The sequence below is a fragment of the Micromonospora sp. WMMD708 genome (genome assembly GCF_049315245.1).
Lineage (GTDB): Bacteria > Actinomycetota > Actinomycetes > Mycobacteriales > Micromonosporaceae > Micromonospora > Micromonospora wenchangensis.
Window position 1 is genome coordinate 3,247,168 of record NZ_CP186060.1, and the last position, 57,671, is coordinate 3,304,838.

The following is a 57,671-nucleotide window of genomic DNA, read 5'->3' on the forward strand; positions in this document are numbered from 1 at the left end:
CGTTGCAGGGCGACCGCCACCTCACGTTGCTGGTCGGCGGCGTGGGCCCGGTGCAACGCCTGCCCGAGCGCCCCGCACAGCAGCAGCAGGAGCATCTGGTCCTCGGTGCCGAAGCCCCGTGCCGGGTCGAGTTCGAGCCAGACCACCAGTGGGCCCTGCGGCGAGTCGACAGTGGTGCCGACGCCGGCGGGCCGGGTCCCGGTGGCCGGGTCGATGGTGATCCGCAGGGGTGGCTGCGCCCGCAGCGCGGTGACGGTCTCGCGGACCGGGTCGGACAGCTGCCTCCAGTCGGTGCCGGGGGTGGCGGTCACCGTCGGCGTGCCGTCGGGCGTCCAGTGGGTGGCGACCGCCCGGTGGGCCTGCCAGAGCTGGCGTAGCTCCTCGACACCGGCGCGCAACGCCTCGCTGGTGCTGGCGGCCCGGGACAGCCGCTGGTTGAGGGTGCTGAGGGCGGTCTCCCGCTGCACGGCGTACCGTTCGGCGGTGACGTCGCGGATGGTGCCGACGACCATCCGCCGGCCCTGGTCGTCGGTGACCGCGTTGAAGGCGACCGCCGTCCAGAGGCGGTGCCCGTCGCGGTGCCGCAGCGGCACCACGAACGACCCGTGGGTGACGGTCATCGCCTGGGCGAACGCGTCGGCCACCAGCCGGTTCGCCGAGGCGTCGGCGACGTCGTCGGGCCACCACGGGTAGCGGGGACGGTAGGGCAGGCCCTCGGGGCCGTAGCCGAACAGCTCGGCGAAGGCGGTGTTCATCTCCACCAGCGCGCCGTCGGCGTCGAGGACGAAGAACCCCTCCTGCAACGAGTTGATCATCGCGGCCCGCCAGTTGGCGTGGTGGTTGCGCAACCGGGCCAGGTCGACGTTGGCCCGGACCCGGGCCAGCAGCTCCTCGGCGGAGAACGGCTTGACCAGGTAGTCGTCGGCACCCGCCTCCAGCCCCTCGACGGCCGCCTCCTGACCGGCGCGGGCCGACAACAGCAGCACCGGCACCCCCATGGTGCGGGGTTCGGCGCGCAGCGCGGCGACCAGTTCGAGGCCGTCCAGGCCGGGCATCATCACGTCGCTGACGATCAGGTCGGGCGGTGCGGTCCGGGCCCGGGACAGCGCGGCGAGCCCGTCGCCGACGGCGGTGACGTCGTAGCGGGACCGCAGCAGCCGGTGCAGGTACTCGCGCATGTCGGCGTTGTCGTCGGCGATCAGCACCCGGGGCCGGTCCCCGCCGGGCAGGCCGGCCGGTGCCGGCTGCGGCACCCGGCGGTCGTCGGTGCCGGCGGCCGGCAGCCAGCGCAGCGCCTCGGCGACGAACGGTTCGGCGCTGTCCGACGGCACGGGCGCGCCGACACCGGTGACGACGTGCTCGGCGGGCAGGTGGGCCACACCGTACGGCAGCCGTACGGTGAAGGTGGTGCCGACGTCCGGGGTGCTGTCCACGGTGATCGTGCCGCCGTGCAGGCCGACCAGTTCCCGGACCAGGGCCAGGCCGATGCCGCTGCCCTCGTGGGAGCGGGACCGCGCCTGCGGCACCCGGTGGAAACGCTCGAACAGTCGGGGGATCTCGTCGGCCGGCACCCCGATGCCGGTGTCGGCGACCTGCACCGTCGGGGTGCCGTCGCGTTCGGCGACCGTGACCCGGATGCCGCCGTGGAAGGTGAACTTGAGGGCGTTGCTGAGCAGGTTGAGCACCACCTTCTCCCACATCGTCCGGTCGACGTGCACCGGCCCCGACAGCGGCGGGCAGTCCACGTCGAGGGTGAGGCCGGCGCGTTCGACCGCCGCCCGGAACACGCTGGCCAGCTCGGCGGTGAACCGGGACAGGTCGACCGGCTCGTAGCTCGCCTGCATCCGGCCGGCCTCGATGCGGGAGAAGTCGAGCAGCGCGGTGACCAGTTTGCCCAGCCGCAACGCGTTGCGGTGCATGACGTCCAGCTCGTCGCGGACCTGCGCGTCCTGGTCGCCCAGCCGGGCCCGCAGCTCCTGCAACGGGCCGCTGATCAGCGTCAGCGGGGTACGGAACTCGTGGCTGATGTTGGAGAAGAACGCCGTCTTGGCCCGGTCCAGCTCCGCGAGTTCCTCGGCCCGCTGCTGTTGCACCTCGTAGGCGACCGCGCCGTTGATCAGGGCGGCGCTCTGCTGGGCCACCAGGTCGAAGAAGGTGCGGTAGCCGTCGTCGAGCGCCCGGCCGGCGCTGGCGGCCAGCACGATGACGCCGATGTCCTCGGCGCCGGTCTCGCCGTGCAGCGGCAGCACCACCGCCTCGGTCGGGGTGGTCTGCCAGCCGCCGGCCGGCAGTTCGCCGACCCGGTCGACGAGGTCGGTGACGTGCGCCGGGCGGCCGTCGGCGAGCACCCGGGCCACCGGCCACCCCGCTGCGGCGGCCCCGTCCGCGCGGTCGACCTCACCGGCCCGGGTGCTGGCGGTCAGGCGCAGGCCGCCGTCGCGGGCACGCAGGTACACCGCCGCGTACGGCACGTCGGGCCCGGCCCGGCCGAGCGACCCGGCGACCAGCTCGCACGCCTCACCGACGGTACGGGCGGTGCCGGCCTGGGCCCCGAGGTCCTGCAGCGCGGCGAGCCGCCGCTGGCCGATCACCCGTTCGGTGGTGTCGCTGACCGCGGTGAACACGCCGCGCACCACACCGTCGTCGTCGTGCAGCGGGCTGTAGGAGTACGTCCAGTAGGTCTCCTCCCAGTAGCCGTGCCGGTTCATCGGCAGCAGCAGGTCCTCCGACCAGGTCGCCTCGCCGGTCTCCACCACGCCGCGCAGCATCGGCCCGATGATGTGCCAGATCTCGCCCCACACCTGGTCGCCGGGCTTGGCGAGGGCCGGGTGTTTGCTGCCGAGCAGCGGACCGTAGGCGTCGTTGTAGAGGAAGCGCAGCTCCGGGCCCCACCAGACGATCATGGGGAACCGGGAGGTGAGGCAGATCCGGGTGGCGGTGCGCAGGCTCGCCGGCCAGGCGTCGACCGGGCCGAGGGAGGTTGCGGGCCAGTCGAAGGCGCGCATCCGGGCCGCCATCTCGCTGGCGCCGGTGAACACGGAACGCCCCGCCTCAGCCTCGGCCATCGCCGCCCCGCCCTCCCGCACGTCTCGCGCAGGGACGACCGCCTGTCCGCGGCTCGTCGCCGGTCACCGGCAGAGTCTCCTACCGTTGCGGCACAGCATGCCGTACGCGCTGCCGGAGCAAAAATCGGGCGGGGCGCGACGGCCCGGCGTTTCCCGGCCTATCCCTCCGCACCGGACAAGTCGGTTTCGGGAAAGTTTCGGCTGCCGACCGCCCACCGGGGCGATGCCCGGCACCCTCCGACCGGCCGGTGCCGCGCGTCGCACCGCCGTGACGACCAGGGCACCGCCCGACCTCCGAAACTTTCGGGCTATGCTGCCGACGGGCGCACGACTGCGGAGGAGATGGGCATGGCGGAGGACCGGGCGACGCTGTCGGAGATCGCGACCGCCGCGGGGGTGTCCGTGCCCACCGTCTCGAAGGTGCTCAACGGTCGACCCGACGTCGCCCCGGCGACCCGACGCCGGATCCAGGACCTGCTCGACCGGCGGTCGTACACCGCCCGCCGGGCGCCCTCGATGCCCGGTGCCGCCGGCCTCATCGACCTGGTCTTCCGGGATCTCGGCAGCCCCTGGGCGATGCAGATCCTCGACGGTGTCGAGGATCTGGCCTACCGGGCGGGCGTCGGGGTGGTCGTCTCCGCCGTGCACGGGCGCAGCCGCAGCCGTCCCGACCGGCGGTGGATCGAACAGCTCTCCAAGCGCCGCTGCGACGGGGTGCTGCTCGTGCTCTCCGACCTGTCCCCCAGCCAGCAGGGTCAGCTCGAAGAGCTGGGCATCCCGGTGGTCATCATCGACCCGGCCGGCCAGCCCGGCGCGGGCATCCCGTCGGTGGGGGCGACGAACTGGTCCGGCGGGGTGGCCGCCGCCGAGCACCTGCTCGACCTGGGTCACCACCGGATCGCGGTGATCGGCGGCCCGCCGACGGTGCCGTGCAGCCGCGCCCGGGTCGACGGGTACCGGGCCGCGATGAACGCGGCCAACCGCAAGATCCCCGCCGGGTACGTCCGGCACGGCGACTTCACCTCCCCGTCGGGCTACCGGGAGATGAACGCCCTGCTGGACCTCGCCCAGCCCCCCACCGCCGTGTTCGCCTGCGCCGACGAGATGGCGTTGGGCGCCTACGAGGCGCTCTACGAACGCGGTGCCCGGGTCCCCGACGACATCAGCATCGTCGGCTTCGACGACCTCGACTCGGCGCGCTGGGCGGCCCCGCCGCTGACCACCGTGCGTCAGCCGCTGGCCGAGATGGCCGGCATGGCGACCCGGATGCTGCTCTCCCTGGTGGCCGGGGAGGGCCTGGACAGCCACCGGATCGAGCTGGCCACCCCGTTGATCGTGCGGCACAGCACCCGCCGGCTGGCCTGACCGGGCGGGTTACCGTCCGCGCAGGCGGCACGGACCGTCCGGGGCACCGGCCGCGGGGTCAGCGCGGCAGGGAACGGGCCAGCCGGAAGCCGACGTCGTCGATGCGCAACGTCGGGTGGCTGCGGCGGCGTACCGAGGCGCGGCAGCTCCAGTGCTCGTCGAACCAGCCGCCCCCGCGCAGTACCCGGTAGCCGCCGTACACCTCGGCGTCGTAGATGTCCCAGCACCACTCCCAGACGTTGCCGAGCAGGTCGTACAGGCCCCACGGGTTGGCGGTACGCCCGGCCACCGGATGCGGCCGTTCCCCGGAGTTGCCCCGGTGCCAGGCGATCTCGTCGAGCGGGCCGTAGCGCGGACCGGTGGTGCCGGCCCGGCAGGCGTACTCCCACTCGGCCTCGGTCGGCAGCCGGTAGCCGTCGGCGCGCGGGTCCCAGTCCGCACCCTCACCGTCGTCGTGCAGCCGGTACGCCGGGGTCAGCCCCTCCTGCCGGGACAGCGCGTCGCAGAAGCGCACCGCGTCGACCCAGGACACCCCCTCGACGGGCAGCCGGTCGCCCCGGGTGCTGCTCGGCCGCTCCCCGGTCACCCGGGCGTACCACCCCTGGGTGACCGGGACGACGCCGAGCCGGTACGCCGCCACCCCCACCGACCAGCGTCGCCCGGTACGCCGGTCGGACAGGGTGACCTGCCCCGCCGCGACGGTCACCATCGCGGTCAGCGCGTCGTCGTCCACGGCCGCCGAGCCTACCGGGGCCTTGCCGGGTGGCGGCGTCAGGCGACGGCCGCCGCGGCGGCACGACCGGCGGTGCGGCCGGAGAAGAGGCAGCCGCCGAGGAAGGTGCCCTCCAGGGCGCTGTAGCCGTGCATGCCCCCACCCCCGAACCCGGCCACCTCGCCGGCCGCGTAGACCCCGGCCAGCGGTTCGCCGTCGGGGCGCAGCACCCGGGCGGACAGGTCGGTGTGCAGCCCGCCGAGGCTCTTGCGGGTCAGCACGTGCAGTTGGACCGCGATCAGCGGGCCGGCCGCCGGGTCGAGCAGCCGGTGCGGGGTGGCGACCCGGATCAGCCGGTCACCCCGGTAGCGGCGGGCCCCCCGGATCGCGGCGAGCTGGGCGTCCTTGCCGAACGGGTGGGCGATCTCCCGGTCCCGCGCCTCGACCAGGGCGGTCAGCGCGGCGGTGTCGAGCTGCGGCCCGTCGGTCTCGGCGGCCAGCTTGTTCATCCCGGCCACCAGCTCGGGCAGAGTGTCGGCGACGACGAAGTCGGCCCCGTGCCGCTTGAACGCCTCGACCGGGCCGGGTGCCCCCGGCCGGACGCGTTGCAGCACCTGCCGGATGCTGCGGTTGGTGAGGTCGGGGTTCTGCTCGGAGCCCGACAGCGCGAACTCCTTCTCGATGATCTTCTGGGTGAGCAGGAACCAGCTGTAGTCGTGGCCGGTGGCACGCAGGTGCCGCAGGGTGGCCAGGGTGTCGAAGCCGGGGAACAGCGGCGCCGGCAGCCGCGCCCCGGTGGCGTCGAGCCAGAGCGAGGACGGGCCGGGCAGGATGCGGATGCCGTGCTGGGGCCAGATCGGGTCCCAGTTGCGCAGCCCCTCGGTGTAGTGCCACATCCGGTCCGGGTTGATCACCTGCCCGCCGGCGGTCTCGGTGATGGCGAGCATCCGGCCGTCGACGTGGGCGGGGACGCCGGTGACCATCCGGGTGGGCGGGGTGCCGAGCCGCGCCGGCCAGGCCCGCCGGACGAGGTCGTGGTTGCCGCCGATGCCGCCCGAGGTGATGATCACGGCCTGGGCGTCGTGCCGGAAGTCACCGACGACCTCCCGGGAGCTGCTGCGCCCCCGGGGCGCGTCGTCGGGGGCGAGGAGCGCGCCGCGTACCCCGGTGACGGCTCCCGCGCTGGTGACGAGCTCGTCGACCCGGTGCCGGAACAGCAGCGTCACCCGGCCCTGCGCGACGGCCTGCCGGACCCGCCTGGCGAACGGCTCGACCACGCCGGGGCCGGTGCCCCAGGTGACGTGGAACCGGGGCACCGAGTTGCCGTGCCCGTGGGCCGCTCCCCCGCCCCGCTCGGCCCAGCTCACCACGGGGAACACCCGGTGGCCCATCGACCGCAGCCAGGCCCGCTTCTCCCCGGCGGCGAAGTGCACGTACGCCTGCGCCCACTGGCGCGGCCAGTGGTCCTCGGGCCGGTCGAAGGCGGCGCTGCCGGTCCAGTCCTGCCAGGCCAGCTCGACCGAGTCGCGGATGCCCATCCGCCGCTGCTCGGGCGAGTCGACGAAGAACAACCCGCCGAACGACCAGAACGCCTGCCCGCCGAGGTTGTGCTCCGACTCCTGGTCCAGCAGCAGCACCCGGCGGCCCGCGTCGGCGGCCTCGGCGGCGGCGACCAGACCGGCCAGGCCTGCGCCGATCACGATGACATCCGTCTCCATGCGCCGACCCTACGTAGCGCGGTGCCAAAATGATCCGTGCCGGGGCGCAGTATTCACCGCCGGAATTATCACCCCGATGACAAAGGATGGCCGATCGTGTCGGACGCCCTGCTCGACATCGAGCCCGGTCTCGCCGGTCTCGCCCCGTCGGTCGGCGACCACCTGCGGGGGCTGCGCGGGCCGCTGCACGGGCGGATCCTCGCCACCGTCCGGGCCGCGATGGCCGCCCAGGGCCGGTCGCTGACCGGTGGGCAGGGGCAGGGCCTGGCGCTGGGCGTGCAGACCGCCGTCGACACCTTCGTCGACGCGGTCGCCGACCCCGGCCGGGAGCTGACCGCGACCCGGGAGGTGTTCCACGCGCTGGGACGCACCGAGTACCGCGAGGGGCACCGGGTGGACGCGCTGCGGACCGTGCTCACCCTCGGGGCCCGCGACATCTGGGCCTTCCTGGTGGAACACGCCACCGCGCAGACCGGGCCCGCCGGCCCGGCCCCGGCCGACCTGTACGTGATCGCCGGGGCGCTGTTCGGCTACGTCGACGCGCTGGCCGGGGCCGCCGCCGAGGGGTTCCTCGCCGAGCAGCGGGACACCGCCCAGGACTGGGCCACCACCCGACGCCGGCTGGTCACCCTCCTCGTACAGCCCGACCCGCCGACCGGGGCGGTGCTGCACGCCGCCGCCGACGCGGCCCGCTGGCCGTTGCCGGCGACCGTGGCGGTGTTCAGCGTCGACGGCACCGACGCCGAGCACGTGGCCCGGGGCATCGGCGCGGGCGCGCTGGCCGCCGTCGTCGGCGACGCCATCCGGGTGGTGCTGCCCGACCCGGGTACGCCGGGACGGCTGGACCGGGCCCGGCAGGCACTGGTCGGACGGCGGGCCGCGCTCGGGCCGACGGTGCCACGGCAGCGGGCGCGGTTGTCGTACCGGCTGTCCCGCCGGGCGCTGACCCTGCACCAGCACGGTGCGCTCGGCCCGGACCCGGTGGTGTCCTGCGACGACCACCTGCTCACCCTGCTCACCGCGTGGGAGCCGGGCCTGGCCGGGCACCTCGCCGGCACGGTGCTGGCCCCGCTGGCCGGGCTGCGGCCCACCACCCGCCGGGCCCTGGCCGAAACCCTGGACGGCTGGCTGCGCCGGCAGGGGCAGGTGGTCGCCGTCGCCGAGGACCTGCACACCCACCCGCAGACGGTCCGCTACCGGATGCGGCAGCTGCGCAGCCTGTTCGGGCCGGCCCTCGACGACCCGGACGCCCGCCTCCTGCTGACCCTCGCCCTGCGCCAGCATCCGACCGGTGAGCCGGATCATTCCGGCGACGGTTGAACCATGTGATCACGAAATACGAACCACTGTGCGTGCGTACCACCCGTTCCGCCGTGCTGCTGGGGTTGCTCCTCGCGCTGCTGTCCGTACCGCTGACCCCGGCGACCCCGGCCGCCGCCCACGCCGCGCTGGTCGCCACCAGCCCGGTCCGCGACGCGGTGATCGGCTCGCCGCCCGCGGAGGTGGTGCTGGTCTTCAGCGAGTCGGTCTCCCCGGTCATCGGCCGGGTGCAGGTGCTCGGCCCGGACGGCCGGCGGGTCACCGCAGGCGAGCCGGTCGCGGACGGGGCCACGCTACGCATCCCGGTCCGGGTGCCGGACCGGCCGCTCGGCACCTACCTGGTGAGCTACCGGGTCATCTCGGCCGACAGCCACCCGGTCGCCGGCAGCTTCGCCTACTCGGCCGGGGCGCCGTCGGCGACACCGCCGGAACCGGTGAGCGTGGACGAGCGTCCCTCGGGCGCGTGGACCCCCGCCGCCCGGTACGTCGGCTACCTGGGCCTGGTCCTGGCGGTCGGTCCCACCCTGTTCGGCGCGGTGCGCTGGCCGCGCCGTCACCGCCGGCGCGCGGTGACCGCCACCGGGTACGTCGGTCTCGCCCTGGTGGCCGTGGGCACCGCCGGGACGTGGGTGGCGCAGGCTGCGGACATGGTCGGGGTGCCGGTCGGCGACCTGACGCGCGGCGACCTGGCGGCGGTGGCGGACAGCGACGTCGGCCCGGTGCTGGGCGCGCGGCTGGCGCTGGCCGGGATCGCCGCCGGGCTGCTGGCGGCGGTGGCCGGCGGGCGGGCCGGGCGGGGCCGGCGGGCGGCGCTGGCGGTGGTGGGCCTGGCCGGGCTGGTGACCTGGCCGCTGGCCGGGCACCCGGTGGCCTCGCCGCTGCCGCCGGTGAGCATCCTCGCCGACGTGGTGCACCTGGCCGGGATGAGCGTGTGGCTGGGCGGGCTGGTCACCCTGGCGGTGTTCCTGCTGCCCGGCACCCACCGGCGGGTGCTGGGCCGGGTCCTGCCGGCCTGGTCACGGTGGGCGACCGTCGCGGTGGGGTGGCTGGTCGCCTCCGGCGTCGGGCAGGCCGCGATCGAACTCGGCCGGCCGGGCGCGCTGGTCGGCACCGCGTACGGTCGGCTGCTCTGCGCCAAGGCGGCGCTGCTGGCCGCCGTGCTCGGCGTCGCGGCCTGGCAGCGGCGGGCGGTGCGTACCGGCCGGGCCGCCGACCGGCCGGGCCGGGTCGCGCGCGCCGCCGGGGTGGAACTCGCCGCCACGGCGGTGGTGCTGGCGCTGACCGCCGTGCTGGTGCAGACCTCGCCCGGTCGGACCGCCGGCACCGAAGCCGCCCGCGCCACCCGCGAGGGGGTGGCGCAGACCCTCACCAGCGGCACCTACACCCTCCAGTTCGACATCTACCCGGTACGGGTGGGGGTGCCGAACTCGTTGCACGCGTACGTCTACACCCCGCAGGGGCAGCCGCTGCCGGTGGCCCAGTGGACGGTCAGCCTCGCCCTGCCGGCGGCCGGGATCGAACCGATGACCGTGCCGGTGGACACCCCGGAGCCGCACCACGGCAGCGCCGAGATCAGCCTCCCGGCGCGCGGCGACTGGACGATCCGGTTCACCGTCCGCACCAGCGACATCGACCAGGCCACCGTCACCGCCACCGTGCCGGTCCGCTGACCGCGGCCGACCCCACCGGGGTACGGGGTGGCCGGGCCACCGGCCGTTACGGACCGCCGGGCCGATCAGCTAGCCTGCATCGGCCCGGGTGCCCCGGGGCGGAGGGAGGACACCATGAGCACACATTTGTCCCGCGATGTCGCGCGGGAGCGGGACGCCGCCGATCCGCTCGCCGGCCTGCGGGACCGGTTCGTGGTCGACGACCTGCTCTACCTCGACGGCAATTCGCTGGGCCGGCTGCCGGCCGCCACCGGCGACCACCTGGCCGGCCTGGTCCGCGACGGGTGGGGCACCGAACTGGTCCGCAGCTGGCCGACCTGGATCGAGTGGCCGCGGCGCATCGGTGACCGGATCGCCGCCCACGCGCTGGGCGCCCGCGACGGCGAGGTGATCGTCTCCGACTCCACCTCGGTCAACCTCTACAAGCTGGCCGCCGCCGCCCTCGACGCCCGGCCCGGCCGGGGCACGATCCTGGCCGACGCCGAGGAGTTCCCCACCGACCGGTACCTGCTGGAGGGGTTGGCGGCCCAGCGCGGGCACAGCCTGCGGCTGCTCCCCTCCGACCTCGACGAGGGGCTGGACCCGGACACCCTGGCGGCGGCGCTGACCGAGGACGTGGCACTGGTGGTGCTGTCGGCGGTGTCGTACCGCTGCGGGGCGCTGCTGGACGTGGCGGCGGTGACCGAGGCGGCCCGCCGGGTCGGCGCGCTGGTGCTGTGGGACCTGTCGCACGCGGTCGGCTCGGTGCCGCTGGACCTGACCTCCGCCGGGGCCGACCTCGCGGTCGGCTGCACCTACAAGTACCTCAACGGCGGCCCCGGAGCGCCGGCCTTCCTCTACGTGCGGCGGGAGTTGCAGGAGTCGCTGCGGCAGCCGATCTGGGGCTGGTTCGGCCAGCGGGACCAGTTCCGGATGGGTGCCGGTTACGAGCCCGCGCCCGGCCCGGAGCGGTTCCTGGTGGGCACCCCGTCGGTGCTCGGGATGGCCGCCCTCGACCCGGCCCTGGACGTGCTGGCCGACGCCGGGATGGCCCGGGTCCGGGAGAAGTCGGTACGCCTCGGCGAGCTGATCGTCGAACTGGCCGACGCCTGGCTCGTCCCGCACGGCTTCCGGCTCGCCTCGCCCCGCGACCCCGCCCGGCGCGGCGGGCACGTGTCGCTGTACCACCCGGAGGCGTTGCGGATCTCCCGCGCCCTGGTCGACGCCGGGGTGGTCGGCGACTACCGGGTGCCGGACCGGCTGCGGCTCGGCCCGGCGGCGCTCTACACCCGCCACGTCGACGTGTGGGACGCGATGGACCGGCTGCGGGACATCGCCGAGCGGCGGGCCTGGACCGGGGTGCCGGCGGAGCCGTCCCGGGTCACCTGAGCCGACCGGGGCAGATCCCGGATTCCCCCCGCCCCGCCGCCGACTTCGTACCAGCATGTCGGGTGGAGGCGGGGGGTGGCGTGGACGTCCTGGTCCTGATCGTGGTGCTGGCCGCCACCGTGCTGGTCGGCACCACCATCGGCGGCCGGTACCGGGTCGCCCCGCCGGTGCTGCTGATCACCATGGGTGGCCTGCTTGCGCTCCTGCCGCCGCTGTCGGACGTGGTGCTCGAACCCGAGGTGGTGCTGCTGCTCTTCCTGCCGGCCGTGCTCTACCGGGAGAGCCTGGTGATCAGCCTGCGGGAGATCCGGTCGAACCTGCTGGTGATCGCCTCACTGGCGGTGGCGCTGGTGGTGGTGACCATGGTGGCGGTGGCGCTGGTCGCCAAGACGCTGGGGATGAGCCCGCAGGCGGCCTGGGTGCTGGGCGCGGTGCTCGCCCCCACCGACGCGGCGGCGGTGGCCGGCCTGGCCAAGCGGATGCCCCGCCGCATCCTGACCACGCTACGGGCCGAGAGCCTGGTCAACGACGGTACCGCGCTGGTGCTGTTCTCGGTGACGGTCGGACTGATCGTCGGCGGGTCCGCGCCGGGGGTGCTCGGGTTCCTGGGCCGGTTCGTCGGCTCGTTCGGCGGTGGGGTCGCCGCCGGGCTGGCGGTCGGACTGCTGGTGGTGCTGATCCGCCGCCGGTTGGACGACCCGCTGCGGGAGGGCGCGCTGAGCGTGCTCACCCCGTTCGCCGCGTTCCTGCTCGCCGAGGTGGTGCACGCCAGCGGGGTGCTCGCCGTCGTCGTGGCCGGGCTGCTGCTGTCGTACGCCGGTCCGAGGGTGATCCGGGCCCGCTCCCGGGTGCTGGCGTACGCCTTCTGGGACCTGTCCACCTTCCTGATCAACGGGGCGTTGTTCGTGCTGCTGGGGATGCAGATCCCCCGGGCGGTGAACCACGTGACCAGCATCTCGCTGGTGCGGTCGGTGGCGATCGCCGCCTCGGTCACCCTGATGGTGGTGGTGGTCCGGCTGGTGTGGTTGCAGTTGTTCTCCTACGGCCTGCCGGTGGTGGGCCGGGGCGCCACGGTGAGCCGGCGGGTCCGGGTGGCGGCCGGCTGGGCGGGGTTCCGGGGGGCGGTGTCGCTGGCCGCCGCCCTCGCAGTGCCGGTCACCACGGCCACCACGCACACGCCGGTGCCGGAACGGGATCTGATCATCTTCTGCACCGCCGTGGCGATCGTGTCGATCATGCTGGTGCAGGGCACCACCCTGCCGGCGGTGGCCCGCTGGGCCGGCCTGCGGGGCGACGAGACGCGCGGGGACGAGGTGCGGCACGCCCGCCGCCGGGCCACCGAGGCGGCGCTGACCGCGCTGCCGGACGTCGCCGCCGACCTCGACGTCGACCAGGAGGCGGTGGACCGGCTGCGCGCGGACTACCAGCGGCATCTGGACCTGGTGACCGCGACCGGTGCCGGGGACGAGGCCGACCGGGCCCAGGAGTCGGACACCCGGCTGCGGTTGGGGGTGCTGGAGCACAAGCGCCGCGAGGTGACCCGGCTGCGCGACAACAACGAGATCGACGACAGCGTGCTGCGCGAGGTGCAGGCGGCGCTGGACATCGAGGAGATCCGCCTGCTCGGCCCCCAGACCGAGGACTGACGCCACGCCTCCGGAGCCGCTGACGGATGCGGAGGGTAGGCACCCGGACACTTCCTGCGCTCAACGCCGGGCGTACCGTTGCGCGACACCTCACCCACCTGGTCACGGCAGCAGCGGTACGCGCGGGACATCGTGGACACCATCGCCACAGGTCGCCGTCGGGCCATGACGAACGAATTGGCGGCCCTGGCTGAGCTGATGGGCGGCGCCCGCTGACTGGTACGGCGCGTCCGAGTCGGTGCGAGGCGATCTTCGGATCGCACCTTCCGCACCTGTCTGATCACCCTCGGTAGCGCCAGCCTGTGTTTCGGTGGCCGACTCGTTGAAGTCGGTAGCCGGGGGTCGGGCACAGCGGCGACGTTTCTTCGAGAACGTCCCGCCATGCCCCCTATCGATGGAGGTGGGCATGCGGGACCAGGATGACAAGCCGGGGGCGAGCCGGAGCGAGCAGTTGGAGGAGGCTGAGCGGGAGGCGGCGCGGCGACGAATTCTCGCGCAGGCGGAGGCCGAGCGGATACCGGTGGAGGAGACCACGCGGGCCGTACCCGACCGGCAGTGGCGTCGTGGACAGTAGCGGGCTGTTGCCGGTGGGGCGGCGGGTTGCGCGCCGGCGGTGAGATGCGGGCGGCGAGGTCGGCGATGCTGGCCGCCGCCGCCCACGGCGAACGACGCGGCGGTGGCCGGCCTGCTCGACGAGGCCGACGACCTGGCCGCGCTCGTCGGTGACGGGCACGACCACCACCGGACCGGTTTCGGACCGACCGCCGTGGCGGTGGCGCGCGCCGCCACGGCGGTCGAGCTGGGCGACGCCCCCGGCGCGTCGGCCCGGCACGAGGAGGTCATCCGGCGGGACGGCTGGCGGTGGCTGCCCGTCGGGCACCGGGCCGCCTGCCTGGTCGATGCGGCCCGCGCGCATCTGGACGGCGCCGATCCGGTCGGGGCCGGCCGGGTCCTGGTCCGGCTCGCCGCCACCCTCGGGGTGGTTGAGGGTCCCGCCGCAGGTGGGACGGCACCCGCCCCCGCCGGGCGCCCGCGCATTGACAGTCGCATACGTGCGGAGTTACGGTGCGCCAGGAAAGCGCTTTCACGGCTGTTCCCACCTCCACCCCCCGTCCCCGGAGGTTCATCCGCCATGCGCACGAAGCGCCTCCGCCCGCTCGCCGTCACCGTCGCGGCGCTCACCGCCGTGCTGCTCGCCCTCACCCAGTTCGGCGGCGCGCGGGTGGCCCACGCCGCCCCGTTGTTCAGTGACGACTTCTCCGACGGCGACCTGGCCGGCTGGTCGAGATCCGGCGGCACCTGGTCGGTGGTCTCCGACGGCAGCCCGGCGTTGCAGCAGGCCAAGGCCGACACCGGCGACGCCCGCCTCTTCGCCGGCAGCTCGTCCTGGGCCGACCAGGTCGTCCAGGCCCGGGTCAAGCCGCTCACCCTGCCCGGCAACGGCCTGGTCGCGCTGCTGGCCCGCGCCAGCGGCGCGACCAGCTACTACCGGCTCGCCCTGCTCCCCGGCGACCAGGTCCGGTTGGAGGCGGTCCGCAGCGGCCGGGCCACCCCGCTTTCCACGGTGTCCCACCCGGTGACCACGGGCACCTGGTACACCCTGCGCATCGAGGTCGCCGGGACGACGGTCCGGGGCTGGGTGGACGGCGTCCCCGTCGGCTCCGGCACCGGCACCCTCACCGCGACCGGCCGGATCGGCGTGCAGACCGGCCACGCCACGGCCCGCTTCGACGACGTGGTGGTCACCAGCGGCGGCAGCACGCCGACCAGCGCACCGACCACGCCCACCGCGACCCCGACCGGCGCACCGCCGTCCCCCACCCCGACGGTCACGCCGACCACCGTGCCGCCGACGTCCACCCCGACCGGCACGCCGCCGGCCGACCGGTCCTCGGTGGTCGCCGCCGACGGCAGCGGGGACTTCACCAGCGTGCAGGCGGCGGTGGACGCGGTGCCGACGGGCAACGCGGGCCGGTACACCATCACCATCAGGCCGGGCACCTACCGGGAGACGGTGTCGGTCCCGGCCGGCAAGCCGTACGTGTCGTTCGTCGGGTCGACCGGGAACGCCCGGGACGTGGTGATCGTCTACGACAACGCCTCGGGCACCCCGAAGCCGGGCGGTGGCACGTACGGCACGTCGGGCAGCGCCTCGGTGACCATCGACGGCAACGACTTCACCGCCCGGCACCTGACCTTCGCCAACGACTTCGACGAGGCGGCGCACGACTACAGCGCCGAGCAGGCGGTGGCCGTGCTGACCCGGGCCGACCGGCTGGTCTTCGACGACGTGCGGTTCCTGGGCAACCAGGACACGCTCTACCACAACAGCGCCTCCGTCGACGCGGTCGGCCGGGCGTACTTCCGGGACTGCTACGTCGAGGGCGACGTCGACTTCATCTTCGGCCGGGGCACCGGGGTCTTCGACAATTGTGAGATCCGCTCGCTCGACCGGGGTTCGACCACCAACAACGGGTACGTCACCGCCGCCTCCACCATGATCTCCAACCCGTACGGCCTGCTCTTCACCGGGTGCGTGCTGACCACCGACGCGGCGGCGGCGCAGAGCGTGCACCTCGGCCGGCCGTGGCACCCGGGCGGGGACGTCAACGCGATCGGGCAGGTGGTGTTCCGCGACAGCGTGCTCGGCGCGCACGTCAAGGACTCCCCCTGGACCGACATGTCCGGCTTCTCGTGGCGCGACGCCCGGTTCGCCGAATACCGCAACAGTGGACCCGGGTCGACGGTCACCGCCGACCGGCCGCAGCTGACCGACGCCCAGGCCCCGGACTTCACCCCGCAGCGCTACCTGGCCGGCGTCGACGGCTGGAATCCGATCCCCTGACGGCCCGCGCCGCCGCCGGCCACGACCCCGCCGGTGGCCGGCGGCGCGACCCCGTCGACTGTGGAGCATTTACATTTAACAAACTTAACTGATAGCCTCCCCGCCATCGACGAGGAGGTATGTCATGCGACTTCGACCTGCGACGACGGCCGTGCTGGCCGGTGCGGTGCTGTTCGCCGCCGCGCTGCCGGCCGCGAACGGCGTCGCCGCGCCGACCACCGCCACCGCCGGCACCCTCGCGGCCTGCTCCGCACCGGCCTGGGCCGAGGGCGTCAGCTACCCGGCCGGCACCCGGGTCAGCTACCTCGGCCACCTCTACGAGTCGCTGGTGACCCACACCCCGCCGGCCGGCGCCGGCTGGAACCCGGCCGCCGTCCCGGCGCTCTGGCGCGACCTGGGCGAGTGCACCGGCACCCCCTCCCCCACCCCGTCACCGACCCCGACCGCCACGCCCACCCGGCCCCCGTCACCGACCCCGACGCCCACCCGCACGCCGTCCCCCACCGCCACGCCCGGCACGACGACACCGCCGCCCGACGGCACGGGTTGCGCGCTGAAGCCCCGCCCGGCCGGTAAGGTGCTCCAGGGCTACTGGGAAAACTGGGACGGCGCGGCCAACGGCGTCCACCCGCCGCTGGGCTGGATCCCGATCACCGACGCCCGGATCACCGGACACGGCTACAACGTGGTCACCGCCGCCTTCCCGGTGATCCGCGCCGACGGCACGGTGCTCTGGGAGGACGGCATGGACGCCACCGTTAAGGTGCCCACCCCGACCGAGATGTGCCAGGCCAAGGCCGCCGGGCTGACCCTGCTGCTGTCGATCGGCGGCGCCACCGCCGGCATCGACCTCGGCTCGGCAGCCGTCGCCGACCGGTTCGTCGCCACCGTCGTGCCGATCCTCAAGCGGTACCACTTCGACGGCATCGACATCGACATCGAGACCGGACTCACCGGCAGCGGCGACATCACCCGGCCGTCCACCTCACAGGCCAACCTGATCCGCATCATCGACGGGGTGCTGGCCCAGATGCCGGCCGGCTTCGGCCTCACCATGGCCCCGGAGACCGCGTACGTCACCGGCGGCAGCGTCACCTACGGCTCGATCTGGGGCGCGTACCTGCCGGTCATCAAGCGGTACGTCGACAACGGACGGCTCTGGTGGCTGAACATGCAGTACTACAACGGCAGCATGTACGGCTGCGCCGGTGACTCGTACCCGGCCGGAACGGTGGCGGGCTTCACCGCCCAGACCGACTGCCTCAACGCCGGCCTGGTCGTCCAGGGCACCACCATCCGCGTCCCGTACGACAGGCAGGTGCCGGGCCTGCCCGCGCAGCCCGGCGCCGGCGGCGGCTACCTGGCACCGGCCTCGGTGGCGCAGGCGTGGAACGCCTACCGGGGCGGCCTGAAGGGGCTGATGACCTGGTCGGTGAACTGGGACGGGTCCAAGGGCTGGACCTTCGGCGACAACGTCCGCACGCTCCAGGGACGCTGAACCCGACGGGTCGGGGCCCCCGCCCGCAGCGGGGCCCCGACCCGTCGGGAGTATTCCGGGAATGACAGCCGACCCCGTACCCGCACCGGCGACGCCGATGACCTACCGGCAGGTGCTCACCACCCGCAACGTGCCCCAGTTGCTGCTGTCGGCCTCGCTGGCCCGCCTGGCGTCCGAGATGCTGCTGTTCGTCGTCGTGCTCTACGTCCTCGCGCGGTTCCGTTCCCCGGTCCTGGCCGGGCTGAGCGGGTTCTTCCTGACCCTGCCCGGCTTCCTGGCCAGCCCGATGGCGGGCGCGCTGCTCGACCGGGTGGGCGCCGCCCGCGCGGTCGTCCTGGACAACCTCGCCAGCGCCCTCCTCATCGGTCTGATCGCGCTGGCATCCGCGGGTGGCCGGCTCACCCCCGCCGTGCTGCTGGCCCTGCTGGGGCTCTTCTCGTTGACCAGCCCGCTGAGCGCGGGCGGGATCCGCACGCTGATCCCCCGGTTCGTGCCCGACGCCGCCTACGACAAGGCCAACGCGCTGGACCTCAGCACCTACTCGGTCATCGAGGTCGTCGGTCCGCTGGTCGGCGGTGCCGTGATCGCGCTGATCGGCCCCGACCCGGCGCTGGTACTGGTGGCAGCGATGTACGTCCTGGCCGCGCTGAGCCTGCTGCTGCTGCGCGGGTCGGCCGCCGAGCCGCCCCGGGCCGAGCGCCGGCACCTGCTGCGCGAGGCGTGGGAGGGCGTCACCTACCTCGTCCGCGACGCCACCCTGCGCGGGCTCGCCCTGTCCTACTCCTGCTTCCAGGTCACCTTCGGCATCCTCGTCGTGGCGGTACCGGTCTCGGTGGCCCAGCGGGTCGGCGGCGCAGGACACACCGAGCAGTACACCGGCGCGCTCTGGAGTCTGGTGGGTCTGTGTGGTGCGGCCGGTGCGCTGGCCGCGGGCAGACTGCTGCGGGCCGGCCGCGAACGGCTGCTGCTGATCGTCACCATGGCGCTCTCCGCCGTCGCGATCTACCCGCTGGGCGTCATCGCGACGCTCGCCGTCCTGGCGGTCGGGCTGGCGTTGTTCGGTCTGCTGGAGGGTGCCCTCAACGTGGGTGTGCTGTCGCTGCGACAACGGCGCACCGATCCAGCCCGGCTGGGCCGGGTCATGACGGTTTCCATCAGCGTCAACCTGATCGGATTCCCGGTCGGCACCGCGCTCGGCGGGGTCCTGGTCGGGCGTTCCGGGTCGCTCGCGTACCCGGTCGCGGCGGGCTTCGCGCTCCTCGCCGCGCTGTGGGGCGCCCTGGTCATCCCCCGCGAGCCGGCCGGGCAGGCGCCGGTCAGAGCCGGGCACCCACGTCGACGCCGCGTGCGGGGCGCAGGAAGTCCGACGTCGGGACGGATCCGTCGGCGGCCCGGGGGCCGGTGATCGTCGTCGGGTCGGTGCTGGCCAGCGGCCAGGTGCCACCGAGGTCCCAGGAGTTGCCGGTCCCGGTCGAGGAGCCGGGCGACACGTCCGGGGCGTTGCCGACCGCGAGGTTGCGGTTCAGTTGGGAGGAGGATCGGGAGACGTCGAAGCCGGCCCTACCGTTGCGCCATGCGGTATTGCGCTCGAAGACCAGCGCGCCGGGGTTGCCGTTGTCGACGAAGCCGCCGGCCGAGTTGCCCCAGGCCATGCTGTTGCGGGTCACGTGGTCGACGGCGGGGCGTGGATCGTTGCCACCGCCGTGCTTGAAGCCGTTGCCGTCACCTGCGTAGTCGGGCAGGTCCCAGTAGTTGTAGCCGTTGTCGTAGGCGACGCTGTCCTCGATCAGGATGGGCGACTCGAACAGCCAGGCGTCGAACCCGTCGTCGGAGTTGCGCCACAGCCGCGCGCCGCTCACCCGGTTGTCGAGGCCCGCACCCTCCTTGATGGCCAGCCCGTCGGCGCTCTCGCCGTTCTTGCGGGGGTCGCGGTTGCCGTAGCTGTCCAGGTTGACGATCCGGTTGCCGCTGGACTCGCCCTGCAGGTGCAGTCCGGACTCGTAGTTGTCCCGGGTGACCAGGCGCTCGTACCTGCCGTAGTTGGTGTCGACGCCGAAGATCCCGTACGGGCCGTGGATGATCTCCAGGCCGACGAACCGCCACCAGTCGGCCTCGACGTGCAGCACACCCCGGTCGGCGCGGGGGATGCCGGCGCCCACCGCGGCCGGCGTGTACGGCATGTTCTCGCCGTCGATGACCACCTTCTCGCCCTGGTAGTTCATCAGGGTGATCGGGTGGTACCCGTTGCCGTCCTTGAGGATCTTGATGGTGCTGGTCGGCGCGTAGGTACCGCCGCGTACCGCGATGGTGGTTCCGGGCTGGGCCAGGTCGTGCGCGCGTTGGATGGTGCGCAACGGCCGGGCCAGCGTGCCGGGGTTGGCGTCGTCGCCGTCGGTGGCCACCACCAGCACGACGGTCCCGGGCGGCGGCACGGTGGGTGGCGGGGTCACGGGCGGCGTGCCGGGTGACGGCGTGACCGACGGGGTGGGGCTCGGCGGTGTGGGGCTGGGCGGTGTGGTCGGCGCGGTGCCGCCGTCGCGGACCAGGACGTCGTCGAAGGTGGCCACCGACGACGCGGTCTGCAACCCGATCCGACCGGCGGCGACCAGCGGGCCCAGCCGGCGCTGCGGGGACGGGCGCATGGGCGTACCTCCGGCGGGCGGGTGGCGAGGGAGCGAGAAAGCGCTTTCCCCGGACGATACGAGAGGACATCGACATCCGTCAACCTCAGGTGTCACCGTGACCGGAGGTCGAACGGCGCGGCGGCCGACCCCCGGGAAGGGGATCGGCCGCCGTGGTACGCCCGGCGTCACCGCCAGGTGTCGTTGGCGCTCCACGAACCGGTGGACCCGACGGTGGCGCTGCGGTTGCCACCGGACTCCCAGGTCACCGTGCCGTTCGGGTTCTTCTTGAGATATTTGTACTCGAACGTCGTGTTCGCCGGCAGGGCGACCGCGGCCCGCCACAGCGGGTAGGCGGCCGAGGAGAGCGCCACCGCGTTGGCCGGGTTCCACGAGCCCAGCGCCGCGACGCTGCCCACCACGAAGACGTTCTGCCCGTACGAGGTGGTGGCGTTGACGGTGAACGACGCGCCCTGGGTGCCCGCCGGGTCACCCCGGAAGGTGTCGGTGACCGACGCGGTGCCGCCGCTCGGCGTGGTCAGCGTCCGATTGCTCCCCGATTCCCAGGTCACGACGCCGGCCGTGGTCTTCTTGAGGAACTTGAACTCCACGGTCGAGGACGCCGGCAGGTTGACCACCGCCCGGTACGTCCCACCGCCCTGCGCGGTCAGCGGGACGGCGGCGGCCGGGGCCCACGAGCCCAGCGCAGGGACACTGCCGACGACGTAGGCGCTCTGGTCGCCGGCCAGCGCGGCGGTCACGGTGAAGGTGGTGGCGACCGTGCCGGCCGGTGCGGTCGGCGTCGGCGAGGCGCTCGCCGTGGGCGTCGGGGTGGCGGTGGGCGTGGTCGCCGGGCCGCCCTTCGCGTTGACGTGCAGCGCCACCGCACCGTTGGCGGGGATCTGCACCGTGGCCCGGCCGCCGCTGACGGTCACCGTGGTGCCGGTGCAGCCGGCCGTGCCGCGCGCCCCGGAGATCACGTCGCAGTACGACCCGTCGGCCAGGCCGGTGGTGAAGGTGGCGGTGGTGGCGGCCCCGGAGTCGTTGATCCCGATCCAGGCCCGGTCGCCCCGGTGGAAGCCGATGACGTTGCTGTTGACCACGGTGAAGTCGGAGACGGTCTTGACCGACTTCGCGGTGTTCGCCCAGCCGACCATGCCCTTGATCCCGGTGGACCGGGTCAGGCAGTTCCAACTGCCGCCGCAGACGGTGTCGGTGACGTACCCGTTGCCGTCGGCGGGCGGCGACTGGTTGCGGTTGGACCAGGTGAAGCTGTCGTAGACCGACGGCTTGCCGTGCGGGTAGGCCAGCGCGAAGTAGTTGGCCAGGACGTAGTCGCTGCCGTCGCGGTAGGACAGCACCACCCCGTCGCGCTCCAGGTCGTGGTTGGTGACCATGGCGAACACGTTGGCGCTGGGCGCGTCGAGGTTCCAGCTGCCGACGTTGGCCAGGTTGGCGATCGAGCCCTGGAACGCCGACTTCAGGCCCTTGGCGTACCCGAAGTCGAGCACGTCGCCGTTGCCGATGAAGGCCCGGGCCTTGAGCGCGTCGTTGCTGGCCCCGTCGAAGATCTCCTGGGCGACGTACGGGCGCTTGTTCTCGGCGGTGGTGTTGCGCACCTTGCCGAGGATCGCGGCGAAGTCGTCCTTCTTCACGTGCTTGACCGCGTCCACCCGGAACCCGTCGACACCGAGGCCGACCAGGTCGTTGAGGAACCCGGCGATCTTGGTACGGACGCTGTCCTTCTCGGTGTAGAGGTCGGTCAGGGAGAGCAGCTCGCAGCTGGTCACCTGCGCCTCGTTGTTCCAGTCGTTGATCGCACCGGAGGTCGGGCAGTTGTCCCCCGGGCGGTGGAAGTCGCCGGTGCCGTAGGGCACGGCCGGGAAGCTGTAGCCGGGGCCGGAGAAGTCGGTGCCGGCGTACCCGACGACCGACTCGGGGTTGTTGGCACCGGCCATGTGGTTGACCACCGCGTCGACGTACACCCGTACGCCGGCGTTGTGGCAGGTGGTGACCATGTCGGCGAACTGCTGCCGGGTGCCGAACCGGCTCTCCAGCCGGTAGGAGACCGGCTGGTAGACCTCGTACCAGGGGTGGACGCCGTCGGCGCTGCTCGGCAGGCTGACCGACTCCTGCGGCGGGGCGACCTGGACCGCGCCGTAGCCGGCCGGACCGAGGTGGTCGGTGCACGCGGCGGCGACGGAGCGCCAGTTCCATTCCCAGAGGTTCGCGGTGACCTCGCTGTCGTTGAGGGCGACGGCGGCGGTGGCGGGAACGGTGGCCGGCAGCGCGCTCAGGCCGGCGAGGGAGGTGGCGGTGACGGCGAGAGCGAGGAGGCCCCGTCGCAGACGGGTTCCCCGGGAGACGCGGGGTGTGGACATCGGGAGTGGACCTACTTCCGGGGGTCGAAGAGGCGCTTGGCGGTGGGACGGCCGTCCGGTGGAGAAGACGATGCGGCATTGATGAAAGGTTTTGCAAGACCTTGCGGCAAACTTTTCGACATCCGCCGGCAATGATCTGCAAGGTGTTGCAGGGTGCATCCCGTCCGCCACCCGGCGTCGCCGCCCCACCGTCCACGAGGGGCACCACGCACGCAGGCCCGGTTTCCCCGCCCCGGAGGTCGGGACGGGGAAACCGGGCCTGCGGGTGACCCTCGTTCAGGGCCGTGGCGGCCGGGTGCTCACATCGGGTCCCAGCCGTCGCTTCCGGCGAGGTAGCGCTGCGGCGTGTAGGTGGCCGCCTGCGCATCAGTGAGCTGCGGACGGTTGCCGTTCGTGCCGGCACCGGGCCCGGTGTTGCGGTACTCGCGGAACCGCGCGTTCTGCCACACGTTGCCGGACATGTCGGTCCAGGGCTGGGCGGTCTTCATGGTCGCGCTCAGCGTCGACTCGCGGTAGAGGACCTGGGCGTCCGGCCCCCACGGGCGGCCGAGCTGGGTGGTGTTGTTCGTCGCCCCGGTGACCGTCGACCGGTAGATCAGCATCCCGTACATCTTGCTGGCCGGCGTCCGGGCGGCGGTGATCGGTCCACCGGTCGACCGCTTCTCGTAGATCGAACTGCCGTCGATGACGATCGTGCCGCCGCCGAAGATGAAGTCGACGGTGCCCTCCACGTAGGAGCCGACCACGTACGCCCGGGTCTTGTCGTTGACCAGGAAGGTGTCCTGGTCACCGAGGAGCCGGACGTTGCGCAGCACCGCCCGGTCGGCGTTCAGGTGCAACGCCACCGCCTGCTGGTCGACGCCCGAGGAGTTCTCCACGAAGTCGTTGGCGATGGTCAGGTTCTCGGCGACGAAGTTCGCCCCGTCGACGAACATGCTCGCGCTGTTGAAGGTGCCGTAGGTCGTGCCGTCCGGCTTGCGGGTGCCTGCGGAGTTGTTGTAGACGAGCACGACGTTCGAGGGCGCCGAACCGAGGCCCCGCAGGGTGACGTTTGTCTTGTTCGACGCTACCCGGACGACCTCGCGGTAGGTACCGGGCTTGATGGTGATCGTGGTGCGGCTGGAACTGTTCGCCGGCACCGCGTCGATGGCGGCCTGGACCGTGCGGTACCTGCCGGTGCCGTCCGCGGCGACCGTCGGCGTCGCGGTGGTCGGCGGCGGCGTGGTGGTCGGCGGCGGGGTCGTGGTCGGGGGCGGGGTGGTCACCGGCGGCGGGGTGGTCGGTGGCGGCGTCGTCGGTGGCGGGGTGGTGGACGGCGGTGGTGTCGTCGGCGCGGCGGTGGTGGGGGTGGTCGACCCGGTGCAGGCGGTGCCGTTGAGGGTGAAGCCGGCGGGGTCGGGGTTGCTGCCGGTCCAGGTGCCGTTGAAGCCGACGTCCACGACGCCGCCGGTGGCGATGGCGGCGTTGTAGTCGAGGTTGGTGGCGACCACGTTGCCGCTGGTCGGGCTGGCGGTGAAGCCCCACGCGCTGGTGATCGTCTGCCCGGCCGGGAAGGTCCAGCCGAGCCGCCAGCCGGTGACGGGGTCGCCCAGGTTCCTGATCGAGATGGCGGCGGTGAAGCCGCCGGCCCACTGGGCGCCGACCTGGTAGGTGACCTGACAGCCGGCGGCGGCCTGCGCCGAGACGGCGGTGACGACACCGGCGACGAGGGTGGTGGTGACGGCGGTGGCGACGATCGACGCCGCCCGCCGGGTGCGATTTCTCACGAGCGAACTCCCCAGGGGTATCCGACACGGACAGCCGTGGGAGCGCTTTCCTGAGCCTCCCACACCCACCTTCCGCTGTAAAGCGTCACCGACCGGACACCCCTGGTGGGCGCGGACCGGTCCGGTCACCCGGTGCTGATCATCCTGTCGGTCGGGCCTGTTACGGTCGCGCCGCTGTCACACCAGTCGAGCCGGAGGTAGGCGTGATCCGTTCGCACTTGTCGTCGTTCGCCGGAATGCCGGTGGTCCCCTTCACACCGGGGATGACCCTGCCCGACGACCCGTCGGCCGTCGCCTGGCGGCTGGAGGTCGAGGACTTCGAGGCCGAGCCGGAGGAGTTCGCCGGCCTGGTCGCGGCGCTGCGGGCGGAGGTGCCCGGCGAGGCGGTCCGCGCCCTGGTGATCGGCGAGTGGGGCTCGGCGTACGAGCGGGCGCTCCCGGTCGACCTGCTGGCCGACGCCGCGAAGGACTGGACCGGCCTGCGCGCGGTGTTCCTGGCCGACCTGGTCAGCGAGCAGTGTGAGATCTCCTGGCTCACCCACGGTGACCTCACCCCGCTGCTGACCGCCTACCCGGAGCTGGAGACGCTGTGGGTACGCGGGGCCAACGAGCTGACCCTGCAACCGGTGCGCCACACCGGCCTGCGGGAGCTGGGCTTCCAGACCGGCGGCCTGCCCGGTGCGGTGACCCGGGCGGTGGGCGACTGCGACCTGCCCGCCCTGCGCCGGCTCGACCTGTGGCTCGGCCGGCAGGACTACGGCGGCGACACCGGCGTCGAGGACCTGGCCGCCATCCTGGCCGGCGACCGGCTGCCCGCGCTGCGGCACCTGGCGGTCTGCAACGCCGAGTTCGCCGACCACGTCGCGCGGGCGGTGGCCACCGCCCCGGTGGTGTCCCGGCTGGAGGTGCTCGACCTGTCGATGGGGGTGCTCACCGACCCCGGCGCCGAGGCGCTGCTGGCCGGGCAGCCGCTGACCCACCTGCGCCGCCTCGACCTGCACCACCACTTCCTCTCGCCCGAGGTCGCGCAGCGGCTGACCGACGCGCTGCCCGGCGTCCAGGTCGACCTGGACGACCCGCAGACGCCCGACGAGTACAACGGCACGGTCTACCGGTTCACCGCGGTCGGGGAGTGAGCGACGATGACCTTCGGTTCCCACGCCCGCACGTTCGCCGGCCGGCCGGTGGTCGAGTTCCCCGCCGACGGGCCGCCGCCCGTCGTGGACGGCGAGGTCTGCTGGCGGATCGCCGACTGGCACTTCGACGGGAACGCCCGGCAGCCCACCCTGTCGGAACAGTTCCGGGACCGGTTCGACAGGTTCGTCGAGCAGGTAGGTGACCGGGTCGAGGCGCTCGTCGTCGGGGCCTGGGGATACGCGGCGTTCCACCACGCCCCGATCGCCCAGCTCTGCGCGGCGGCGGACCGGTTGCCCCGGCTGCGGGCCCTGTTCCTCGGCGACATGGTCGTCGAGGAGTGCGAGGTCTCCTGGATGCGGGTCGGCGACGTCAGTCCGTTGCTGACGGCCTACCCGCAGCTGGAGGTGCTGCGGGTGCGCGGCGGCGAGGACTTCAGCTTCTCCCCGGTGCGGCACGGGCGGCTGCGGAAACTGTCCGTGCAGAGCGGCGGCCTGTCCCGGGAGTTCGTCGCCGCGGTGCTCGCCTCGGAGCTGCCCGCGCTGCACCACCTGGACCTGTGGCTGGGCACCGACGAGTACGGCGGGAACACCACCGTGGCCGACCTGGAGGCGCTGCTGGCCGGGAAGCTCTTCCCGGCGCTGCGCCGGCTCGGGCTGCGCAACGCCGAGATCGCCGACGAGCTGGCCGCCGCGCTCGCCACCGCCGCCGTGGTGCCCCGGTTGGAGCGGCTCGACCTGTCGCTGGGCACCCTGTCCGACGACGGGCTGGCCGCGCTGCTCGCCGGGCAGCCCCTGACCCACCTGTCCGCGCTCGACCTGCACCACCATTACCTGTCGGAGGAGGCCGCCGACCGGGTGGTCGCCGCGTTGCCCGGTGTCGAGGTGGACGTCTCCGAGCCGCAGGAGCCGGACGAGGACGACGGGGAGACCTACCGCTACACGGCGGTGTCGGAGTGACATGCGACTGACCGTGGTGGGCAACCCCGACAACCGGCGGGTCGCGCTGTTCCGGCGGGCCGTACGCGGGGCGGGGTTGCCCGATCCGACGGTGCTGCCCTGGGCGCGGGTGCTCACCGGGGCCGCCCCGCCGGACGCCGACGCCCTGGTCCGGATCGACTCCCCCGGCGAGGACGCGGAGGTGGACCGGCTGCTGCGCGGCGCGGCCACCCCCGCCCGGCACGGGGAGCTGATCGGCCTCGCCGACACGTACGCCGGGCTGGTGGCCGCAACGGGCCGGGTGGCCGCCGGGGGCGCGACGCTGCTCAACCACCCTGACGACGTGGCGGCGCTGTGCGACAAGCGCCGCTGCCACGCGCTGCTGTCGGCAGCCGGGGTGCCGGTGCCGGCGGCTTTGCCGCCGGTCGAGGGCTATCCGCAGTTGCGGGCGGCGATGGCGGCGGCCGGCTGGCACCGGGTGTTCGTCAAGCCGGCACACGGCTCGTCGGCGGCCGGGGTGATCGCGCTCGCGGTCGGGCCACGCCGGATCCAGGCGGTCACCCCGATCGAGATCACCCCGGACGGGCTGTTCAACTCGTTGCGGCTGCGCCGCTACGACGACGAGGCGACCGTCGCGGCGCTGGTCGACCGGCTCGCCCCGGAGGGCCTGCACGTGGAGCAGTGGCTGCCCAAGGCCGGGCTGGCCGACCGGGTGGTCGACCTGCGGGTGGTGGTGGTCGCCGGCCGGCCCACCCATGCCGTGGTCCGGGCGGCCCGGGGCCCGCTGACCAACCTGCACTTGGGCAACGCGCGCGGCGACCTGGCCGCGCTGCGGGCGGCGGCCGGCCCGACGGCCTGGGCGGCGGCGATGCGGACCTGCGAGCGGGCGGCGGCGTGCTTCCCCCGGTCGCTGCACGTCGGGGTCGACCTGATGTTCCTGGTGGGCTGGCGGCGGCATGCGGTGGCCGAGGTCAACGCGTTCGGCGACCTGCTGCCCGGGGTGCTGACCGACGGCCGGGACACCTACGCCGAGCAGGTGCACGCGTTGACAAGTGGCCGGTGGGAGCGGTGGCGGCAGGAGGTCGGATGCGCACGCTGATCGGCAGTCACGACATCTGCCTGGTCACCCTCGACACGCTGCGCTTCGACGTGGCCGCCGAGCTGGCCGCGGCCGGGCGGACACCCCGGCTGGCCCGGGCGCTGCCGGGCGGGCGGTGGGAGCAGCGGCACTCCCCCGCCAGCTTCACCTACGCCGCGCACCACGCCTTCTTCGCCGGTTTCCTGCCCACCCCGGTCGGGCCGGGCCGGCACGAGCGGCTGTACGCGGCGGAGTTCCCGGGCAGTGAGACCGCCGGGGACGACACCTGGGTCTTCGACGCCCCCGACCTGCCGACCGCGCTGGCCGGGGCCGGCTACCACACGCTCTGCCTGGGCGGGGTGGGCTTCTTCAACCGGCGCACCCCGCTCGGGTCGGTGCTGCCGGGCCTGTTCGCCGAGGCGCACTGGGAACCGGAGTTCGGGGTCACCTCCCCCACCTGCCTGGACGCGCAGCTCGACCGGCTGGCCGAGGTGCTGCCCGGCCAGCCCGCCGACCGGCCGGTGTTCACCTTCCTCAACGTCGCCGCCCTGCACCAACCCAACCGGCACCACCTGCCCGGCGCGGCGCACGACAGCCGGGACAGCCACGCCGCCGCCCTGGAGTACGTCGACTCCCGGGTCGACCGGCTGTTCGCCCTGCTCACCGGGCGGGGACGGCCGGTGTTCACGATCATCTGTTCCGACCACGGCACGGCGTACGGCGAGGACGGGCACACCGGCCACCGGATCGGCCACGACGTGGTGTGGACCGTCCCGTACGCCCACTTCACTCTGCGACCGGGGGAATGGTGACCAGCACCGACACGGGCCTCGACGGCTCGCCGTACCAGCAGTACCTCTACGCGTACCCGCACAAGACCTCCTACCGGGCACTGCGGCCCCGGCCGCTGCTGGCCGACGTGTGGCGGGCCGAGGCCCGCGACGCGCTCTTCCTCTACGTGCACCTGCCGTTCTGCGAGATGCGCTGCGGCTTCTGCAACCTGTTCACCCGGGCCAACGCCCCGCAGGAACAGGTGACGGCCTACCTGCGGCAACTGCGCCGGCAGTCCGAACGGGTCGCCGACGCGCTCGGCGACGACGCCGGGTACGCCCGGGTGGCGCTGGGTGGCGGCACCCCCACCTACCTGACCGCCGACGAGCTGACCGACCTGTTCGACATCGTCACCGGAGTCTCCGGGGCGCGGCTGCCGGGCGTACCGCTGGCGGTGGAGACCTCGCCGGCCACCGCGACGCCGGACCGGCTCGCGGTGCTGGCGGCGCACGGGGTGCACCGGGTGAGCATCGGCGTGCAGAGCTTCCTCGACGTCGAGGCGCGGGCCGCCGGCCGGCCGCAGCGGCGCGCGGAGGTGGAGGCGGCGCTCGGCGCGATCCGGGCCGCGGCGGTCCCGGTGCTCAACATCGACCTGATCTACGGCATCGACGGGCAGACGGCGGCGACCTGGCGGGAGAGCCTGGACGCGGCGCTGGCCTGGCGGCCGGAGGAGCTGTATTTGTACCCGCTCTACGTGCGGCCGTTGACCGGGCTGGGTCGGCGGGCCCACGGCCGGGCCGACTGGGACGCCCAGCGGCTGGCCCTCTACGAGCAGGCGGTGGAGGTCCTCGGCGCGGCCGGCTACCGGCAGGAGTCGATGCGGCAGTTCCGCCGCGCCGACGTGCCCGCCCCGGCCGGGCCGGACTACTGCTGCCAGGACGACGGCATGGTCGGGCTCGGTTGCGGGGCGCGCTCCTACACCACCGCGCTGCACTACTCGTTCGACTACGCGGTCGCGGTGTCGCAGGTCCGGTTGGTCCTAAACGACTACCTGGCCCGGCCGGCGGACGACTTCCGGTACGCCGAGTTCGGGTTCGCCCTCGACGGCGCCGAGCAGCGCCGCCGGTGGTTGCTCAAGTCGTTGCTGCGCGCCGAGGGGGTCGACGCGGCGGCCTACGCCGCCCGGTTCGGCCGGCCGCCGGGCGAGGACTTCCCCGAGCTGGGGCGGTTGGCCGACCGGGGCTGGGCGGACGCCGACGGGCTGCGGCTCACCCCGGCCGGGTTGGCCCGCTCCGACGCGATCGGCCCGTGGCTGACCTCCGCCCGGGTGAGGCAGGCGATGACCGGGTACGTGCCCCGGTGACCGCTGCGCCGCCGCACGTCGTACCGCCGCGCAGGGCGCTGCCGCTGCACCCCGTCGCACCCCGGGCGACGCGGTCGGGGTGTTCCGGAGCCGGGCCCGCCGACGTCGGGGCGGAGCTGGCGGTGCTCTACCGGGGGCCGTTGGCGAGCTGCAACTACGACTGCCCGTACTGCCCGTTCGCCAAGCGGGTCGACCCGCCGGAGCTGCTGCGCGCCGACCGGGCCGCGCTGGAGCGGTTCACCGGGTGGGTGGCGGCCACCACCGACCGGCGGCTGTCGGTGCTGTTCACCCCGTGGGGCGAGGGGCTGACCCGCAGCTGGTACCGCGAGGCGATGGTGACGCTGTCGCATCTGCCGCACGTCGACCGGGTCGTCATCCAGACCAACCTGGCCGCCCGGGTGGACTGGCTGGCCGACGCCGACCGGGCCACGGCGGCACTGTGGACGACGTACCACCCGGGGCAGGTCAGCCGGGAGCGATTCCTCGACCGCTGTACCCGCCTGTCCGAGCTGGGCGTGCGCTACTCGGTGGGGGTTGTCGGCCTGCCCGAGCACCTGGCCGAGGCTCAGGCGTTGCGCGCCGCCCTGCCCGCGCAGGTGTACCTGTGGGTCAACGCCGCCGACGGGCACCGGTACACCGCCGGGCAGGAGGCGGCCTGGACGGCGCTGGACCCGCTGTTCGGCTGGAGCGTCCGCCCGCACCCGTCGCTCGACCGCCCCTGCCACGCCGGGGAGACGGCGATCTCCGTCGCGGGCGACGGCACCGTGCGCCGCTGCCACTTCCGGCCCACGCCGATCGGCAACCTCTACGACGGGTCGTGGCGGGCCGCCCTGAAGCCCCGGGCGTGCGACGCCGCCCTCTGCGACTGCCACATCGGGTACGTCCACCTCAAGCCGCTCGGGTTGCGCGACGTGTTCGCCGGTGGGGTGCTGGAACGCATTCCCGCCGCCTGGCCGGCCCCGGGCCCCGAACTCTGAACGACCCCGGTCAGCGGGTGCGCTCGGCGCGGCGCAGCAGCCCGGCGGCGAGCAGCCCACCGGCCAGCACCGCCACCGCCCCGGCGGTCTGCCCGGTGACCAGCGCGGACGCGAACGCGTCGGTGACCTGGGCGCGTTCGGTCCCGCCCGTGGCGGCGGCCAGCGCGGCCGGGTACGACCCGGCGCCGGCCACCGCGACCGGCACCAACGCGGCGAACCGGGCGTTGAGCACCGCGCCGAGGACGGCGATGCCGAGGCTGCCGCCCAGCTCGGCCATGGTGCCGTCGATCCCGGCGCCGACGCCGGCCTTGGCCGGGGGGATGGAACTCATCACCGCCTCGACGATGGCCGGGTTGGCCAGGGCGCAGCCGAAGCCCATCACCAGCAGCCCGGTGAGCAGCACGGCGTAGCCGTCGGAGCGGACGTGGGTGATCAGGGTGAGGCCGGCGGAGAGCAGCACCATGCCCAGCGCGATGGCCCCGGGCACCCCGAGCCGGCGGATCAGCCGGGTGGCGACCCCGCCGAGGTTGAGCAGCACGATGGACAGCGCGAACGGCACCATGCGCAGTCCCGCCTCCCAGGCCGGGTAGCCGCGCACGAACTGGAGGTGCTGGGTGAGCAGGAACAGCGCGCCGGTGGAACCGAAGGTGATCAGGACGACGCCGGTGACCGCGCCGACGAACCGCCGGTCGGTGAAGAAGTGCATGTCCAGCATGGGGGCGGCGGTGCGCCGTTCCCATGCCACGAACGCGGCCAGCAGGAGCACGCCGACGCCGGCCGCGCCGAGCACCGGCGGTGCGGTGAAGCCGCGTTCGGGGCCGTCGATGATGGCCCAGACCACGCCGGTGAGGCCGGCGGTGGACAGCAGCACCCCGCCGAGGTCGGGCCGCCCGCCGACCGGGTCCCGGGACTCCGGCACCAGCACCCGGGCGGCCGCCAGGCAGACCAGCACGATGGGCACGTTGACCAGGAAGATCGCACCCCAGGGCAGGTGGGCGAGGATGATCCCGCCGATCGGCGGGCCGGCGGCGTAGCCGAGGGCGCTGGTGGCCGCCCAGATGCCGATCGCCCGGGAGCGTTCGGCACCGTCGAAGACCTGCATGGCGACGGCGAGGGTGGCGGTGACCAGCAGCGCCCCGCCGACGCCCATTCCGGCGCGGGCGGCGATCAGCTGGTCGCCGGAGCGGGCCAGCCCGGCGGCCAGCGAACCGACGCCGAACAGCACCAGGCCGGCGACGAGCATCCGGCGGCGGCCGTACCGGTCGGCGGCGCTGCCGGCGGTGAGCAGCAGCCCGCACTGCACCAGCGCGTACGCATTGATCATCCACTGGATGTCGGTGGTGCTCGCGTCCAGCTCGGTGGTGAGCACCGGCACCGCCACGGTGAGCACGGTGTTGTCCAGCACCACGGTCAGCTGGGCCAGGCAGAGCACCGCCAGGATCAGCCAGCGGGACCGCAGCGGGGTCGCCGGGCCGGGGCGCGCGGCGGACAGCGCGGTGGTCATCGGGGCGGGGCGTAGCGGGCGAGCGGGTTGGTGAGGGTGCCGGCGAACTGGAGCGCAGCCGACGGGTCGGCGAGGTCGACCATCTGCTGGTTGTTGCGCAGTTGCAGCCGGTTGAGGCAGGACAGGGTGAACTCCGGGGCGAACAGGTCGTGCCGGCGCAGCCGGTCGGCCAGGTGCGGCACCCGGGCGGCGTAGTCGGTCGCGCAGTCGGCGACGGTGCGCCAGAAGTCGTCCTCGTCGAGCACCCCGGCCCCGGCCAGCACGGCGTTGAGGTGGCGGAAGAAGCAGTCGAAGACGTCGGTGAAGATGGTCAGCAGCTGCTCGTCGTCGGGGATGGCGGCGCGGATCCGCCGCACCAGCGGTGGCAGGTCGGCGTCGGGGTCCATCACCACGATCTCCTCGGCGATGTCCTTGAAGATGACCCGCTCCACCGCGCCGTCGTGCAGCACCAGGATGACGTTCTCGCCGTGCGGCATGAAGGCCAGCCGGTGGGCGTAGAAGCTGTGCAGCAACGGCACCAGGTAGGCGTCGAGGTAGCGGCGCAGCCACACCTGCGGGGGCAGGCCGGACTCGGCGATCAGGGCGGCGGCCAGCGACCGTCCGTCACGGTCGGTGTGCAGCAGGGCGGCCATGGTGGACAGCCGCCGGCCGGGGGCCAGGCCGGGCACCGGGCTCTCCCGCCACAGCGCCGCCAGCATCTTGCGGTACGGCGAGTAGCGGTCGGTGGCCGCCTCGTACTGCGGGTGGCGGTAGCCGACGGCGGCCCGCTCGCGCAGGATCGTCAGCCCGGTGCCGGCGAGCACCGGGTCGCCGGTGACCAGGTCGACGAGCCAGTCGTTGATCGCCGGGGTGGCCTCCATGTAGGCCGCCGACAGGCCGCGCAGGAAGCCCATGTTCAGCACGGACAGGGCGGTCTTGACGTAGTGCCGGCGCGGGTCGGTGACGTTGAAGAAGGTCCGGATGGACTGCTGCGGCAGGTACTCGTCGGGGGCCTCGCCGAGGCAGACCAGCCGTCGGCGGGCGACCTCACCGGCGAAGGTGACGGCGAGCCGGTTCCACCACTGCCACGGGTGCACCGGGATGAGCAGGTAGTCGTCGGGGTCGAGGCCGGCGTCGGTCAGGGTGGTGGTGAACCGGGCCAGGGTGTCCGGGCCGAGTTCGGTGTGCAGCAGGGTGGCGTAGTCGAGGTCGGCGGCGCTGCTGAAGGTGGCGTGGTCGCGGTGCGCGGCGACCCAGACCAGCCGGACCGGCCGGCCGGCCTCCGGGGCGTACGCGTGGTATTCGCCGATGCCGAAGCCGAGGCGGCCGTTGTTGGCCACGAAGCACGGGTGTCCCTCGGTCATCCCCGTCTCGATGGCCTGGAAGTCGGCGCGGGCCAGTTCGTCGGCGTCCACCGCCGGCCGGGTCAGCTTGTACGCCGTGCCGGCCAGGGTGGAGGTGATCTCCTCCAGGTAGACGGGGAGCACCTGGTCGCTGAGGCCGAGCGCGCCGCGCAGTTCGAGGCAGAGGTCCACGGCGTCGAGCGGCAGCTCCTCGTCGCCGCGTCGCCGGGTGATGCTCTGCGGGTCGATCTGCCAGTGGTCGAGGGTGAACCGGCGGGCGGTGAAGCGGTACTCGACCGTGCCGTCGTCGCAGCGGACGGCCCACCGGCCGTCCCCGGTGGCGGCGGGTCCGATCAGGCGTTCGTGGGCGAACTCGGCAAGCGCCTTGGCGACCAGCAGCCGGTTGGCGTGGGCCCAGGTGGCGGGGGTCAGGTGGGCCACGGATGCGGCGGGGTTCACGCGGGCACGTCTCCTCGGGTGGCGGCCAGGAACTGGTCGCGGGTACAGACGCTGAGCAGGGCGTCCTTCTCCGGTTTGCGGATCGGTCCGACGACGGTGAAGCCGACGGCGGCGTTGAGGGCGTGCACGGCGGTGTTGCGCACGTCGGGTTCGACGACCACCCGTCGGGTGGCCGGGTCGGCGAACAGCCAGTGCAGGACGGTGGTGATGACGGCCCGGGTGAAGCCGTGCACAGGCTGGTCGGTGGGGGCGCAGAGGAAGTGCATGCCGACGTCGCCGGGCTGCGCGGGGTACAGACCGACCAGCTCGACCCGGGCCGGGTCGTAGCGTTCGGCGAGGAACGTCGCCTCGCCGCGCCACAGCCCGAGGTACGCGTCGTGGTGCGGATGGTCGGCGATCCCCCGGTACTCCCGGGCGACCCGGTCGACGTCGGCGTCCTGCATCAGCCAGAACGCCGACTTCGGGTGGGTCACCCAGCGGTGCAGCAGCGCGGCGTCGCCCTCCGGGTCGAGGGTGCGCAGCGCGAACTCGCCGAGTGCGGGGTCGTGCCGGCGGTGGACGACGTGGGTCACGGGGTGCCGCCCGCCGGGACGCCGAACTCCTGGAAGGCGATCCGGTCCTCGATCGGGTAGTGCTCGCGTCCGGTCAGCTCCCGGATGATCCAGGAGTTGCGGTACGGGCCCATGCCCAGGTCGGGTGAGGTGATGCTGTGGGTGTGGGTGCCGGCGTTCTGCAGGAACACCCCCCGGCCGGTGTGGTCGATGCTGTAGTTGCGGGCCACGTCGAAGCGGCCGTGGGAGTCGAAGCGCAGCCGGTCGCGGATCGGGTCGAGGAATTCGGGCACCCGGTAGTGGTAGCCGGTGGCCAGCACCAGCGCCTCGGTGTCGAGGGTGAGGTCCCGCTCCTGCTCGACCTGGCGCAGCCCGAGGGTGTAGCGGCCGGCAGCCTCGTCGTACCGGGCGCTGGTGAGTTCGGTGTTGGTCAGCAGCCGGGTCGGCACCGGCCCGTGCACCCGGTGGGCGTAGAGCAGGTCGAAGATGTCGTTGATCAGGTCGGCGTTGATCCCCTTGAACAGGCTCTTCTGGGTGCCCTCCAGCCGGTAGCGGGTGGCCTCGGGCAGCGCGTGGAAGTAGTCCACGTAGTCCGGGGAGGTCATCTCCAGGGTGAGCTTGGTGTATTCGAGGGGGAAGAAGCGCGGCGACCGGGTGACCCAGTTGAGCTGGTAGCCACAGGTGCCGAGGTCGGTGAGCAGGTCGTGGTAGATCTCGGCGGCGCTCTGCCCGCTGCCGACGACGGTGATGCTGCGCTTGGCGCGCAGCGCCGCCCGGTGCTCGCGGTAGCGGGAGTTGTGGATGACGTCGCCGCCGAGGTCCCGGCAGGCGTCCGGGACGTACGGCGGGGTGCCGGTGCCCAGCACCAGGTGCCGGGCCCGGTGGGTGACCCGTTCGCCGGCCACCTCGGCGTGCACCACGTACCGTTCGTCGGCGGGGTCGTAGGAGATGCCGGTGACCTGGTGGCCGAAGCGGACCGAGGGCAGCTTCGCCGCCGCCCAGCGGCAGTAGTCGTTGTACTCGTGGCGCAACGGGAAGAAGCTCTCCCGGATGTAGAACGGGTAGAGCCGGCCGACCTCCTTGAGGTAGTTGAGGAACGAGTACGGCGAGGTCGGGTCGGCCAGGGTGACCAGGTCGGCGATGAACGGCGTCTGCAGCCGGGTGGACTCCAGCAGCATGCCGGGGTGCCAGTCGAACTCGTCGCGGGCTTCGAGGAACAGGCCGTCGAGGTCGTCGAGCGGCGCGGTCAGACAGGCCAGCCCGAGGTTGTACGGGCCCAGCCCGACGGCGATGAAGTCGTGGGTCGACACAGGGGTTTTCTCCAGGGCGGGGTGGTCAGCCGACGGGGCTGGGCAGCTAGGCGGTGGCCCGGGTGCGGGCGTACCAGCCGGCGTGTTCGGCGATCAGGTCGCACACGTGGGCGATGTCGTCCAGGGTGGTCTCGGGGTTGAGCAGGGTGAGCTTGAGGTGGTGCGCGCCGTCGACCTTGGTGCCGGCGACCAGCGCCGCGCCGGAGGCGGCCAGCGCCTCCCGGGCGTACAGGTTGGCGTCGTCGACGACGTCCCGGCCGGCACCGGGGGGCAGGTAGCGGAACACCACCGTACTCAACTGCGAGCGGGTGACCACCTCGAAGCGGGGGTCGTCGGCGAGCAGCCGCCAGGCGGCGGCGGCGAGGTCGACCACCTCGTCGAACAGGCTGCCGATGGCGTCGGGGCCCATGGTGCGCAGGGTGAGCCAGAGCTTGAGGGCGTCGAACCGGCGGGTGGTCTGCAGGCTCTTGTCGACCTGGTTGGGGATCCGCCGCTCGGCCATCCGGGCCGGGTTGAGGTAGTCGGCGTGCCAGGTGGCGTGGCGCAGCACCCGCCGGTCCCGGACGACCAGGGCGCTGGAGCTGACCGGCTGGAAGAACGACTTGTGGTAGTCGACGGTGACCGAGTCGGCCCGTTCGATGCCGGCCAGCAGGTGCCGCCGGGTGGGCGAGACCAGCAGCCCGCAGCCGTACGCGGCGTCGACGTGCAGCCAGACCCCGGCGGCGGTGCAGATCTCGGCGATCCGGTCCAGCGGGTCGATGGTGCCGAAGTCGGTGGTCCCGGCGGTGGCGACCACGGCCAGCACGGTCTGACCGTCGCGACGGCACCGGTCGAGGGTCTCGGCCAGTTCGTCGGTGCGCATCCGCCGGCCGGCGTCGGTGGCGATGGTGAGCACCGCGTCGGCGGCGAGGCCGAGCAGCTTGGCGGCCTTCTGGACGCTGAAGTGTCCGGCGGTGGAGGTGATGATCCGCAGCCGGGACAGCACCTCGGGCCGGCTGGGCCGGTCGGGGCCGCCGCCGACGATCCGGGCGTACGCCTCCTCCCGGGCCAGCAGCAGCGCCTGGAGGTTGGACTGGGTGCCGCCGCTGGTGAAGACGCCGTCGGCGGCCGGACCGAAGCCGATCCGCCCGGCGGTCCAGTCGACCAGGCGACGTTCGATCAGGGTGCCGCCGGCGCTCTGGTCCCAGGTGTCCAGGGAGGAGTTGACCGCGCTGAGCACCGCCTCGCCGACCAGGGCGGGGATGACCACCGGGCAGTTGAGGTGGGCCAGGTAGCGGGGGTGGTGGAAGTAGACGGCGTCGCGCAGGTAGACGTCGTGCAGTTCGTCGAGGGCGGCGGCGGTGTCGCCGAGCGGTCGGTCCAGGTCGATGCCGGCGACCCGGGGGGCCAGCTCGTCGGGGGTGATGCCGGTGCCGGGCCGGTCGACGCCGGCCACCCGGGCCGCGACCCGGTCGATGCCCTCGGTGACGGCCCGACGGTAGTCCTCGACGGTGCCGGCGGTGAACAGGTGGGCGCGGGGCGGGGTGGGACGCGTCCCGGTCACGGGGGCCTCGATTGTGGATCCGGGCAGGCTCATGAGCAGTCCTCGACGGTCGGTGACGGGGGCGCGGGCGGGGGCGGGGGCGGGTCAGGTCGTCCCGGCAACCCAGTTGATCTCGCTGAGTTAGGCTACCCTAACCTAACTACTTGTCAATGCCGACACCCCCGCCCCGCCCACCGGCTCAGCCGACCGGGGCGGGCGCAACCACCGGCTCGGCCGGCCGGATCGCGCCCGGCCGGAACCGACGCTGGTGCCCCAGTCCGACCAGGACGCCGACGGCGACCAGCACCACCGAGGCGAGCGCGACGGCGGGATAGCCGACCCGGTCGGCGGCGGCCAGCCCGACCGAGGCCGCCAGGAACGAACAGATCAGCCCGAACGACGACAGCACGGTGAAGTCGGTCCCCCCGGTGCCCGGCCGCGAGTAGTCCATGTTGACCACGTAGAGCACCACGTTGGCCACCGTGTACGCGGCCATGAAGCAGCACAGCGCGGCCACCGTCGAACCCAGCGGCGCCCGCCCGTTGAGCAACGGCAGCAGCAGCACCGTGGAGACCGCGAGCGCCGCTCCCCCGACGACGAGCAGCCGCGCCCGGCCGAACCGGTCCACCCCGACCCCGGCGAGCAGGCCGGCGACGATCGCCGGTGCGCTGATCACCACACCGGTGACCACGCCGATGCGGGAAAGCGACCAGCCCGCGTCGACCAGCGCCGGGGTGACCAGGGCGTAGGCGGCACCGGCTCCGGTGTAGACCAGCGGCACCACGCCGAAGGTCCACCAGCGGCAACCGGGCTGCCCGAACACCGACAGCAGCGCCCGGTACGCCTGCCCGGCGCCGGCCACCCGGGCGACCCGGTCCGGTTCCCGCAGCCGCCACACCACCACCAGGCCGACGGCGGTCAACGCGGCCAGCAGACCGATCGCCGGCAGCCAGCCGAACCGGTCGTAGACCAGCACGCACGCGCCGCCACCGAGCAGGTTGCCCAGGTAGCTCGCGGCGACCTGGATGCCGTTGCCGGCACCCCGCGTCCCCTCGGACAGCACCCGGACGGCGACCGCGTCGACCGCGATGTCCTGGGTGGCGGAGAGGAAGACGTAGGCGGCGCAGATCGCCACCACCGGGCCGAGCTGCCGGGTCGGGTCGGCGAACGGCAGCAGCGCCAGCAGGCTCAGCACCAGACCCGCCTGCAACGGCAGCAGCCAGGACCGGTAGTGCCCGTGCCGGCGGGAGCCGTACCTGTCGAGCAGCGGGGCCCAGAGGAACTTCAGCGGCCAGACCAGGCCGACGAACTGGAGCAGGGCCAGGGTGTCCAGTGAGGTGCCGCCGTCGCGCAGGATGGCGGTCAGCCCGACGGTGATGAACCCGATGCCGAGATACTGCGTGACGTAGAGCGTGGTGAGCGTGCCGAGGCGTCCGGTCACCGCGCGCTCCAGTAACCCAACGCGGTGAGCTGCTGCTTGCCCAGACCGAGGGTGCGGCGCACGTGCCGGGTGAGCGCGCGGGTGCTGCCCGCCTCGCAGGCCAGCCAGTAGTGGGCGTCCGGCGCGGCCGGCAACTCCGCCCGGACGGTGTCGACGAGCTGCTGCCCGTCCTGCCCGCGCGGCACCCAGGTGACCCGGTGCTGCTCCCCGGCGCGGGGGGTGAGTGCCTGCTCCCCGGGGTGGGCGTACTCCAACCAGACCGTGGCGGGGATGTCGGCGGCGGCGTCGAGCAGGCTGTTCACCGCCGGCAGCGAGGCGGCGTCACCGACCAGGTAGAGGTGGGCGGGGACCGGGTCGGGCAGGGCGAAGGCGCTGCCCTGCAGGGTGGCCACGATGGTGTCACCGACCTGCGCGCCGGCCGCCCAGCGGGCCGCGCAGCCGTCGTGCAGGGCGAACTCCAGGCTGAACCGGCCGGTCGCCGGGTCCGGGTCGACCAGGGTGTACGCCCGCTGGTGCGGGCGGCCCGCGTCGTCGAACCAGAGCCGGATCCACATGGTGGGGTGCACCTTGGCCGCCGCCAGCAGGCCGCCGTCGTCCATCAGCAGACGCCGGTAGTGGTCGCCGACCGGCTCGGTGCCGCGCACGGTCAGCCGGAAGTCCCGACCGCCCATGGCCTTGAGCACCAGGGCCTCCCAGTTCCGTTTCACACGCCCTCCAGGTAAGGTCCGCCTAAGTTAGGCGAGGGTAACTTACCTGGGGAGTCCTGTGGAGAGTGGGACCGGCACGCAACCGGGCGGTCGTCCGGCCACCGGCGTGCACCGCGATCGGTGGGGCGTACCGCACCTGTGGGCCGACACCGTCGACGAGCTGGCCCGATGGCAGGGCCGGGTGGCCGCCACCGACCGGGCCTGGCAGCTCGAGGTCGAACGGTGGCGGGCCGAGGGCCGGCTCGCCGCTCACGTCGGGCCGACCGAACGCGACTGGGACCGGTTCGCCCGGCGCTCCCGCCTCGACGACACCGCCCGGCGCTGCTTCGAACGGCTCACCCCGGCCACCCGGCGCTGGGTCACCGCGTACGCCGACGGGGTCAACGACGCGTTGCCGGCCGGCGCGGCGGCGGCCCCGGAGTTCGCCGCCACCGGCAGCACGCCCGGCCGGTGGCGACCCTGGACGCCGCTGGGCGTGTTCCTGGTCCAGCACATCCTGTTCGGCACCTTCCCGCAGAAGCTGTGGCACGCCCACGTCGCCGCCACCCTCGGCCCGGACGCGACCGAGCTGTTCGCCGTCGAGGGACCCGGCGGCTCCGGCAGCAACGCCTGGGCGCTGCCCGCCGACCCGCTGACCGGACGCGGGCCGGTCATCGCCGGTGACCCGCACCGGCTGCTCGAACTGCCCGGCATCTACCAGCAGATCCGGCTCGCCTGCCCCGAGTTCGACGTGGTCGGGCTGGCCTTCCCCGGCGTGCCGGGGCTGCCGCACTTCGGTCACGCCGGTGACGTCGCCTGGGCGGTCACCAACGCGATGGCCGACTACCAGGACCTCTACCGCGAACAGTTGCGCCGCGACGGCGACCGGGTGCTGGTCCGCGACGCCGACGGCTGGGTGCCGGCCCACCGGCACGTCGAACGGATCGAGGTACGCGGCGGCGCGACCGAGACCGTCGAGGTGATCGAGACCCCGCGCGGGCCGGTGATCGACCACGACCGGCACACCGGCGAGGCACTCAGCCTGCGCACCCCGACCCGGGTCACCGGGAACCTCGGCTTCGAGGCGCTGCTGCCGCTGCTACGGGCCCGCACCGCCGACGACGTCGCCGACGCGCTGCGTGGCTGGGTCGAACCGGTCAACAGCGTGCTCGTCGCCGACCGGCACGGCACGGTACTCCAACTCGTCGCCGGCCTGGTGCCGCAGCGCGACGACAGGTGCCGGCGCGAACCGGTGCCCGGCTGGGAGCCCCGCTACCGGTGGTACGGCGACTACGCCACGGCCAAGCCCGTCGAGGTCGGCGGGCCGGCGGTCTGCGCCAACGACCGCCGCGACGACACCGCCGCCCTCGGCGTCGACTTCGCCCCGCCGCACCGGGCCCACCGCATCCGTGACCTGCTCGCCGACGGCGTCACCGCCCCCGACGTGCACACCGACACGCTGCTGGGGTCGACGGTGCTACGCGACCTGCTCGCCCGGCTCGACCCGACCCCGCTGAGCGCGCCGGCCCGACGCCTGCGGGACCGGCTGACCGGGTGGGACGGCCGGATGGCCGCCGACAGCGTCGACGCGGGGGCGTTCGCCGCCTGGCGGGCCGCGCTGGTCCACCGGCTGGCCGCGCACCCGGCCCTGGCACCGCTGCACTCCCCCGGCGGCTTCGACCCGCTCTTCGCGCCGTGGACCGACCCGCTGGCCCGCATCGGGCACGCCGTGGAGGGGGTGGTCGCCGGGCTGCCCCGCCTGGGCGGTGCGGTCGGACCGCTCGCCGCCGCCGCGCTGGAGGACGTCGCCGCCGGCGACCCACCCGGCCCGTGGGGGCGGCGGCACCTGCTGCACCCGCTGCACCTCGGGGTGTCCGACGCGGTCACCGAACGGGTCGCCGCGATGCGGGCGGCCACCGCGCTCGGCGGTGACACCAACTGCGTACTGTCCACCTCCAGCGTGCCGGGGGTCTCCGACGCGTGCTGGCGCGGGCCGGTCGCCCGGTACGTGTGGGACCTCACCGACCGGGCGGCGAGCCGCTGGATCGTCCCCTTCGGCGTGTCCGGCCGCCCCGACGACCCGCACTTCGCCGACCAGTTGCCGCTGTGGGCCACCGGTGGGCTGATCCCCGTCGACACCGGCTGGCACACCCTGACCCCCGCACCCCGAGACGAGGACCCCGTGACCTACCAGGAACAGATCCCCGGCTTCGGTGAGCTGACCCTCACCGTGGTCGACCCGGACGCCCACGCCACGCTGCTGCACGGCTGGGTGACCGAGCCCCACGCGACGTTCTGGGGCATGGGGTCGTACACCGTCGAGGAGGTGCGCGAGGTCTACGCGTTCGTCGACGGCCTGAGCACCCACCACGCGTACCTGATCGGGTTGGACGGCACGCCGGTGGGCCTGTTCCAGACCTACCAGCCGGAGGCCGACCCGGTCGGGGAACGCTACCGGGTACGCCCCGGCGACATCGGGATGCACCTGCTGCTCGCCCCGGGCCGGCGGCCCCCGCGCGGGCTCACCGACGCGATCGGCCCGGCGCTGGCCCGGTTCCTGTTCCGCGACCCCACCCGGCTGCGGATCGTGGTCGAACCCGACGTGCGCAACCGGTTCGCGCTGCGCCGGCTGGAACGGGAGGGGTTCACCTTCGCCGACGAGATCGACATGCCCGACAAGCGCGCGCAGTTGGCGTTCCTCACCCGGGAGCGGTTCGAGGCGGACCATCCCGTCCCGGCGTGAGCCGCCCGTCGAGCCACCCGGGCGGGGCCGCCGGACGGGCCGGCAGGCCGGTCAACAGGTACGGATCCTGCCGTTGTGGCCGGCAGGCACCAGTCGTCCCGCGTACGCCCAGCCCTGCAACGGGTCGGACGACTGGGACGAACGCATGTCGTCCCCGGGATCGAGTCGTGGCCAACGGATCTTGATCCAGACGCCCGCGACCTCGTCGTCCAGCACCGGATCGAAGCTCGTGGTGGTCGAACAACCGGCATAGACCAGCGTCTTGTCCCAGGCCGCACCGGCCCGCCTGCCCTCCGCCTCCGGCGAGGTACGGACGAACAGGTGTCCGGGAGCGACAACGAGATACGGTGCCAGATCACCTGGCGGGGGCGGAACGTCGGCATACCTCGCAGCCCGCTCGAGTGCCTCTTCGCGGGTGAGTTCCCTGGCGCCGTTCTGGAAGATGTTGGCATTGTTGATGACGTCGGCGGCCTGACCACCGTTCTGCGCCTGCTTGTTGCCGGTGCCACCGGTCTGGGACTGACTGTCGCCGGTCCCGCCCTCCTGGTCGGACTGGAGGCAGGCCACCACACCGAACACGACGGTCGCCACCACGCCGCACACCGCGACCGTCAGGTTCTTCCGGTTCCAACTCCACACCATGGCGATCACTCCGCAGTTCGGCACCGGCCCCGGATGAGCGTGACCGTGGACGAGCACCGGGCGATTCGCCCGGATTATCGACCTCCGATCAATACAAGCACCAGTTTCGATGCCCACCAAGGCCGCGAACTGTCCCGAAGGCGACACCGGTTCACGTCGACCCCACAGGTCCGTCGCCCCGGCCGCCGGCCACGAGCGGGTAATCGGGTCGCGGTCGGGCGGGCCAGCGGGGACGATGTGGCCATGTCCGGCGCACCCGAGGGGTTCACCTACCGCCTGCGCAAGAACGGCGACGTGGAACTGCTGCACCACGGCCGCCTCGCCACCGTGCTGCGCGGCGTCGCCGCGACCCGGTTCCTGACCGACGTGGACGGCGACGATCCGCAGGAGCTGATGGCCCGCCTCACCGGCAACTACCGGCACGGCAACGAACGGACCGCCAAGCGGCACCCCCGCAACCGGGCCCGCTGACCCGCAGGGCCCCTGGCCGGTCCGGGCCCTTGGGTGGGTCAGCCGTCGACGATCTGCTCGCGGAGGATGTCGGCGTGCCCGCAGTGCTGGGCGAGCTCGCGCAGCACGTGCAGATACACCCACCGCAGCGGGACCGGCCCCATTCGGTGCCCGGACAGGACGTCGTCCAGGTCCAGCGTCGCCGTCGCCCGCCGGGAGGCCGCGCAGGCATCCCGGTACACGTGCCGTACGCCGGCGATCGTGTCGCCGTCGTCGAGCACGAACGATTCCTCCGACGAGGCGGGGATGCCCAGTTCGGCGCGCGACCGACCGGTGACGGCCTCGTCGAACCAGACCCGCTCCACGAAGGTCGCGTGTTTCACCAGACCCAGCAGCGTGGTCCGGGAGGCCACCAGCGACCGGCGGGCCTGTTCCTCGGTCAGCCCCTCCAGGCAGCCGTCGAGCGCGGCACGGTGCTCGTCGAGGAACGCCTCGAACTGCGCACGCAGCGGCTGGGCGACGACGTGTTCGGCGAAGGTCGGCGGAAAGGCGGGCATGCGGGACAGCATCCCAGACCCCACGGCCGGTCGGCTGCCCGGGAAACCCTCTGACATAGTGTCGGTCGCGGCACGGACGCGCAGTGGCCGAAGGACCACCGGGAGGGAGGGCGGGGAGCATGACGAGGTGTCCGGTCCCGTCCGGTGCCGGGCCGACGGGCCACGTCCCGGGCGGCGTCGACCGGTGGCGGTGACGGACCCCGTCGACGGGAAGGTCGACTTCCGGCGGACCCTGGACGCCTACCGGGCGCGGAAGGGCCGGTTCCGGCTGGTCGACGTGCCCGACATGCACTATCTGATGGTCGACGGTCGAGGCGATCCCAACAGCTCACCGGCCTTCACCGGGGCGGTCGAGGCGCTCTATCCCGTGGCGTACCGGGTGAAGTTCGCCAGCAGGCGGGAACTCGGGCGGGACTACGTCGTCCCGCCACTGGAGGGCCTGTGGTGGGCCGAGGACATGGCGTCCTTCACCAGCGCGCGGGACAAGTCGCGGTGGCGCTGGACGCTGATGCTCATGGTCCCCGACTGGATCGGGCCGGACATGGTCACCGCCGCCGTCGCGCAGGCCGGGGCGAAGCGGCCACCCGGGCGGCTTCACGACCTCCGCCTGGAGCGGCTGGCCGAGGGACGGTGCGTGCAGACCCTGCACATCGGTTCCTTCGACGACGAGGCCGCCGTGCTCGACCGCCTGCATCACGAATTCGTCCCCGCCCACGGGCTGCGCCTGACCGGCACCCACCACGAGGTCTACCTGAGCGACTTCCGCAGGGTCGCGCCCGACCGCAGGCGCACCATCCTGCGGCAACCGGTCGTCGCCGACACCCGGCCCGTCGGGGAGCGTCGCGGAGCGAGCGGCGACGGCAGCGGCCAGCCGACGCGGTAGCCCAGGCCCCTGGGGCACGCCCACGGGCCGCGACCCGACGCCACCCGCGCGATCCACCGACAGTGACGGGAACCGATATCACTTTCCGTGATGGCTGGGCGCACCGTCGAGGAGCGCGTACGCGATGTCGACCGTCGGGAGTGACGGCGACATCCCGGACGGTGACGGAACGGCCGGTCGGGTCGGCCGGCCGGACCGGACCGCGGGACGGGCGACGGGAGACCGTGGAAGTGTCGTACCCGTGGGCCATGATCTTGTGATCACGGCGACGCCGGCCCGGCCGGTGCGCGCCATCAACCATGGTCGACGCCGTTTTCCGGCGGGTGGGAGGACATGCGGTGACGGACGCTGACGAGGCCGCGTGGCGGCGGCGGAGCGTGGCGGCGGTGGTGCCGCCGGCCCGGCCCCGCAAGCTGGCCAAGGTTCCCTTCGTCGAGCTGGCCGACGGACGGTTACAGGGTGTGGTGTCCAGCGGTTCCGACATCGAGCGGGTGTACGTCTCGTCGGTGACCGCCGGTAGCCACGCCTACCACTGCAGCACCAACAACAACCGGCCCTGCGGCGGACTGCGCGGCGCGCCCTGCAAGCACCTGGAGGCCCTGGCCGACGAGGCCGTCCTCCAGTACGGCGTCGACCGGGTCGCCCGCTACCTGCGGGTGGACGCCGGTGACGGCACGCAGACCGGGGTCGAGCTGCTGTCCCGGCTGGACGCCCGGCACGAGCCGACCTCCGCCGCCGTGGTGTTCAGCCGGTTCCTGCGCCACCTGGCCTACCTCGAACTCCCGACCAGCACCACGGCGCTGCCCGAGCTGCACTGGTTCCCGTCGACCGGGGCAGGTCGCTGATGCTCGGCACACAGCTGGCGCAGCTGCACGGCGACGCCCCCACCGGGCTGGCCGACGCCGACGACGTGGTCGCCGGATTCGACGAGGCCCTGCTGCAGGGCTTCGCCCGGGTCGGCGAGGCGGACGCCACCGCGCTGACCGCACTGGCCGGTGCGGTCGCGGGCACCCCGCTGGGTGAGCGGGTGGCCGAGGCGGTGGGCAAGGTGACCGCCGGGTCCGGCGGGCAGGAACACCTGGCCGCCCTGGCCGGGGCCCGGACGGCGCTGCTGGGCGCGGCCCACGACGCCCTGACCGCCCGGTTCGACACCGCTCTCGGGCGGGAACGCACGGCGTGGACGGCACCCGCAGGTGAGCCCGCCGACGCCTCCCCCGCCCGCGCCGCCGCCCGGTCCTGGCTGCACGAGACGGCGCTGGCCGGATGGCGGGGCATCGACCACGAACTGCTCTCCGCCGTCGGCACACCGGTCGAGGCGGCGCTGGCCGAGCCGGGAGCGCGCCGGCTGGCGGTGCTGCTCGACGGGCTCGCCGCCGAGCTGCGGGCCGGGCTGCCGGTGGCCACCATGGCGCAGCCGCCGGTACGCCGCTGGGCGGACCTGTGGGCCCGTGGCGTGCTGCTCGCCCAGGACGGGCCGGCCACCGACCCGACGGCCGGCACCGCCCCGGTCAGCGGTCGCCTGCTGCCGCTCGGGGTCGACGTCCACGAGCACGAGACCGCCGTCCAGGTGCAGCTGCACGCGATCCTCGAACCGGCCGACGCGGGCACGCCCCGGCTGGTCCGGGTGACGGTGGGCGCGGCCAAGGTCGCCACGATCGGCGGCCCGGCGGTGTGGCGGCTGCTGTCGGCGTACCCCGTGCTGCTCACCGCGATCGCGCAGCGGCGGGCGCTGACCGTGACCGACCTGCCGGCGTACGGCGGCGACCTGCACTGGTTCGACGAGCGGGCGCGGGCCGGCGAGCCCGCCGACCCGTTCGCCACCGCCCGGGTGCTGCTCGGCACGGCGACGGCGGCGGCCACCGCGCCGCTGGACCGGCACCCGGCGGCGATCGCCGAGCCGGTGCTGCTGGAGGGGTACACCGTGCACGACGGCGGGTCGGCCGTCGACCTCGGCGGGCAGCGCCTCGCGGTCGCCCTGGACCGGCTGCCGGCCGCCGGGCCGCTCACCCCCGCGCTGGTCGCCGCCTCGTCGTCCTGCCTGGGCCTGGCCCGTTTCGACGGCGGCCGGTGGCTGGTGCAGCCGCTGGCGGTGCAGGCCACCGTCAAGCGTCGGCCGGTCGAGGCGCACAACGGCGACTGGGCCGACGGGGTGACCGACCCGAAGGTGGCGAAGGCCGAGGCCAGGGCGGGCGACGCCGTGGCCGTGCTGCGCGAACGCGCGGGACGGTTGCTGCGCCGATGAGCGACCCGACCCCCACGACCGGCGCCCTGCCCCCGGGCGACACCGAGCCCCCGGCCGATGCGGTCACCCCGGGTGACCTCGCTGCCGCCAACCGCCGGCAGGTGCTCTACTGGCGGCTGCTGGGGCGGCTCTTCGACCCCGACGAGCAGCCCACGCTGGAGTCGGCGAGCGTGGCCGTGGTCGACGACCTCGGCCTGCCCGCCGCCCTGCTGGACCCGACCGTGTCGGTGGACACCGTGGTGCAGCGCTTCCCCGCGCTCGCCGACGAACTCCGGGGCCTGCTCGCCCCCGACCCGGCCGCCGCCCCCGACAATTCCGACGGCGGTCACCGGCCCGGCGACGCCGAGGTGCGCCGGGCGGCGCTGGTGTCGAAGCTGCTGCTCAACGTCTTCGGCACCGGGTCCGGGCCGGTCAGCGCCGGCCAGCTGGCCCGCTGGCAGGCCGACGCCGGCTGGTTCGCCCAGGCGCTCGGCACCACCGCAGAGGAACTGCGCCGGCAGGGCGGCGGCGGGTTGGGAGCCGCCCTCACCGGCCTGGAGGGTGACCTGGTCCGCCGGATGCACCTGCGGGAGGTGCTGGCCGACCCGAAGCTGGCCGCCCAGCTCACCCCCAGCATGTCGCTGATCGAGCAGCTGCTGCGGGACAAGTCCAACCTGTCCGGGGTGGCGTTGGCCAACGCGAAGTCGCTGATCCGGCGGTACGTCGACGAGGTCGCCGAGGTGCTGCGGACCCAGGTCGAGCAGACCACCGTCGGCGCGATCGACCGGTCGGTGCCGCCGAAGCGGGTGTTCCGCAACCTCGACCTCGACCGCACCATCTGGCAGAACCTCACCAACTGGAGCCCGGAGGACGAGCGCCTCTACGTCGACCGGCTCTACTACCGGCAGACCGCCCGCAAGACCACCCCGTCGCGGCTGATCGTGGTGGTGGACCAGTCCGGGTCGATGGTCGACTCGATGGTGAACTGCACCATCCTGGCCTCGATCTTCGCCGGACTGCCCAGGGTGGACGTGCACCTGATCGCGTACGACACCCGGGCGTTGGATCTGACCCCGTGGGTGCACGACCCGTTCGAGGTGCTGCTGCGCACCAAGCTCGGCGGCGGCAACGACGGGCCGGTGGCGATGGCGATGGCCCGCCCCAAGATCGTCGAGCCGCGCAACACGGTCATGGTGTGGATCTCGGACTTCTACGAGTTCGACCGCTCCCAGCCGTTGTTCGACGGCATCGAGGCGGTGCACCGCTCCGGGGTGCGGTTCATCCCGGTCGGCTCGGTCAGCAGCTCCGGTCAGCAGAGCGTCAACCCCTGGTTCCGGCAGCGCCTCAAGGACCTGGGCACCCCGGTGCTCTCCGGTCACATCCGCAAACTCGTCTTCGAGCTCAAGAGCTTCCTCACCTAGGAGAATCACCCCTCATGTCCGAGATGTTGCGTGCCCCCGCCGAGGTCAAGTACGCCGACGAACTCGACTACCTGGAGTCGGTCGACACCGGCCCGAAGCCGTTCTCGTGGCGGTTGAGCCCGCGCATGGTGCGGCTGTTCGTCCTCGGCTCGGAACGGGCCGACGGTCTGGAGCGGGAGATCCCGCAGAAGTGGTTCGGTGACCGCAGTTTCGTCGAACGCAGCATCGTGACCCTGGCGTCGGACCGGGGCCTGCTGCTCATCGGCGACCCCGGCACCGGCAAGAGCTGGCTGGCCGAGCTGCTGTCCGCCGCGATCTGCCGCAACTCGACGCTGGTGGTGCAGGGCACCGCCGGCACCACCGAGGACCACATCAAGTACTCGTGGAACGTCTCGATGGTCATCGCCAAGGGGCAGTCCCGGGAGTCGATGATCCCGTCGCCGATCATGACGGCGATGGAGCAGGGCGTGGTGGGGCGCTTCGAGGAGCTGACCCGCTCCACCAGCGACGTGCAGGACGCGCTGATCTCCATCCTGTCGGAGAAGTACGTCTCCATCCCCGAGCTGAACGACGACAACATCGTCTTCGCCCAGCCCGGTTTCTCGATCATCGCCACCGCGAACAGCCGCGACCGGGGCGTCAACGACCTGTCGTCGGCGTTGAAGCGCCGGTTCAACTTCGTCCGCATCCCGGTGGTCACCAACAAACGCAGCGAGGCGGAGATCGTCCGGTTCCGCACCGAGGAACTGCTGCGCCGGCACCGCATCGAACTGGACGTGCCGCCCACCCTGCTGGACATCCTGTTGCAGAGCTTCGCCGACCTGCGGGCCGCCGCCGCGTCGGCGACCAGCGACGACGAGAAGTTGGAGTCGGCGCTGTCCACCGCCGAGCAGATCGGGGTGCTGGAGGACGCCATCCTGCACAGCCAGTTCTTCGGCGACCGGGCCCTGCGGGTGGAGACGCTGGCCTCCTCGCTGGTGGGGTCGTTGGCCCGACGCAGCCCGGAGGACCTGGCGATCCTCAACAAGTACCTGCACGGCGTGGTGGAGCCCCGGGCCAAGAAGAACGGCGAGGGCTGGGCCGGCTTCCTCGATGGCGGTCGCCAGGCGATCGCCTCGCTGTCGTGACCACCACCGACACCGGCGCCACCGCGCCGCCCGGCGGCACCCGGCCCGCAACCCCCGCCGTCGACGGCGCCGGCGGGGTGACCGCCGGGCCGTTCGGGGCGCTGCGCGAGCAGCTCACCGACGCGGCGGCCACGTTCGCCGGTTCGGCCGACGCGCTGGCCGGCATCCTCGCCGGCATCGTCGACGACGTCGACCGGGCGCTGGGCGAGCGGTTGGAGATCTTCCCGGTCTGTCACCACTCGCCGGCCTCGGCGCTGGCGATGGTCCGCCGGCTGCGGCACAAGCAGCCCAAGGTGATCTACCTGGAGCTGTGCGAGGATCTCCAGCCGCTCCTGGGCGAGCTGCGCAACTGCCGGCTGCCGGTGGCGGTGCAGGCGTTCGCCTCCGAGCTGGACGGTTTCCCCGCCGAGTGGGGGCCGCTGAGCGTCGTCGCCCCGGTCACCGAGGCGTCCGCCGAGTACCAGGCGATCGCGTACGCGCTGGAGACGCCCGGGGTGGAACTGGTGCTGGTGGACCGCTCCACCGACCACGTGTTCCAGTGGTCACCGCGCGGCGACGCCGCAGCGGCCACCGACGCGCCGGCCGACACCGCGCCGGAGGCTGCGGGTGGCGAGGCCGGGGAACAGGCGGCCCTGCACGGCGACGCGGTCGGCGTGGAGATCGGTGACCTACGGCCCCGGTTCGCCGAGCTGGAGGCGTACCTGCTGCACCACGGCAAGGTGCGGCACTGGTCGGAGTGGTGGGACCAGTACGTCGAACGGCCCCTCGCCGACGCCGACCACGACACCTACCGGCAGGTGATGGTGCTGATCGGCAGCCTGTTCCGCCGGCTGCGCCCGGCCGGGTCGGACCGTACCGACCGTGACGAGGACCGGGAGCGCTACATGTGGACCCGGATGCGGGAGCACCTCGCCGCGTCCGGGGCCGACCCGGCGGACTGTCTCTACGTGTGCGGAGCGTTCCACGCCGCCAGTCGGGTCGAGCAGTTCGGCCTGGACTCCCCCGCCCCGGACTTCGCGATCACCCCCCGCACCGGCACCCGCTGGCGGTACGGGCTGATCCCGTCCAGCCACTCGGCCATCGAGGCGCAGTTCGGGCTGGCACCGGGGTCGGTGTCGATCGCCGCCGCCAACTGGACGCGGGCGGTCGGCCGGTCGGGCCTGACGCCGTACCGGCTCGACGGTCAACGGGGCGTCAAGGGCGGCCGGGGCAGGCGCAAGGCCGCCCCGCCGGTCGCCACGCCGGCCGGTCCGGTCGCCGACCGGCTCACCGGCTTCCTCGCCGCGCCACCGGAGCTGGACGGGCTGGACGAGGCGGAGCTGCGCGGCTGGTGCGTGGACATCGTCCGGTTGGCCCGCCGCAACGGGTACCTGGCCAGCACGGCCGACGCGATCGCGGTGTTCGAGACGTCGATCCTGCTGGCCGGGTTGCGCAACCGGGCCCGGCCCACCCCGTACGACTTCGCCGACGCGGCGGTGACCTGCATCGAGAAGGACGTCGTGCCGGGGCGGCGAGACGTGCGGCGGCTCTGCGAGATCCTGCTCGGCGGGGACCGGATCGGGCAGGTCGGCTACGACGCCCTGCCCCCGCTGGCCCGCGACGTGCTCGACCGGCTCCAACCCCTCGGCCTGGACCTGGAGAAACGCACCATCCAACGGGCCCTGCTCGACCTGCACGCCACCCCGGCGCTGGCCGGTTGCTCGGATCTGCTGTGGATGCTGCGGCACCTGCTGCCCGCCGACGCGGTCCGCCCGATCATGGGTGAGCGCCGGTTGGGGCACCGGTCGATCCAGGAGAGCTGGGACCTCGCGTTGGGCCGGCACCAGCGGGCGCTGATCGAGCTGGGCTACGAGGGGGTGACCGTCGAGCAGGTGCTGGAGCAGCGCCTGCGGCGGGCGGTCCGGGGCCCCGACGCGACCGCCGCAGGCGCGCTCGCGGCCGTGGAGGACGCCATCCGGTTGCTGGACAGTCCCCGGCTGGTCGACGAGTTGGGCACCCGTGCGGTGGAGCTGCTGTCCACCGAGCGCACGGTGGACGACGCCCCGGAGGTGCTGCGGCGGATCCGCCGGTTGCTGGCCCACCACCGGGCCACCGCGCCCACCCTGCCCGCCTGGTGCGAGGCGTTCGTGACGACCGGGTACGCGCACTACTGCACCCTGCTGCCGACCGCGTTCGTCGAGGAGGAGACCGGGGTCCGGCAGGTCGGGGCGATGCTCGGTTTCCTGTTCAGCATGGAGAGCCTGGCGCTGTCGTTGGGCTGCGACCGGTCCCAGCTCGAACTCGCGGTGGCCCAGTCGCACCCGGAGAGCCCGGCGAAGGTCGCCCTGCTCTGGGCGGCCCGGCACCAGCTCGGCCTGCTGCCGCTGGCCGAGCTGCGGCAGCGCTGCGCCGACCTGCTGGGTAACCCGCTGGTGGTGCCGGCGTTCCCGAGGTACCTCTCCGGTTTCGTGCACGCGCTGGAACCGGTGCCGGGGCTCGCGCCGTTCGTGGTGGAGACGATGTCCACCGCGTTCGCCCGGTTGCCCGACCCGGTGCTGCTGCCCTGGCTGCCCACGCTGATCACCACCCTGCGCGAGCACGGCCCGGAGCTGGTGCCGCTGCTGGTGCGGGAGGCCGCGCGCACCTTCCCGGGGACGCTGTCCGAGCTGGACGCCTGGGTGCCGCCCTGGTCGGGGCCGCCGTCCGGGGCCGCCCCGACCGCCCGGCCGGACGCGCCGACGGGGCAGGTGCACGGCCTGCTCGCGGCGCATCCGGTGGCGGTGGACGCGGTCGCCGGGCTGCTGGGCTGCGGGGGCGGCTGGTCGGAGCCGGTCGATGCCCCGGCGGAGTCGGCGGCGGCGACGCTGCTGCTCACCCATCCGGACACGGTGGAGGCGGTGTCGCTGCTACTCGGTTGAGGGCCGGCGGTCGCGTCGGGCGGATGGAGGCCCGGCACGACCGCCGGTCGCCGGCCGGGGGTGCCGCCACCGCGGGTGTGGTGGCGGCACCCCCGGCCGGGGGGTCGGCGCCGGAACGCCGGAATGGTTGCTCAGGGCCGGGTCACGGGGTGTACGTCACGCCCGGGTAGTCGGCCTGGGCCTGGACGAACTGCGCCTGCCAGTCGGCGGGCCAGCCGCCGAACGCGGTGGTGGCCAACGGCTTGAGGCTCACGCCGGCCGCGCCGCTCCAGAAGTGCACGAACTCACCCCAGTTGAGGTCCCGCGCGTAGACGCCGTCGAACTGGTGGAAGTGCTGGGACAGCAACTGGAAGAACTTGTTGAGCACGACCTTGCCGCCGTAGTTCTGGTAGATCGGGTAGAACCAGTCCCGGAACCAGTACGTGTTGGCCACGGGGAAGTTGTCCGAGGTGAGCAGCTTCGCGTTCTTCCACCGGGTGGCGTCGGCGGTCCGGCCGGTGCCGACGTAGCAGTCGTACTGGAAGATCTCGGCCCACTTGCTGTCGCCCCAGATGCCGTACGCGGGTGAGCCGTTCACGCCGAACGCGGTGAACTCGACGGTGTGGTTCATCTCGTGGGAGATGACGTCCTCGTTGAGGTCGGTGTTTCCCCAGCCGCCGCCGCTCATGTCGTTGACGTCGCGGAATGCCGTGTTGGGGTCGAACTGGCTCAGCGCGAACCCGCCCGATCCGGCGTCGTCGTGCAGCACCTCGTACAGCCGCTGGCCGCTGAGGTTGCCGTAGTTGGCCTGGACGTACTCCCAGATCTGTTTGGCGTAGTCCTTCACCCAGGTCAGGTCGGTCGAGGCCAGTCCCGGATCGCGGTAGACGGCCACGTTGGCGTCGTAGTAGTAGCGGGTGAGCGTCTCGTTGGGGGCGTGCCAGGTCTCGGTCCAGGTGGTGGCCGGGGTGGCGCTGAGGGTGGTGGTGTCGGCGGTGGCGTAGCCGGAGTTGCCGGCCGCCCCCTCGGCGCGGAGCCGGTAGTAGTAGTGGGTGCCCGCCGGCAGTTTCAGGTTGTGGAACTTCGTGGTGCTGGCCGGCAGCACGTACGCGGTGCTCCAGGTGGTGCCGTTGGTGGAGCGTTCCAGCCGGTAGGCCGTCTCCCACCGGGTGTTGTCGGTCCAGGTGAGCCGGATCTGGTCGGCGGCGGCGGTGGCGACCAGGCCGGTGGGCGCGGCCGGCGCCGGGGTGGTGGCGGTGGTGGTCCCGTAGATCTGCCACTCACCGATCTGCATGTTGACCGACCCGTTGGTGGCGGTCACCCGCAGCCGGTAGTACCGGTAGGCGGTGGTGTTGCTGAACGAGTAGGTGTTGCGGTGGAAGCCGGTGATGAAGGTCTGGTTGCTCCGGGTGTCCAGCGGTGTCCAGCTACTGCCGGTGGTGGAGGCCTCGAAGACCCAGCTGCGCGGGTCGCGGTCGGGCCAGTCGTTGGCGGAGGTGACGGCGTAGCTGGTCACCACGGCCGCCGTGGTCGCCTCGAACTGGATCCAGCCGGCACCGCTGTAGGTGAAGTACTTGCGGTAGGGCGTGTTGTCGATGACCTTCTCGATGCCCTCGTCGCCGGTGGTGGACCACTGGTCGGTGATCGTGCCGGGGGTGTCGGTGATGTCCACCGCGGCGGCGAGGTGGACACCGGCGAGGTGGCTCGGGGTCCCCGCGAGGAGCAGGACGATCGCGGCCACCGCGGCGAGCAGGGGCAGTGCCGTGCCCGGGGGGCGGCGGCGGATCGGGTCAGCGCGCATGGAGTGGGTTCCTCTCGGCGTGGTCGGTCTTCCCGGTGCGCGCCGGGAGTCGATGCCACCTCCCGGTGACCCCCGCGCACGCGGCACGACGACCCGCCCCCGTTTCCCGGGGTCAGGTCGTGGAATAGGTGGTGGGGAATGTTTTCGCCAGGAGCTTGACGAATCGGCCGGGCGGCGCCACCGGAAAGTCGTTCGATATGGATACCGCGACCGTTCCCCGTTGACCTTCTGCGCACCGAATACTAGTTGCGGCATAGCAAATGGTCAATGAATTTGCGTTCTCGCCAATGAGCGGGATATGCATTCGCACGGATATCCCACCGATGGGAGGCGACCCGGGGCGGTGCCGCGGCGACGCTGGCCGGCCGTCGTTCACTCCCACCCCGCGCGCCGTGCAGCGGCCGTTCACCCGCCTTGCGGAGGCTTCGTCACCGACACGGTCGACACCCGGATCACGTCGACACCCGGATCACGTGGAGGGCTCCGCAGTGCAGCACAGGGATTCCGAGGACGCCACAGGCGGTCACCTGTCACGCCGCCAACTGGTGAAGTACGCGGGCGTCGGCGCGACGCTCGCCGCCGCCGGCCCGTTCGTGGGCGTCGAGGCGGCCCACGCCGATCCGGACCGGCAGGATCAGGCGACGGCCGGCGCAGGTCGGGCCGATGACCGGATCTGGCGGGCCGGCGACCACCACATCCACTCCGAGTACAGCGGGGACTTCGACACCTCGACGAACCCGCCGACGTTCCGCAAGGGCGCCGACGCGGTCTACCCGATCGTCACCAACGCGATCATGGCGAAGAACTTCGGGCTGACCTGGGCCATGTGCACCGACCACGGTGGACCGACGCACTCCAAGGTGAACCTGGAGCAGGCGTACCCCGATCTGCTGCGGTCCCGCCGGCTGGTGCCCGAGGTGTTGCAGTTCTGGGGCATGGAGTTCGACGCCCCGGCGATGGACCACCACACCCTGATGATCCCCCGGCACGCCGACGAGGCGAAGCAGCTCTTCGAGCTGGAGAGCCGGTTCGCCAAGCGGGACCCGTTCCCGGCCGACCCGGGCCGCGACACCGAGGCCAAGATGGTGGAGTTCCTCCGGGTGGCGCGGAACATGCCGCACAAGCCGCTGGTGATCGCCCACCACACCTCTCGCTCGGCGACCGGGCTCGGGGTGTACGGGCAGGACCTCCCGCACGAGTTCCGCAACGGCAACGACGCGGCCCCGGACGTGTACGTCGGCTTCGAGGGCGCCCCGGGCCACCAGGCGGGCCCACTCAACGGCAGCGCCCGCGGCGGCTACGGCAACCACCCCACCTACGGCGGCTACGACCAGGCGACCGCCCGGGTCGGCGGGCTGTGGGACGCGCTGCTCGGCGAGGGGCGACGCTGGTGGATCACCGCGACGTCCGACTCGCACGTGCACTGGACCCGGGGCGGCACCGACTTCTGGCCGGGTGAGTACAGCAAGACCTACGTGCTGGCCCGGCAGGAGTACCACGACATCATGGACGGCCTGCGCCACGGGCGGATCTTCGTCACCACCGGTGACCTGATCAGCCGCCTCGACGTCACCGCAAGCAGCCAGGGACACTCGGCCGGCTCGGGTGAGACCGTCACCGTCAGCCGCCGCGACCGTACCGACGTGGACGTCGTGATCCGGTTCCGGCCGCCGGCCGGCACGAACGCCAACGGCGACCGCCCGCAGGTCCGCCGGGTCGACCTGATCGTCGGCCGGGTGACCGGCCCGAGCGTCGACCGGGACGCCGACACCAACCCGACCACCGCCGTGGTGGCCCGGTTCGGCCCCCGTGACTGGCGGCAGCAGGGCGCGCAGTACGTCATCCGGCACACCCTGCGCGACGTCGGGACCGACAGCTACCTGCGGGTGCGCGGCACCAGCACCGACGAGGCGGAGCCGCTGGCCGACGGGCTGGAGAGCCCGTGGAGCGACCTGTGGTTCTACTCCAACCCGGTGTTCGTCCGGGTGCGCTGACCGCCCGGTCCCGGCCCGCCGCCGGCGGGCCGGGACCGCCACCACCCGGTCGACGACGTTGAATATGATCCGGCGTACGGCGGGAGTCTCCACGGGCGGACGAGCGTCCAGGGTGGACGCCGACTCGCCAGCAAACGCCCGCGTTCGAGCGGGTGTGGGGGAATTGGCGAATCGCGTACCGGTCCCCGGTTGTGAATCTTGACCACCCGAAAGCGCAGGTCATACGCTCCGGGCACCCTTGATTCATTTCCCGGGAAGGGAAACGAAACGCCTCATGCGAACGCCGATAATCCGCTCCGCATCGCTTTCCCGCAAGCGGTTGGCCAGCGCCACCGCCATCGTCCTCCTGGCCGGGATCACCCCCCTGGTGGTCGGCCCGTCCGCCTCCGCCGCACCCCCGGCGACCTGCAGCACCGATCCCACCGACCGGTTGGCCTCGGTACCCAGCCCGGAGAGCTTCCTCGGCTTCCCGCTCGGCACCGGCCAGGAACGGGTGGTCACCAACGAGGAGGTGCGGGGCTACCTCGACGCCGTGGACACCGCCTCGAAGCGGGTCGTCACGGGCGTCATGGGCACCAGCGTGCTCGGCCAGCCGCTGCCGTACGCGATCGTGTCCAACGAGCGCAACGTGCGTCCGGCCGTACTCAAGGGCATCGCCGAGGACGTCCGTTCGCTGCGCGACCCCCGGACGGTCAACCAGCAGCAGGCCGGCGAGATCGCCGGGGCGGCCCCGGCGATCGTCTGGGTCACCGCCAACGTGCACGGCGGCGAGAAGAGCGGCACCGACGCCGCCCTCAAGACGCTGTACGAGCTGGCCGCCGGGCTGTCGTGCGAGGTCCAGCAGCGCAACGACAACCTGGTCACCATCATCGTGCCGACGCAGAACCCGGACGGCCGCGACGCCAGCCGCCGGCAGAACGAGTACGGCTTCGACATGAACCGGGACTGGTTCGCCCGGACCCAGCAGGAGACCGACGGCAAGCTCGAACTGATGCGCAGGTACCCGCCGCAGGTCTTCATCGACGCGCACGAGATGGGCGGCCGGCAGTACTTCTTCCCGCCCAACGCCGACCCGATCCACCACGAGATCTCCGGCGAGGCGGTCGACTGGATCAACCGGATCGGCGAGGCCAACAAGGCCGGCTTCGGTTACAACGGCGCGTGCGGTGGCGCGGTGACCACCGAGTGCTACTTCAACTACTCCACCTACGACCTGTTCTTCATGGGGTACGGCGATACGGTGCCGGCCGCCGGCTTCGGGGCCGCCGGCATGACGTTCGAGAAGGGCAGTTCGTCGGCGGTGGCCGACCGGGTGCAGCAGCAGTTCCACACCCAGTGGTCGACCCTCGGGTGGGCGGCGGCGCACAAGGGTGAGGTGCTGAACGGCTGGTACAAGGTCTGGAAGGACGCCCTCGCCCAGGGCCGGGCCGGCACGTTGGAGCCCAACGAGGTGGTCCAGCCGACCAACACCGTGCAGTTCCCGGTGCCGGCGCAGACCATCCGGTCGTACTTCCTGCTGCCCGACCGGCAGCTCGCCGACGCCCGCCAGCTCGTCGAGCGGCTACGCCGGATGGACGTCGAGGTCTACCAGGTGCGCAAGGCCGTCAAGCTGCCCACCGCCAAGCTCTTCGGCGGCCGTTCCGCGACCAACCTGACCGTTCCGGTCGGGTCGTACTGGATCCCGATGAACCAGCCGCAGAAGCACTGGATCCAGGCGATCATGGGTGAGGACCCGTACACGCCGTTCCCGTACTTCTACGACGTGTCGTCATGGAGCAACCCGCTGCTGATGGGTGTGAACGCCGTCTACACCGGCGCGGACGTCAAACCCAACGCGGAGCTGATCGACAAGATCCAGAACACCGGTGGCGGCAAGATCCTGGCCGCGCCGCCGCTGAAGGGCTCCTACACCTACGAGCTGGACT

41 protein-coding genes and 1 pseudogene (2 of these 42 only partly in view) are annotated in these 57,671 nt (G+C 73.2%); 26 read left to right on the forward strand and 16 right to left on the reverse strand.

The features are described 5' to 3' along the window. On the reverse strand, nucleotides 1-3,065 hold the 5' portion of the coding sequence (locus ACN260_RS14360; protein ID WP_422756442.1) for a SpoIIE family protein phosphatase. The gene continues 1,045 nt to the left of window position 1, outside the view; 3,065 of the gene's 4,110 nt are visible here — the first part of the coding sequence; it begins with the start codon at nucleotides 3,063-3,065; the stop codon falls past the left edge of the window. A 348-nt stretch (nucleotides 3,066-3,413) separates the two neighbouring features. On the opposite strand from ACN260_RS14360, the gene ACN260_RS14365 reads away from it, so the two are divergent. Continuing rightward, on the forward strand, nucleotides 3,414-4,430 hold the full coding sequence (locus tag ACN260_RS14365; RefSeq protein WP_422756443.1) for a LacI family DNA-binding transcriptional regulator: 1,017 nt from the start codon (nucleotides 3,414-3,416) through the stop codon (nucleotides 4,428-4,430). A 58-nt stretch (nucleotides 4,431-4,488) separates the two neighbouring features. On the opposite strand, the gene ACN260_RS14370 is transcribed toward ACN260_RS14365, so the two are convergent. Both ACN260_RS14370 and ACN260_RS14375 read right to left on the reverse strand, forming a co-directional pair. Continuing rightward, entirely contained in the window at nucleotides 4,489-5,139 is a 651-nt protein-coding gene (locus ACN260_RS14370; RefSeq protein WP_422756714.1) for a formylglycine-generating enzyme family protein, read from the reverse strand. Nucleotides 5,140-5,201: 62 nt separating this feature from the next. Next, nucleotides 5,202-6,860, reverse strand: a complete 1,659-nt coding sequence (locus tag ACN260_RS14375) for an FAD-binding dehydrogenase (RefSeq protein WP_422756444.1) — start codon at nucleotides 6,858-6,860, stop codon at nucleotides 5,202-5,204. 96 nt (nucleotides 6,861-6,956) lie between these two features. Between ACN260_RS14375 and ACN260_RS14380 the strand changes: the two genes are divergently transcribed. The 8 genes from ACN260_RS14380 (at nucleotide 6,957) to ACN260_RS14415 (ending at nucleotide 18,612) form a co-directional block, all read left to right on the forward strand. After that, nucleotides 6,957-8,180: a PucR family transcriptional regulator gene (locus ACN260_RS14380; RefSeq protein WP_422756445.1), complete on the forward strand. Its 1,224-nt coding sequence runs from the start codon at nucleotides 6,957-6,959 to the stop codon at nucleotides 8,178-8,180. 32 nt (nucleotides 8,181-8,212) lie between these two features. After that, entirely contained in the window at nucleotides 8,213-9,850 is a 1,638-nt protein-coding gene (locus tag ACN260_RS14385; RefSeq protein ID WP_422756446.1) for a copper resistance protein CopC, read from the forward strand. Between the two features lie 114 nt (nucleotides 9,851-9,964). Then, nucleotides 9,965-11,218 (forward strand): kynureninase, encoded by a 1,254-nt coding sequence (gene kynU, locus ACN260_RS14390; RefSeq protein ID WP_422756447.1) that lies wholly within the window; start codon nucleotides 9,965-9,967, stop codon nucleotides 11,216-11,218. A gap of 80 nt (nucleotides 11,219-11,298) precedes the next feature. Beyond that, nucleotides 11,299-12,864, forward strand: a complete 1,566-nt coding sequence (locus ACN260_RS14395) for a Na+/H+ antiporter (RefSeq protein WP_422756448.1) — start codon at nucleotides 11,299-11,301, stop codon at nucleotides 12,862-12,864. A gap of 406 nt (nucleotides 12,865-13,270) precedes the next feature. Beyond that, on the forward strand, nucleotides 13,271-13,438 hold the full coding sequence (locus ACN260_RS14400; protein WP_168222501.1) for a hypothetical protein: 168 nt from the start codon (nucleotides 13,271-13,273) through the stop codon (nucleotides 13,436-13,438). 102 nt (nucleotides 13,439-13,540) lie between these two features. After that, nucleotides 13,541-15,709 carry a pectinesterase family protein gene (locus ACN260_RS14405; protein ID WP_422756449.1) on the forward strand — a complete coding sequence of 723 codons (2,169 nt, stop codon included), beginning with the start codon at nucleotides 13,541-13,543 and terminating at the stop codon, nucleotides 15,707-15,709. 124 nt (nucleotides 15,710-15,833) lie between these two features. Continuing rightward, nucleotides 15,834-17,207: a carbohydrate-binding protein gene (locus ACN260_RS14410; protein ID WP_422756450.1), complete on the forward strand. Its 1,374-nt coding sequence runs from the start codon at nucleotides 15,834-15,836 to the stop codon at nucleotides 17,205-17,207. A 61-nt stretch (nucleotides 17,208-17,268) separates the two neighbouring features. Next, a complete protein-coding gene (locus ACN260_RS14415) occupies nucleotides 17,269-18,612 on the forward strand; it encodes an MFS transporter (protein WP_422756451.1) in 1,344 nt (447 codons plus the stop codon). Here ACN260_RS14415 and ACN260_RS14420 read toward each other — a convergent pair. From ACN260_RS14420 to ACN260_RS14430, 3 genes are all read right to left on the reverse strand, one after another. Then, nucleotides 18,524-19,849 carry a right-handed parallel beta-helix repeat-containing protein gene (locus tag ACN260_RS14420; RefSeq protein ID WP_422756452.1) on the reverse strand — a complete coding sequence of 442 codons (1,326 nt, stop codon included), beginning with the start codon at nucleotides 19,847-19,849 and terminating at the stop codon, nucleotides 18,524-18,526. The two genes, ACN260_RS14415 and ACN260_RS14420, sit on opposite strands and share 89 nt — an antisense overlap. 167 nt (nucleotides 19,850-20,016) lie before the next feature. Further along, nucleotides 20,017-22,209 carry a carbohydrate-binding module family 20 domain-containing protein gene (locus ACN260_RS14425; RefSeq protein ID WP_422756453.1) on the reverse strand — a complete coding sequence of 731 codons (2,193 nt, stop codon included), beginning with the start codon at nucleotides 22,207-22,209 and terminating at the stop codon, nucleotides 20,017-20,019. Between the two features lie 299 nt (nucleotides 22,210-22,508). Beyond that, the gene (locus tag ACN260_RS14430; protein ID WP_422756454.1) at nucleotides 22,509-23,975 is read right to left on the reverse strand and encodes a pectinesterase family protein; all 1,467 of its coding nucleotides are present in this window, start codon (nucleotides 23,973-23,975) and stop codon (nucleotides 22,509-22,511) included. Between the two features lie 203 nt (nucleotides 23,976-24,178). Here ACN260_RS14430 and ACN260_RS14435 point away from each other — a divergent pair, with 203 nt between their 5' ends. The 6 genes from ACN260_RS14435 to ACN260_RS14460 are packed head-to-tail and all read left to right on the forward strand — an operon-like array spanning nucleotide 24,179 to nucleotide 30,236. Continuing rightward, on the forward strand, nucleotides 24,179-25,111 hold the full coding sequence (locus ACN260_RS14435) for an STM4015 family protein (RefSeq protein ID WP_422756455.1): 933 nt from the start codon (nucleotides 24,179-24,181) through the stop codon (nucleotides 25,109-25,111). 6 nt (nucleotides 25,112-25,117) lie between these two features. Beyond that, nucleotides 25,118-26,068 (forward strand): STM4015 family protein, encoded by a 951-nt coding sequence (locus ACN260_RS14440; RefSeq protein WP_422756456.1) that lies wholly within the window; start codon nucleotides 25,118-25,120, stop codon nucleotides 26,066-26,068. A gap of 1 nt (nucleotide 26,069) precedes the next feature. Then, nucleotides 26,070-27,146 carry an STM4014 family protein gene (locus ACN260_RS14445; protein ID WP_422756457.1) on the forward strand — a complete coding sequence of 359 codons (1,077 nt, stop codon included), beginning with the start codon at nucleotides 26,070-26,072 and terminating at the stop codon, nucleotides 27,144-27,146. Then, on the forward strand, nucleotides 27,134-27,937 hold the full coding sequence (locus ACN260_RS14450) for an STM4013/SEN3800 family hydrolase (protein ID WP_422756458.1): 804 nt from the start codon (nucleotides 27,134-27,136) through the stop codon (nucleotides 27,935-27,937). Before ACN260_RS14445 ends, ACN260_RS14450 begins: the two co-directional genes overlap by 13 nt. Beyond that, a complete protein-coding gene (locus ACN260_RS14455) occupies nucleotides 27,934-29,259 on the forward strand; it encodes an STM4012 family radical SAM protein (RefSeq protein ID WP_422756459.1) in 1,326 nt (441 codons plus the stop codon). Before ACN260_RS14450 ends, ACN260_RS14455 begins: the two co-directional genes overlap by 4 nt. Next, the gene (locus ACN260_RS14460; protein ID WP_422756460.1) at nucleotides 29,256-30,236 is read left to right on the forward strand and encodes an STM4011 family radical SAM protein; all 981 of its coding nucleotides are present in this window, start codon (nucleotides 29,256-29,258) and stop codon (nucleotides 30,234-30,236) included. The genes ACN260_RS14455 and ACN260_RS14460 overlap by 4 nt, the downstream gene beginning before the upstream one ends. A 10-nt stretch (nucleotides 30,237-30,246) precedes the next feature. On the opposite strand, the gene ACN260_RS14465 is transcribed toward ACN260_RS14460, so the two are convergent. From ACN260_RS14465 to ACN260_RS14495, 7 genes are all read right to left on the reverse strand, one after another. Beyond that, nucleotides 30,247-31,740 (reverse strand): MFS transporter, encoded by a 1,494-nt coding sequence (locus tag ACN260_RS14465; RefSeq protein ID WP_422756461.1) that lies wholly within the window; start codon nucleotides 31,738-31,740, stop codon nucleotides 30,247-30,249. After that, nucleotides 31,737-33,521 (reverse strand): IucA/IucC family protein, encoded by a 1,785-nt coding sequence (locus ACN260_RS14470; RefSeq protein WP_422756462.1) that lies wholly within the window; start codon nucleotides 33,519-33,521, stop codon nucleotides 31,737-31,739. The genes ACN260_RS14465 and ACN260_RS14470 overlap by 4 nt, the downstream gene beginning before the upstream one ends. Continuing rightward, entirely contained in the window at nucleotides 33,518-34,093 is a 576-nt protein-coding gene (locus ACN260_RS14475) for a GNAT family N-acetyltransferase (protein ID WP_422756463.1), read from the reverse strand. Before ACN260_RS14475 ends, ACN260_RS14470 begins: the two co-directional genes overlap by 4 nt. Then, complete coding sequence (locus ACN260_RS14480) at nucleotides 34,090-35,382, reverse strand: lysine N(6)-hydroxylase/L-ornithine N(5)-oxygenase family protein (protein ID WP_422756464.1); 1,293 nt, start codon at nucleotides 35,380-35,382, stop codon at nucleotides 34,090-34,092. The genes ACN260_RS14475 and ACN260_RS14480 overlap by 4 nt, the downstream gene beginning before the upstream one ends. 46 nt (nucleotides 35,383-35,428) lie before the next feature. Beyond that, on the reverse strand, nucleotides 35,429-36,958 hold the full coding sequence (locus ACN260_RS14485) for a pyridoxal phosphate-dependent decarboxylase family protein (RefSeq protein ID WP_421481982.1): 1,530 nt from the start codon (nucleotides 36,956-36,958) through the stop codon (nucleotides 35,429-35,431). 145 nt (nucleotides 36,959-37,103) lie between these two features. Further along, the gene (locus ACN260_RS14490) at nucleotides 37,104-38,345 is read right to left on the reverse strand and encodes an MFS transporter (protein WP_421481980.1); all 1,242 of its coding nucleotides are present in this window, start codon (nucleotides 38,343-38,345) and stop codon (nucleotides 37,104-37,106) included. Then, nucleotides 38,342-39,052, reverse strand: a complete 711-nt coding sequence (locus ACN260_RS14495; RefSeq protein WP_422756465.1) for a siderophore-interacting protein — start codon at nucleotides 39,050-39,052, stop codon at nucleotides 38,342-38,344. Before ACN260_RS14495 ends, ACN260_RS14490 begins: the two co-directional genes overlap by 4 nt. Nucleotides 39,053-39,158: 106 nt before the next feature. On the opposite strand from ACN260_RS14495, the pseudogene ACN260_RS14500 reads away from it, so the two are divergent. Beyond that, nucleotides 39,159-41,189: pseudogene (locus ACN260_RS14500) on the forward strand (penicillin acylase family protein); the annotation flags it as partial. A gap of 24 nt (nucleotides 41,190-41,213) precedes the next feature. After that, nucleotides 41,214-41,774 (forward strand): GNAT family N-acetyltransferase, encoded by a 561-nt coding sequence (locus ACN260_RS14505; protein WP_422756715.1) that lies wholly within the window; start codon nucleotides 41,214-41,216, stop codon nucleotides 41,772-41,774. Between the two features lie 51 nt (nucleotides 41,775-41,825). On the opposite strand, the gene ACN260_RS14510 is transcribed toward ACN260_RS14505, so the two are convergent. Further along, on the reverse strand, nucleotides 41,826-42,425 hold the full coding sequence (locus ACN260_RS14510; RefSeq protein WP_422756466.1) for a hypothetical protein: 600 nt from the start codon (nucleotides 42,423-42,425) through the stop codon (nucleotides 41,826-41,828). A gap of 234 nt (nucleotides 42,426-42,659) precedes the next feature. On the opposite strand from ACN260_RS14510, the gene ACN260_RS14515 reads away from it, so the two are divergent. Next, nucleotides 42,660-42,887, forward strand: coding sequence for a hypothetical protein (locus tag ACN260_RS14515; protein ID WP_422756467.1), 228 nt, complete (start codon nucleotides 42,660-42,662; stop codon nucleotides 42,885-42,887). A 38-nt stretch (nucleotides 42,888-42,925) separates the two neighbouring features. On the opposite strand, the gene ACN260_RS14520 is transcribed toward ACN260_RS14515, so the two are convergent. After that, complete coding sequence (locus tag ACN260_RS14520) at nucleotides 42,926-43,423, reverse strand: DinB family protein (RefSeq protein WP_422756468.1); 498 nt, start codon at nucleotides 43,421-43,423, stop codon at nucleotides 42,926-42,928. A gap of 190 nt (nucleotides 43,424-43,613) precedes the next feature. Between ACN260_RS14520 and ACN260_RS14525 the strand changes: the two genes are divergently transcribed. The 6 genes from ACN260_RS14525 (at nucleotide 43,614) to ACN260_RS14550 (ending at nucleotide 51,972) form a co-directional block, all read left to right on the forward strand. Next, a complete protein-coding gene (locus ACN260_RS14525) occupies nucleotides 43,614-44,306 on the forward strand; it encodes a GyrI-like domain-containing protein (RefSeq protein WP_422756469.1) in 693 nt (230 codons plus the stop codon). A gap of 377 nt (nucleotides 44,307-44,683) precedes the next feature. Beyond that, the gene (locus tag ACN260_RS14530; protein WP_422756716.1) at nucleotides 44,684-45,151 is read left to right on the forward strand and encodes a hypothetical protein; all 468 of its coding nucleotides are present in this window, start codon (nucleotides 44,684-44,686) and stop codon (nucleotides 45,149-45,151) included. Next, nucleotides 45,151-46,548 (forward strand): hypothetical protein, encoded by a 1,398-nt coding sequence (locus ACN260_RS14535; protein ID WP_422756470.1) that lies wholly within the window; start codon nucleotides 45,151-45,153, stop codon nucleotides 46,546-46,548. The genes ACN260_RS14530 and ACN260_RS14535 overlap by 1 nt, the downstream gene beginning before the upstream one ends. Beyond that, nucleotides 46,545-47,948 (forward strand): VWA domain-containing protein, encoded by a 1,404-nt coding sequence (locus ACN260_RS14540; RefSeq protein WP_422756471.1) that lies wholly within the window; start codon nucleotides 46,545-46,547, stop codon nucleotides 47,946-47,948. Before ACN260_RS14535 ends, ACN260_RS14540 begins: the two co-directional genes overlap by 4 nt. A gap of 14 nt (nucleotides 47,949-47,962) precedes the next feature. Further along, nucleotides 47,963-49,075 carry an ATP-binding protein gene (locus ACN260_RS14545; RefSeq protein ID WP_088646501.1) on the forward strand — a complete coding sequence of 371 codons (1,113 nt, stop codon included), beginning with the start codon at nucleotides 47,963-47,965 and terminating at the stop codon, nucleotides 49,073-49,075. A gap of 77 nt (nucleotides 49,076-49,152) precedes the next feature. Then, nucleotides 49,153-51,972: a hypothetical protein gene (locus tag ACN260_RS14550; protein WP_422756717.1), complete on the forward strand. Its 2,820-nt coding sequence runs from the start codon at nucleotides 49,153-49,155 to the stop codon at nucleotides 51,970-51,972. A 142-nt stretch (nucleotides 51,973-52,114) separates the two neighbouring features. Here ACN260_RS14550 and ACN260_RS14555 read toward each other — a convergent pair whose 3' ends face one another. Beyond that, nucleotides 52,115-53,752, reverse strand: a complete 1,638-nt coding sequence (locus ACN260_RS14555) for a hypothetical protein (RefSeq protein ID WP_422756472.1) — start codon at nucleotides 53,750-53,752, stop codon at nucleotides 52,115-52,117. A gap of 488 nt (nucleotides 53,753-54,240) precedes the next feature. On the opposite strand from ACN260_RS14555, the gene ACN260_RS14560 reads away from it, so the two are divergent. Together ACN260_RS14560 and ACN260_RS14565 are read left to right on the forward strand one after the other, a co-directional pair. After that, nucleotides 54,241-55,746: a phosphoesterase gene (locus tag ACN260_RS14560; protein ID WP_422756473.1), complete on the forward strand. Its 1,506-nt coding sequence runs from the start codon at nucleotides 54,241-54,243 to the stop codon at nucleotides 55,744-55,746. 274 nt (nucleotides 55,747-56,020) lie between these two features. Beyond that, nucleotides 56,021-57,671: the 5' portion of a M14 family zinc carboxypeptidase gene (locus tag ACN260_RS14565; protein ID WP_422756474.1), read on the forward strand. Its footprint extends 1,169 nt past the window's final position; 1,651 of the gene's 2,820 nt are visible here — the first part of the coding sequence; it begins with the start codon at nucleotides 56,021-56,023; its stop codon lies off the right edge, out of view.

What these genes read in the sequence shown, in the direction of transcription:
- ACN260_RS14440 (WP_422756456.1), top strand. Translation starts at nt 25,118, where the DNA reads ATGACCTTCGGTTCCCACGCCCGCACGTTCGCCGGCCGGCCGGTGGTC.
- ACN260_RS14420 (WP_422756452.1), bottom strand. Translation starts at nt 19,849, where the DNA reads ATGCGCCCGTCCCCGCAGCGCCGGCTGGGCCCGCTGGTCGCCGCCGGT.
- ACN260_RS14445 (WP_422756457.1), top strand. Translation starts at nt 26,070, where the DNA reads ATGCGACTGACCGTGGTGGGCAACCCCGACAACCGGCGGGTCGCGCTG.
- ACN260_RS14515 (WP_422756467.1), top strand. Translation starts at nt 42,660, where the DNA reads ATGTCCGGCGCACCCGAGGGGTTCACCTACCGCCTGCGCAAGAACGGC.
- ACN260_RS14425 (WP_422756453.1), bottom strand. Translation starts at nt 22,209, where the DNA reads ATGTCCACACCCCGCGTCTCCCGGGGAACCCGTCTGCGACGGGGCCTC.
- ACN260_RS14545 (WP_088646501.1), top strand. Translation starts at nt 47,963, where the DNA reads ATGTCCGAGATGTTGCGTGCCCCCGCCGAGGTCAAGTACGCCGACGAA.
- ACN260_RS14540 (WP_422756471.1), top strand. Translation starts at nt 46,545, where the DNA reads ATGAGCGACCCGACCCCCACGACCGGCGCCCTGCCCCCGGGCGACACC.
- ACN260_RS14410 (WP_422756450.1), top strand. Translation starts at nt 15,834, where the DNA reads ATGCGACTTCGACCTGCGACGACGGCCGTGCTGGCCGGTGCGGTGCTG.
- ACN260_RS14365 (WP_422756443.1), top strand. Translation starts at nt 3,414, where the DNA reads ATGGCGGAGGACCGGGCGACGCTGTCGGAGATCGCGACCGCCGCGGGG.
- ACN260_RS14400 (WP_168222501.1), top strand. Translation starts at nt 13,271, where the DNA reads ATGCGGGACCAGGATGACAAGCCGGGGGCGAGCCGGAGCGAGCAGTTG.
- ACN260_RS14375 (WP_422756444.1), bottom strand. Translation starts at nt 6,860, where the DNA reads ATGGAGACGGATGTCATCGTGATCGGCGCAGGCCTGGCCGGTCTGGTC.
- ACN260_RS14465 (WP_422756461.1), bottom strand. Translation starts at nt 31,740, where the DNA reads ATGACCACCGCGCTGTCCGCCGCGCGCCCCGGCCCGGCGACCCCGCTG.
- ACN260_RS14415 (WP_422756451.1), top strand. Translation starts at nt 17,269, where the DNA reads ATGACAGCCGACCCCGTACCCGCACCGGCGACGCCGATGACCTACCGG.
- ACN260_RS14485 (WP_421481982.1), bottom strand. Translation starts at nt 36,958, where the DNA reads ATGAGCCTGCCCGGATCCACAATCGAGGCCCCCGTGACCGGGACGCGT.
- ACN260_RS14520 (WP_422756468.1), bottom strand. Translation starts at nt 43,423, where the DNA reads ATGCCCGCCTTTCCGCCGACCTTCGCCGAACACGTCGTCGCCCAGCCG.
- ACN260_RS14535 (WP_422756470.1), top strand. Translation starts at nt 45,151, where the DNA reads ATGCTCGGCACACAGCTGGCGCAGCTGCACGGCGACGCCCCCACCGGG.
- ACN260_RS14555 (WP_422756472.1), bottom strand. Translation starts at nt 53,752, where the DNA reads ATGCGCGCTGACCCGATCCGCCGCCGCCCCCCGGGCACGGCACTGCCC.
- ACN260_RS14370 (WP_422756714.1), bottom strand. Translation starts at nt 5,139, where the DNA reads ATGGTGACCGTCGCGGCGGGGCAGGTCACCCTGTCCGACCGGCGTACC.
- kynU (WP_422756447.1), top strand. Translation starts at nt 9,965, where the DNA reads ATGAGCACACATTTGTCCCGCGATGTCGCGCGGGAGCGGGACGCCGCC.
- ACN260_RS14450 (WP_422756458.1), top strand. Translation starts at nt 27,134, where the DNA reads ATGCGCACGCTGATCGGCAGTCACGACATCTGCCTGGTCACCCTCGAC.